The sequence below is a fragment of the Streptomyces hamibioticus genome (genome assembly GCF_047946815.1).
GTDB lineage: Bacteria > Actinomycetota > Actinomycetes > Streptomycetales > Streptomycetaceae > Streptomyces.
In genome coordinates, this window is record NZ_JBKKQY010000001.1 from 5447921 (window position 1) to 5502135 (window position 54215).

The window sequence follows — 54215 nt, forward strand, 5'->3', positions numbered from 1 at the left end:
CCCACCTTCTCGATCAGCGCCCGGCGGATCAGGAACTTGCCGGGCTCCCGGACCTGCTCGAACGCCGCGTCGTTGAGCAGCACGCAGCTGCCGGACACCGAGGTGACCTCCACCGTCGTGGACTTGTCGTTGTCCAGGTTGGTCACCTTCAGCCGGGTGCCCGCCGGGAACTGGTCGCTGGACGCGGCGGGCGCGCCGCCCTCGCCGGAGAGCGTGACCGTGGAGCCGTTGCACACCTGCTCGCCGGTTCCCGCCCGCCCGGCGTCACCGGCCTGCTCGCCGGCCTCCTGGGCGCCCTCCTGGGCCGCGCCGCCCTCCTGGCCGTTCTGCGGCGGCTGCGCGGCCTGGGAGTCCTGAGCCGACTCCCCGACCGTGCATCCGGACGCCTCCTGCTTGCGTTCGATCTCCTCGACGACCGCCTGGCGGTTGGCGATCCGGGCCTCGGACTGCGCGTCGGGATCGGCCCGCTGCCCCTCGATGAAACGCTGGTTGTTGCCGAGGGCGGTGGCGAGCCCCTGGCAGACCGAGGAGTCCTGGGCGGACTTCGTCCGGGCGGTGGTCTGCGAGGCGTTCGAGGTGCTCGCCATCACGAAGGCCCCGCCGCCCGCCACCGCCGCGGCGCTGACGAGCAGCGCGATCTTCTTCTTCGTGCCGAGAGTTCTCCTGCGCGACATGCGCGCCTCCTGAAGAGGTAGGGGAGCGTACGCCGCTGTGTACGAACTGCCGAACGAGGTCACTCACCGGTCACGGTCATTCGTCAAGTAACCTGCATCACAGGGGAGTTGGGGCGCGCTCGGCCACCGGGGCGGGCCGTCAGCGGGAGAGCGCGTCCCGGACCGCCTCCTCGGTGCGGGCGACGAGCGCCGTGCCGTCGTCGGCCGTGATGATCGGGCGCTGGATCAGCTTCGGGTGCTGGGCGAGCGCCGTGATCCAGCGGTCGCGTGCGGTGGCGTCACGGGGCCACTCCTTCAGGCCCAGTTCCCTGGCCACCGCCTCCTGGGTGCGGGTGATGTCCCAGGGTTCGAGTCCGAGCCGGTGGAGAACGGCGCGGATCTCGTCCTCGCTCGGTACGTCCTCCAGGTAGCGGCGGACGGTGTAGTCGGCGCCCTCGGCGTCGAGCAGGCTCACCGCGCTGCGGCACTTGGAACAGGCCGGGTTGATCCAGATCTCCATGCCGCAACGGTAGCCCGCAGGGCGCGAAAACTCGTTCTCCCCGTGTGTCGCAGTGCCCTCGAAAGCCCTGCTGGCCAGGGCCTTTTGTCAGTGGTGGGCAGTAAAATAGAAGCAGTGTTCGAGGGTGTCGCCGGGTGTTCCGGACGGCGCCCTGACCGCGACAGGAGGATGCCTGTGCCCGCTGCCGCAGTGAAGTCGAAGCCGAAGCCGGAGCCGAACCGCAAGCCGTTGCCCACCCAGTCGACCGCCAACCGGCCGGTCCTGCTCGATCTGCCGTACGCCCCCGTGGAGAAGCGCCCGCTGCCGGCCGGCCGCCCCCGCGAGTGGTACGTCACGCACAACCGCCGGCTCAAGGCGATGCGGCTCGCCATCGCCCTGCTGGACTCCGGCGTCCACCAGCCGAACCAGGCGCGCAACGAAACGATACGGAGCACCGCGCAGACGATCGGCGTCCACCCGCCGTCGGACACGACGTGCCGCATGGTGCGGGCGCTGATGCGGTACTCGCGTTGAGCATGGCGCCGGGTGACCCCGTTCGTCGCGGGGTGCCCGGCGTCGGCGTGACCGTCGCCGGGGGCCGCCGCCCGCAGACCCCCGCTTCGGCTTGAACGGCCTCGTCCTCACTCGCCGGACCGTCCGGCGACCGGCTGGGTCCGCCGGCCGGTGTCGGACGGGCCGGGCGCGCCCCGGCCCATGGCGAAGGGGCACCCTGCGTCGGTGACTCCCGCTCCAACGGCGCCCGGCCACCGGCCCGGGCCCACGACGGCCCCGGTCACGGCCCGGGCCCGACACGGCCCGGGCCGCCTCACAGCCCCGGCGCGCCCCACACCGGGAACCAGCGGCCCAGGTCCGGCTCGACGGGCAGGTCGTCGCCGAGCGCCGCGCGCACCCGCAGCTCCAGCGGGGTGTCGCGCCGCTCCGCCCGGCCGGGCAGCGGTGCGAACGGGTAGAAGGTGCCCCTCTTGTAGAGGTAGACCAGCGCCAGCCGCCGCCCGTCCTGGTGCCGGAATCCGGCCAGGGAGCACAGCAGCTGCGGGCCGAAGCCGCCCCCCTCCAGCGAGCTGTTCACCGCGTGCAGGTCGTTCACCAGGGCCGGCAGCTCCTCGGGGGAGCGGTGGGAGACCAGCCAGGAGTAGCCGTAGTCGTCCCGGCGCAGCTCCACGGGGGAGCCGTCGCGGCCGGTGTCCGCGTCCAGCAGTGCCCGCACCTCGCCGTGGGCCTGCTCGAACGCCGCGCCCTCGACGGTGGCGAAGCACACCGCCCCGTGCCCGGTCGGCGTGAAGCCCGTCCCGGCCTGGAGCGTCACCGCGGCCGACGGCAGCGCGAACAGCCGGTCGAGATCGGGCGCGACGGGCTTGGTCCGGCCGAGCAGGATGTCCAGCAGCCCCATGCTCACGCCCCTCCGGGTGCCGTCGCCTCACCCAGCTCGGTGGAGATCCGGCCCAGCTGGTCGAGCCGCTCCTCCAGGCTGGGATGGGTGGAGAACAGCCGGGCCAGTCCGGGACGGGAGCCGAGCGCGGGCGTGAAGTAGAAGGCGTTGAACGCCTGCGCCGTCCGCAGGTCCTTCGTCGGGATGCGGGCGATGTCGCCGGTCACCTTGGTGAGCGCTGCCGCCAGCGCCGAGGGACGGCCGGTGAGCAGGGCCGCCGCCCGGTCCGCCGCCAGCTCCCGGTACCGGGACAGCGCCCGGATCAGCAGGAAACTCAGTGCGTAGACGGCCGCGGAGACGCCCATCACGGCGGCGAGGACGACGACCGTGTTCTGGTCCCGCCGGCCGCCGAACAGCTGCGAGTAGAAGGCGAACCGCACGACCAGCCCGGCGATCACCCCGAGGAAGGAGGCGACGGTGATCACGGCGACGTCCTTGTGCGCCACGTGCGACATCTCGTGCGCGAGCACGCCCTCCAGCTCGGCGGGCTCCAGGCGGCGCAGCAGCCCGGTGGTCACGCAGACCACCGCGTGGTCCGGGTTCCGCCCGGTCGCGAACGCGTTGGGCATGTCCATGCTGGACACGGCGACCACCGGCTTGGGCATGTCCGCCATCGCACTGAGCCGGTCGACCACGCCGTGCAGCTCCGGGAACTCCTCCCGCTCCACCACCCGCCCGCGCATCGCGTACAGGGCGATCCGGTCGGAGAACCAGTACTGCGCCCCGAGCGCCGCCGCGGCGATCACCACGACCAGCACCCAGGACTTCAGCAGCACGATCAGGGCGGCGACGAAGCCCACGTACAGCAGTCCCAGCAGGAACAGCGTGATCCCCATCCGGGCGGTCAACCGCCGGTCGGTCCGGAAGCGGCTGTGCATGTGCATCACCCCGCAGTCAGGCACTCGTCCCGCTGTCCAGTGTGCACCCACCCCGCGGAAACCCCCGGGGCCGTAGGTCCCACCAGCCCCCCCCAGTCCGTGCAGTCCCCCCAGTCCGCCTAGTAGGGCGCCCGGAAGTTGATGTACCCGAGCAGCAGGATGACCGCGGCCACGCAGCCCAGCACCACGGCGGTGGATATCCACGACGACCGGCCGCCGGACCGCACCGGGCCGGGGTCCGCGCGGAAGGGGACCGGCCCGGGCGGGTTCTCCTTCCAGCGCGCGGCGAGCATCCGGGCCCGCGCCGACGGCTCCTTGTGCTCGGCGCCGTCCGCCCACTTCAGGTCGAACTCCCGCTCGTCGTCCCGCTCGGACATCCGGCCCTCTCCCCGTTCCTTCGTCCCGGCCTGGCGGTTCTCTCACTCGAACAGCCGTGTCACTATCCATGATTGCCGCACGCGCGGGCAGTGGGAAGCGTTTTCGGCCAGTCATACGACGGTGCCCCCGCCCCTGGACACAGGAGCGGGGGCACCGGACGGTCCGGGGCGTCGATCACACGTCGAAGTACAGCTCGAACTCGTGCGGGTGCGGACGCAGCTGCGGTTCATCCCGCCTAGGGCGTTGACCTGCGTGTTTGGCCGTTGGGACACGTTGGGAAACGCTAAGAATGTTGGAAAGTTCTGCGGACTGATTGCGGACCGCCAATGTCACTCACGGTCGCACCGCTACGAGGGCCCCCTCGCCTGACTCCACCAGGCGAGGGGGCCCTCTTTGCGTTCCGCCCAACTCCACTGGGCAGACCGCCCAGGTCAGTCGAGGTCGTACTCGGAGGACAGCTCGCGGCCGGCGCCGAGGTAGTCGACGGCGTACTCGGTCGGTTCGCCTTCCTGATCCCAGTAGTGATTGACCATGACCAAGGTGGGCGTGCCTGCCTCGGCCTCAAGCGGGCCGGCGACGTCCTCGGGCACCGGCCGGAGGGCTACCGTGTCGCGTCGCCGGGCGACCCGCCGACCGGTCCGTTCCTCGATGAGCCCGAACGTCATGTTCGGGAGCGGCTCGGCTGCGAGTAGCTCGGGTGCGGCCTCCCTCAGCGCCCCCGAGATCCAGGTAGCGGAGACAGTGACGACGCCCGTGCTGTCGACGTACCGACGACGTCGACGGATCACCTCGGCCCCCACGTCCAGGCCGAGGGCGTCGGCGACCTCCTGCGACGCTGACTCAAGGCCAGCGTCCAGGATCTCGACATGCTCGTTCTCGCCGATGCTCGCACTGCCGGCCCGCAGCTTGGCGAGGCGGTCGGCGCCTGCGGTGAGCTTCCTGGGCTTGCTGACGATCGTGCCTACGCCTGGCGTCGCCGTGGCGTAGCCCTCGGCGCGGAGAACACCAGGGACCCGCGCTGCGGTGGCCCGGCTGACACCCTCGGTCTCCATGATCTGACTGACCGAAGGGACGCGGTCGCCGGGCTGAAGTTCGCCGCTCTCGATGCGCTCGATGATCTGCGCCGCGATGCGTTGGTACGGCGGCAGTCCCGAGAGATCACGAACCATGAAAACTCCTAACTTCTAGAATGTTCTGCAATGCCTGTTGACTCTGACCGGTCTTCTAGAACATCCTAGGCGTGTACCCAATCGACGCGACAGACATCGATTGGGACAAGCCAGACATGCCAAAAGCCCTGACGGGGTGATCGCGGTGTTCCCGCACCGCGCCCGCCAGGGCTCCGCATCCAAGAGTCGAGGTCTCAGATGCACGCTGAGCGTATCTTGCCTGCCCAGACGCAGGCCACGGAGCGCAAGGAACCGCTGCGGGTCAAGGACATCGCCCGCGCTCTCCACGTCACCAACGCCACCGTTTACGCCGAGATCAAGGCGGGTCGGCTGGAGTCGTACCGGGTCGGTCAGGGACGCGGCACCATCCGCGTCAGCCGAGCCGCCTTCACGCAGTACCTCGCCGACCGTGGCATCCCCGCCGCAGAGCTGGCGGTGGCGCTGTGACGACGAACTCCATCAGCCAGCACGTCGCCGCTCTGTCCGGCGCCATCCCCCAGCAGCCGACGGCCGCGACCGTCCACCCGTTCCCCGCCGCGGCACCCGCCGCGCCGCGTCTGGTGCCGGCGTCGATCGGCCGCCCGGGCAACGTCCAGACGGTATGGCTCCAGTGCCCGACGTGGTGCCACGTCGACCACGCCGAGGTGCGGGAGGTCGCCGTCGAGGACGTCACGCACTACGGGCCGGGCGGGGGCCTGCAGGTCCCGGACATGAGCGACGACTCGACAGCCGTCCTTGAGTGGTACGTGAACATCACCTCGGACCCGGCGAGCAGCGACCCCCGGCTTCGGGCGGCGCACCTGGTCGTTGCCGACGGCGCGACCGCGAACGACGCGAACCTGACGGACGACCAGGCCGAGGAGTTGGCCGCGGAGTTGGAGCGCCTGGCCGCGGACATCCGCCACGCGCTGCGGGTCGTGCGGGCCTCGAACCGTGGGGAGACCGCCTGATGCCGCGCCGTAACGCGAACGTCGACCGCAGCCGCTACCAGGGCATCGACTCCGTTGACCTCTCGCGGATCGAGGAGACGCCGGCCCTTCCGCCGCTGCCCCGCAAGCAGGCGTCCCGCCGCCGCGCGATGCGCGTCCGCGGGTGGTGAGCGGCATGGGCGAAGACGTCCGCGATCTGCTCGCCGCCGTGCTGGAGGCCATCGACCTGCCGCACCCGGCGACGACCGGCGGTACCGAGGTGCATGACCGGCTGTTGGCGACCCGTGTCGTACACGCCCGGATCGCCCTGCGGAACCTGCTCGACGACGGGCCTGACCTGGGGCCCGGCTGGACCGCGAAGTACCTTCGCGAGCAGCTGGCCAAGCACCCGGTCGCCGGCTACGTGACCGTCGACCAGGCGCAGGCCGCGCTCGACGCCGGCAAGTCCTGGTCCGAGGCTGTCACCCTCCCCGCCGGGGAGGACCAGTGAGCGAGTCCCGCACGGTCGTCCTGGAGACGATCGACCACGGGCCTGTGGAGTTCACCTGCCCGTCGTGGTGCATCGGCCACGGCTGGCAGGTGGGCGCCGGGATCGGCCGCAACGACATCGTCCACAACTCGATCCGGGTGAAGGCGTCCTCGGACACCTACTCGCACGGCTACGCCACGGTCCTGCGCACGTGGATGACGTGGGCGCCGTTCGCGGAGCTGGTGCCGCGGGTGTCCGTCGAGGTCGACATGCAGGGCGACTACGAGGCCGAGGAGATCACCCACCTGGCGGGTGTGCTGCGCACCGCGGCCAACCGCATGGAGCAGGTCGCCGCTCAGGCGATTCAGCTGCGGGGTGAGATCGCGTGAGCCGGATCGTGTTCCTGGCCCTGTTCCTGCCCCTGCTGGCCGCCGAGTGCGTCGCGCAGTGGGTGCTGCACAGCCAGGCGTGGACCAACGCGTTCGGGCTGCTGGCCCTGGCCGTGATCGCCGTCCGTTGGTACCTCGGCCCGCAGACCGCCGACGAGGCGGAGGAGTGCCCGCCCGACTGCCCGAAGTGCGCCGAGTCGCTCTCTGGGGGCGACCGGTGACCGCGAAGTGGCCCGTTCGCCGGCCGACCGAGCATGCCGCCCTGCGTGCGGTGTGCCGGTCGGCCCGGCCGACCCCGTCTGTCCCTGCCCTGATGGCCGCGCTGCTCGACGCGAACGAGCGCCGCGACCGTGAGGGCGTCTGCCTGGCCGCACACCGCGTCGTGCGCGCTGCCGCCCCGGAGGTGGGCGAAGCATGATCCGAATTGTCCGCACCGAGACCCTCCGCGCCCTCCAGGCCAGCATCACAGAGGCCGAGGCCGCTACCGAGTCCGCACGAGCCGAGGCCGAGTATCGCGTCAAGGAAGCCCAGACGGCCACCGACTCCGCGATTCGCGCTGAGACCGCCCTCGAAGCCCTTCGCGCCGAGCATGCCCGCGCCGTCACCAACGCCGCCCGCAACGAGGGGGAGCTGGAGGCCCTGCGCGCCCAGGTGCTCCTCGATACCGAGGACAGGGCCGCCCTGCGGATGCTGCTCCGCACCGCACGCAAGACGGCCGCCGCACAACAGCACGTGTTCGTCCTGCTGAAGCGCGGCCAGTTCCACAGCGTCCACGCCACCAGGGAGGACGCCGAGAAGGCCGCCGAGCGCGAAGGCGCGCACCCCGACGGCTGGCTGACCCATGGTGCGTCCGGCACCGACGTGCCCGCCTCCGAGGTGCTGTGGCGCATCCAGCCGGCGCCGCTGGCAGGTGAGGCGCGATGAGCACCGCCGCAATCACCTGGGCCCACGCCCACCCCCTGCCCGCAGCCCTTTTGGCTGTCCTTGTTCTGGCCGCTGTTGTCGCGCTCGTCGTGGCCGGCCGTCGGGCTGCGCGCCGCACCCCGGCCGCCGTGGCCGTCGCCGCTATCGCCGCAGCCGCCTGCACCGCGTACAGCGCTGACACGTCGTGGCGGTTCGCCGAACACCAACTCGGCATGGTGTCGACTGCCGAACGCGCCGCGATGTTCGCTGCCGCCGAGCTGGCCCTGTTGGCAACCGCCCTGATGGCCCGGCAGAACCTGCGGACGCAGGGCGCCCCGGGTACACCCGGTGTACTCGTCTGGGTGATCACCGGAGTACAGGTGATTCCGGCGTACTCCGAGAGCGGGTTCGTTGGCGGCACCGTCCGTGCCGTGGTCGGCCCCGTACTCGCCGCCGTGCTCTGGCACCTGGCGATGGGGATCGAGCTGCGGCACGCCAAGCCGGACGCCGAGTCGGCGTCACTGCCCGCTGTACTCGCCCGTGAGGTACGCGAACGGCTGCTCTCCCGGCTCGGCCTCGCTGTGCGCGACCGATCCGCCGAGCAAATCTCCCGCGACCGCGCCACGGTCAAGGCGGTCGCCCTGGCCGCGAAGCTGTCCGAGATGAAGCCTGGCCAGCGTGGCCGTGCCCGGGTGGCCCGGCGCCTGTCGGTGGCCGTGGGCAAGGCGCAAGCCGGCGCATCCGAGGAGCAGCGCCAGAAGCTGCTCGACCTGCTGGCGGCCCGTCGTCACGCGTCCTCCCTGGCCACGATCGATCTCCCGTCGCCGTGGCAGGCCGAGCCCGAGCCGGTCGTCGAGTACGTCGAGCCCGTCGCGGTCGAGGCGTACCCGGAGCCGACGAACGCCGTACCCGAGGGCGCGCGGCTGCTGCCGATCGTGGCCCGGCCCGAGCCGAGGCAGTACGTGCTCGACTCGTTCCGCGAGCAGATGGTGCCCATCGAGTCCCCTGCCGTACTCGCCACCGAGGCGCCGCGTACCCGCGCCGAGGTACACGCCGAGTACGTACCCGAGGAGCCGGCCGAGCCCGTACCTGACGGACCGGAGGGCAACCCGGCGCAGGAAGACCCGCTCACGGAAATGGGTCTCGGCTGGGCTGCCGAGCAGTTCAAGGCCGAGCTGCTTGCGGGTGCTATGCCGTCTATCCGCGCCATCAAGGACCGTCTGCACGTCGGCCAGAACCGGGCCAAGGAGATCCAGGACGGCTTCAAGAAGGCTCAGGCCGCACGGGCGCTCGCCGGATCGGGGGCGACGTCGTGAGCGACCTGGAGAAGGCCGCCCGGGACGCCGTCGAGGCCGCCGACAACGCCGAGCTGACCCGGCAGATCGCCGCCATCTTGGCCGCACAGCAGCTGCTCAACCAGCAGCCCGCGCCGGCCGCCGCGCCCCGGCAGGAGTTCGACGCCCGCAAGTGGCTGGTGATCGGCGGGGTGGCCGTGTCGCTCGGCCTGGTAGGGGCCCTGTTCGCCGTCGCCATCGCCATCGGCGCCGTCTGCGCCACCGCCTGCCTGCTCGTTCTGCGCTCCATGTGGACCGACTACCAGAAGGGCCGCTGACCTGCCCTTCCGCCCCGCCGAATCTTGGATGTTATCCGGGTTTCGGCGGGTGCGGTGGGGCCGGACAGGCCGGCCCGCCCGAGAGGAGCACCCCATGTGGGGATCGAGTCACAGCTACATCGTCGTACCGGCCCGGGACGGCCGGAAGGTGCGCTACGAGTGCCGGTGCGGCGCCCGCGGCTGGGAGACCAGCAGCCGCCACCGCGCCGACGAGATGGGCCGCGAGCACGTCGCCCAGGCCAGCCGGAAAGGGAAGTGACCATGGCTGACGACATCACGTTCAGCGACTTCACCGCTGGTGAGAAGGCCCGCATCGCCGTCCTGCTTGCCCGCATGGGCACCCGCGGGCGGGCTGGCGAGAACGTCGACCTGAGCGACCTGCAGCGCCGCGTCGAGCGGATCGAGAACACCGCCCGCCGCCGCAAGCAGCAGGGCAAGTAGCCACGCCCCGGGGCGGCCGTCAGCTGCCAGGCGTAACCGGCCGCCCCGGGCCTCCTGTCCCTCACAGAGAGAAGGAAGCACCAGCATGACGGATACCGTCATCCCCGCCGCAACCGAGGCCCCGGGCTCTGTTCCGGAGCAGTCGGCCGCGGCCGTACCCGTCGACAACCCGAAGCTGCCCGCCCCGGGTGTGGCCGACGAGAAGCGAAAGCCGATCCTGCCTGCCTGGCTGTGCGACCGTACCGAGCTGGCGACGGCCGCTAAGCACACCGCGGGACGCCTGGGGTACGCCGCTGCCTACCACGGGTTGCGCGCCCCCTGGTACGCCGTGCAGTTGGCCGCCATGTCCCCGCGCGGCGCCTGCCGTTTCGTCCGCGACACGAGTCGGTGGGTGTGGGACCGCGAGGCCGCACCGCTGCGCGACGCTGCCGTGCGCACCGAGGACGTCGACGAGTACATGACCCTTGCGCGGCTCCGCGGCAACCGTGTCCGGCTGCGCGGCCTGGTGACGGTCGTGGCCTGCGTGTTCGGCCTCGGCTTCGCCCTGTGGCTGTACGTCATGGCGCCCGCTTTCCTGTGGGTGTTCGCGGCCGGCGGCGTGTTGACCCTCGGCTACTTCGGGCAGCAGCCCGACGCCCCGGTCATCGGCCCCGCGGTGATGCGCACTGAGCTGCAGAAGCTGACGGGCACGATCGTGCTGCGCGGCCTCGACTCCATCGGCAACCCGCGCATCTCGGCCGCCATCAAGAAGGGCGGCGACATGGACGGTATGCGCTTCACCAGCGAAATCGTCCGGGACGGGCCCGGCTACCGGGCCGACCTCGACCTGCCCTACGGTGTCACCCCCGACGACATCATGGAGAAGCGGGAACAGCTTGCGTCCGGCCTGCGCCGCAAGGTCGGTTGCGTGTGGCCGTCCGGCGACCCCGACGAGCACGAGGGCCGCCTGGTGCTGTGGGTCGGCGACAAGCCGATGAACGAGACCACCAAGCCGGCCTGGCCGCTGCTGAAGGACGGCCAGGTCGACCTCTTCAAGCCGATCGTGTTCGGCAACGACCAGCGGATGCGGTGGGTTGAGGTCACCCTCATGTTCGTCGCCATCGTCATCGGCTCAGTGCCCCGCATGGGCAAGACGTTCCTGCTCAGGCTGCTTCTGCTGATCGCAGCACTGGACCCGCGGGCCTGGCTGCTGGCGTTCGATCTGAAGGGCACCGGTGACCTCGGCGCACTGGAACCCGTCGCCCACCGGTACCGGGCCGGCGAGGAAGACGACGACATCGAGTACATCGTCCACGCGCTGCGGGAGGTCAAGGAGGAACTGCGGCGCCGGGCGAAGGTCATCAAGTCCCTGCCGCGTTCCCGCTGCCCGGAGTCGAAGGTGACGCCGGACCTGGCCAACGACAAGCGCCTCGGCCTGCACCCCATCGTCATCGGCATCGACGAGTGCCAGGTCGTCTTCGAGCACGAGAAGTACGGCGCCGAGATCGAGTCCATCTGCACGGACATCACCAAGCGCGGTCCGGCCCTCGGCATCATCGGGATCTTTGCCACCCAGCGGCCCGACGCGAAGTCCCTGCCCCCGGGCATCTCCGCGAACGCCATCCTGCGGTTCTGCCTGAAGGTGATGAACCACCAGGCCAACGACATGGTCCTCGGCACCGGCATGTACAAGTCGGGTATCCGCGCCACCATGTTCAGCCGCCGTGACCTCGGCATTTGCTGGATGTCCGGCGAGGGCGATGACCCGCGCATCGTCGCCTCGGCGTTCGTCGACGCACCGAAGGCAGAGTTGGTCGTGGCCCGCGCACGGAAGCTCCGCGAGGAGTACGGCAACATCACCGGCCACGCCATCGGCGAAGGCCCGGCCAAGACGGTCGGCATGGACGTCCTCGCCGACGTCCTCGCGGTCCTGGCCGCCGACGAGAAGGCCGTCTGGTGCGAGCGAATCGCCGACCGCCTCGCCGAACTCCGCCCCGACGCCTACGGCGAGTGGAAGGGCGAGAACGTCACCGCCGCGGTGAAGCCGTGGGGCATCAAGACCGGGCAGGTGTGGGGCACCACCGACGCCGGCGAAGGCGCCAACCGGCGCGGCATCAAGCGCGTCGACGTCGTCGCCGCCGTCACTCGCCGTGAGGCCGACAGGCTCGCCGCCTGACCCTCCAACCGCCGCTAGACCTAGCACCCCCAACCGCTAGGTCTAGCGGCCCCGCTAGCACCCAAATGGGCCCCCGAGCAGGCACCTAGCGCCTAGCAGGGGCGCCACCAGAACCCCAGGTAGTGCCTGAAATCGAGGGGGACAGACCTCATGTTGACCACTATGGCCCTGCTGCTGCTCTGGCTCATCGGATACGCAGCGTTGTGTTGGGTGAAGCCGTTCGCCCCCTGCCGCAAGTGCCGTGGCCTGGGGCAGATCGAGCGCTTCAAGAAGCCGCGGATGTGCCCACGCTGCCACGGCAAGCAGCTCCGGCTGCGCCTCGGCCGCCGCGCCCACAACGCATGGCGCCGCACCCACGAGGCCGGCACCCGCTCATGATGCGCGGCCTGGCCGACCGGGAGGCAGAAGTCCGAGTTCGCGCGCCCGGGCCGTCCACCGCTGAACGGTCCTCGGGGTCACACCCTCTTGCTTCGCCAAGTCGGTGGCCGGCCGCGGCGAGCTGGCCGCAACGCGCAGGTACCGCAGGGCGAGCCGGGCGTAGAAACGAGTGTCGTTCGGCCCATCAGGGTTGCCGAGCGGCCCCTCGTGAGCGTCCGGCCCCGCCATCACGGCGGCGCTGATCGTCGCCTTCGCGTGAGCCTTCCGAGAACGCACCGCCGCCTCGATGGCAGCGAGCGGGAAGTTCCGCAGCTCGCCGATCCCGACCGCGCCAGGCCCGGGGACGTAGACGCCGGTAATCACGACGCCGCTGTCGTCCAACCCCATCCGCAGCATGAGGCGCCGACCGGTCTCGGTGTTCTCGATCAGGTCCCATGACACCGGATCCTCGATGCCCGTCTGCAAGCCGGCCACGGCGTCCAGCTGCGTGGAGCTCTCCTGCTCGATGGGGGAGGCGACCACGCGCCACGGCTCCGGAAGGTCCTTGTCGGTAATCACGGGGCCGACGGTATGCCCGATCCCAACGCCAGTCAACGTGGCTGCACAAACACGATGACGCCCTTGCGCAAACATGACACAAGCCTGTACACCTGTGGTTGTCGTGATTGAACGAAAGCGACACGACACGTCTGGAGAGGCGTAGATGACGGAACGCACGACACTCCAAGAGCGCATCGACAAGTACATGACCACCGAAGAGGTAGCCCGGCGCTACCGCGTCGCAGCGGGCACCGTCCGCTACTGGCGGCACATCGGCTACCTGCCCGAAGGTGTCAAGCGCGGCCGACGCGTCCTGTACGACCCGGACGTCCTCGACCAGTGGGACGCAGACCAGGTCGGAGGCGCCGCAGCATGACCCGAAACAGCAGCGAACCCCGAGAGTCCCTAGCTCCCGGGGTTCGTGAAAGCAACGCGGCGGGCGAAGCTGAGCCCATCGTGGCACAGGTTCGGCGTCGACGCGACGCCGCCGGCCGGTGCGAACCGTTCGAGTGCGGCCATCGCGACCCGCTCGACTGCGATGCCGCAGGCTGCGGCGAGACACCCGAAGGCCAGGTGCCCGACCCGGAGCCCGCAGACGTCGACCCGGACGTGCTCACCGAACTGTGGGCGAACGCCAAGGCTGCCTGGTCGGCCCGGGACTTCCCCAAGTACGGCTCGCGGGAATGGATCGCCCTCGGCCCCGAAGACCCCCGGCGACTGGCCGGTGCCCTCGAAGCCGCCGAGTGCTGGCGCAAGTACGGCGACGAAGAAGAACTCTGCGACTGGCTCAAGCGGCTCTCCAGCAGCCCCGAAGCCGTCCTGCGGGCACGGGCCATCGCCGAACTCGACGCCCTCGCCAAGCCCAAGCCACCCCACCAGCTGCGAGCCACCCCCGGCTGGCCGCCCATCCGCGTACCAGGCCAGCCCGGCCGGTACCTCACGTACACCGAAGGGAGGGCAGCCGCGTGACCGAGCCCTACCTGCGTCCGGTCGTACCCCTGTCAGATCTGTCAGAAGCGTCAGAAAGTCAGGGGCCGGACCACGGTTCTGACACTTCTGACGCTTCTGACAGCAGTAGGGCAGAACTCGACGCGCAGCTGCTCGCCAGCCTGCGAAGTGGCGACTGGCTGCACGAGCAGCAGTTCCCGCCGCTGCGGTACGCGGTCGACGGTCTACTGCCCGAGGGGTTCTCGCTGCTGATCGGGCCGCCGAAGGCCGGTAAGAGCTGGCTCGTGCTCGATCTGCTACTAGCCATCTCCGGAGGCGGTACGGCGGTCGGCAAGATCCAAATGGGTCTGCCGCGACGCGTTCTGTACCTCGCCCTCGAAGACGGTGACCGACGCATGCAGGACCGGTGCCGGACACTCCTCGGTGACACCCCGATCCCCAGCCGCTTCCACTACCTGACGCAGGTCGAGCCGAACGCCGTCCTGGCGACCATCGGCGCCTTCCTGCGCAGGTTCCCAGACACGGCCCTGGTGGTCGTCGACACCCTCGGCAAGGTCATGCCCCCCTCGGCGCCGGGCGAGTCTGCCTATCAGCGGGACTACCGCGTAGCGGGTGCCCTAAAGCGAGCGGCAGACAAGCATGACGGCCTGGCCGTCACCGCGATCCACCACGACCGCAAAGCGGCCTCCGAGGACTTCATCGACTCGGTATCCGGCACTCACGGCCTGGCTGGCGCCGCTGACACGATCATCGTGCTCGCCCGTAAGCGCCAGTCACAGGAAGCCGTCCTGAAGGTCACCGGCCGCGACGTGCCCGAAGCCGAGTACGCGATGGTCATGCAAGAAGGCACCTGGGTTCTCGACGGGGCCAACCTCGCCGAAGCGGCAGAGAACGCTCGCAACCGCGAGGAGACATCGGCCCTCGGCGACACCAGCGTCAGCATCCTGCAGTTCGTGCGACAGCACCCGCAGGGCGTCCGAGCCGCTGACGTCCGCGAGAAGTTCGGCGACAACGCCGACCAGTACCTGAAGCGCCTCACCGAGGACGGTCGCATTGCCAAGCTACGGCGCGGCATCTACGCCCCTGCCCCGCAGTTGCCGCTATGCACCGGCTGCGGGTCGCCGTTCGAGCAACTCACCCCTGACCAGACCACGCACCCCGGATGTGAAGCTGCATGAGCACTCTCAACTTCGCCCGTGTCGTCCTGCAGTGTGACGGCTGCCAGAAGCGGCACGGCGAGCCGCACGGCCACAACTCCGCGCAGGAAGCCCGCATGGCGGCCTACATCGACGGCTGGCGCTTCCCGAACACGGTCAAGAGCGATGGGTCTGTCGGTACCGGCACAAGCGACGTGTGCAACGACTGCTTCCCCAACTGGAGGCCGCGCCACTGGCAGACCGGCCGCGGATCCGGCCGCCGACTCAGCGTGGGCCAAGCGCCCCGCCCGGAAGGAGGGCAGCCCGCATGAGTGACTCGCATGTTGAAAACGCCGTGGCCGCCCGCATAGCCGCGGCGAAGAACAAGCGGCAGCAGCAGAGGCAGCAGCGCGAGGAGATCGACGAGGCCCGCAACTACGGGCTCACCGCCCGGCACACCGCGAAGATGCGCCGCTGGCAGCGCGACGAGGACCCCAAGTGAAGGCCCGCGCGCGCTGCGCCGCCTGCGACCGGCCCCTCACGGGCAGGCGCGGCCGGCCGTGCGTGCGCGGCTGCGGCGCCCGCCTCTGTCGTGCCGTTCACCTCCCGCTGTGCACGGACGTCCACGGCGGCCAGTGCCCCAACCTCCAACCCCTCGATAGCTAGGAGACCCCCATGACCACGAACCCGCTCACCCAGGAAGACCCCACCGTCGCCGCCGAGTACTTCGAGGGCCGCTGGCACGCCAAGGGCCGCAACCTCACCACCCGAGACGTAGCAGCCGCCAACGCCGACCTCGCCCGCAAGGTCGAGCGCATCAACAACAACCGGGCCCTGTCCGCCGAGGCGAAGCGCATCGCCATCGCCCGCGAGTACCGGGCTGCCCGGGACCAGGTCGCCGCCGCCGGGCAGGCCGTCCTCGACCACGTCACCAGCGAGCGCGCCCGACTGTCCCGCAAGCTGTTCGGCCACGAGGGCGACGCCGACCCCAACACCGTCATCGTCCGGCGCGACGCAGCCGACCGCGCAGCCAAGCTCACCGACCCGCACGAAGCGCAGCGCGCCCTCGACCGCGCCCAGGTCAACGGCGACGTACACCTCGCCCAGGCCATCGCCGCCCAGGCGCAGGCCCACATGTGGACCGACGTCGTCAGCAGCTACCTCGCGGCGCGGCCCGAGGCAGGCGAGACGGCACAGCAGCTGGAGGCACTGCCCGACCCCAACGACGGCGTGTGGAGGATGCAGCACGCCATGACGTACAGCGTGGTCCAGCCCCAGGAGCTGGGCGGGATCCCGGACTACCAGGTCGACCGCCTCGCCGACACCGTCCTCGACGGCAGCGACGCAGCCTGACAAGCCCATGAACTTCGGCGTCAAAGGCATCGAGAACGCTTCATGCGGACGCTCTCGAACCCATGGTGCGGCAGTCCTTCGGAGGGCTACCTACTGGCCGCGCCAGCGCCGATGGCCCCGGACGGAAGCCCGTGCCGTCCGGGGCACCCAAGATCGCCTGGGGGGATACCCCCTCCCTGTGATCTTTCCGGATCGGGGCCGTATAGCACCCGACCTTATGCGTGCTCGCCGCGCTGTGTTTTTCCCTGATCTTGGAAGGGGGCCGGAATGGCTCTGATGGACCCGCCCGAGGGCCTCGGCCCGCAGGGCACGTGCCTGTGGGAGGAGATCTCAGGGGCGTTCGTGCTGCGCGTCGACGAACTGCGCATCCTCGGTGACGCGTGCCGGGAGGTCGACCTGATCGAGCGGCTGGAGGACGCCCTTCGGGATGCCCCGCTGGTCGTCACCGGGTCGCAGGGTCAGCCCGTGGCGAGCCCGCTCGTGCAGGAGCTGCGGCAGCATCGCTCCCTGGTGGCCCGCTTGTTGGCCGCGCTGAAGCTGCCCGACGAGGACGACCAGGAGCAGCACGACGCACGGGAGCGGTCGGCGAAGGCCCGGCATGCGTCCCTGGCCCGGTGGCGGGGGACGGCGTGAGCAGGCGCCGGCCCGCGGTCCGTGAGGACGGCATGCCCGACTGGCTCGCCGAGTACCGGCCGCAGCAGTGGGCGGACGACCTCGACGACCCGCTGGAGGTCTACTACTTCGGCCGGTGCCGGTGGACGGCCGCCCGCGAGGAGTGGCAGCAGGGCGGCGACCCGCAGCCCAAGATCCAATCCCCCAGACCCGTACACGGGGACAGCGGCAACACGAACCCGATCCGGGAGGAGACGGGGCGGGGTGTCTCCCCCCAGGTCAACCGGGCGAGCGTTCATCCGGTGGCCCGCCCGATAAGAACCCGCTGACAGCCAACCCCTAGGCCCGCGCCACGGACGCCGCAGGGGGTGAACCCAGCACACAGGAAGGCTCAGAGATGCCCACGAAGCTCGGACAGCAGATGAACACCCTGATCCGCGGCCAGCAGCCGCAGCCAACCACAGGACAGCAAAAGGCCGACCAGATACGCGCCCTGTACAAGCAGGGGCTGCAGCAGCTGCGCGGCCAGCGCAACATGCACCCGGAGGCCCGCCGCGTGGAGGTCGCCCGCCTGTACGCCACCACCCAGGCCGCCCTGCGCAAGGTGCAGCAGGAGCAGATGCAGGCCGACCGCGAGACGTTCGACAAGCTGGAACGCCAGCTGTGGGGCTACGACGACGTGCGCGCCTCCGCCATCGGCAGCGCCGACCGTGCGGCCGTCGACGGCACCGTGCGCGATGCACAGGACCGGGCTGGCCGACTCAAGAAGCCCGGCGACGCGGCCCGCGCCCTGGCCGAGGCCGAGCAGGCCGGCGACAAGGTCCTTGCTCGTGCCATCGCCAAGCGGGCGCACGACATGGACTGGGACGATGTCCTCGGCGCCTACCTCAGCACCAGGCCCACGACGGCTGAGCGGTACCAGCAGGCCGGCGAGATCTACGCCCGGCAGCACACGACGGGCGGCGCCCTGGCGCACGGCTTCCTCGGCAGCCTCGGCAAGCCCGAGGAGCTGCGCGGCATGAGCGGCAAGGACATCGAGGCCATGGCCGACCCGGGCGACACGGGACCGACGGCCGCATAGATCCGGCGTCAACGTCACCCGCTGCGGCCACGCGTTGTAGGCCGACCGCAGACGGGAGCGATGGGCGGCTAGCGAGTCCTCCTTTCCTCGCCGCGATCCGCCCAGCGCCGACCGGGACGGGCCAGGTCAAAACGGCTTGGCCCGCCCGGAGCCCACACAGACAGGAGCACACACCATGCCCAGCAGACCCAAGCCGCCGTGCAGCAGGCCAGGGTGCGAGCACAGCAAGCCCTGCCCCGTCCACGCCAAGCAAGCCGACCGGCAGCGAGGCAGCGCGGCACAGCGCGGTTACGGCCAGATGCACCGCGATCGGTTCCGACATGGCGTCCTCGACCGCGATCCCGTCTGCCGCGTGTGCTGGGCACAGCCGGCGACCGTCGCCGACCACTGGCCCAAGAGCCGTCGCCAGCTGGTCGCCGAAGGCCTCGACCCGAACAACCCGCAGCACGGACGCGGACTCTGCTCCAGCTGCCACAGCACGGAGACCGCGAAGAACCAGCCCGGCGGATGGAACGCCGAACGGTGACAGAAAGCGATCGAACGTCACTGAGGGTGTGGGGAGTGTCCCCTTGCCCGCGCGCACCCGGACCGAGGGTGAGCGCAATCCGTGGCGCCGCGGGTCGGAGCGTTTCCGCGGCCCGACGAAAGGACCAGGACATGGCGACATGCGCCAACTGCGGCGAGGAGTTCGAGCCGTCCGGCAAGGGCCGGCCGCCGCGGTTCTGCTCGGACGAGTGCCGCAAGGCCAAGCACCAGCGCAAGCGCACGCTGACCGCGCAGGTCAACCGCTACGAACGGCTCGCCGCCCAGCCCTACTGGGGCCGTGAGTGGTGGCTGAAGGCGGATGACGCGCGCACGGAGCTGGAGGCACTGGGGGATGACCCCCGCGCGGACGCGTAGGAGACCGCGAGGGGGGGCGCTCGCTGTCTGTACGGGTCTGGGAGATCCAGCCCGACGAAACGGCGGACGTTCTGAACCTGACAGACCTCCGCCAGACCCCCCTCGCGGTCTTCCAGGCCGTCGGATCGAGGGACACCCCCCACCCGGCCATGGCAGTCTGCTGCGGCACCTACTGAAGGAGAGGGCCCTGGAATGGCCAGCAAGAGCATCAAGAAGCGTCCGAACGGTAAGTGGCGAGCTCGGTACCGGGATCTGGCCGGCAAGGAGCACGCCCGGCACTTCGAGCGAAAGATCGACGGGGAGCGCTGGCTCGACGAGGTGACGGCCGCGCTGGTGACCGGCGCCTACGTCGACCCCAAGGACAAGAAGCTCACGGTCGACCAGTGGTGCGACCTGTGGATCGAGTCCTACGCCAAGCGCGAGACGACCGTCCGGCAGGCCAAAGTGCACCTGGCACAGATCCGCGCTGAGTTCGGCCCGCTGCCGCTGCTGGCCGTCGACGAGATGGCCGTGAAGCGATGGATGGCCCGCCTGCTGCGGGAGGGCGTCAGCCAGTCCTACCGGTTCGCCCTGCACAGCCGCCTGTCGCAGGTGATGCGGGCCGCGGTCCGCGCGAAGAAGCTCACGGTCAACCCGTGCTCGCGGGAGACGTCACCGGGCGGTGGCAAGCAGCGCCCCTACGTCTGCACGGACGCCCAGCTGTGGCAGCTGTACGAGGCCGCGGAGGAGAAGTACCGACCCGCAATCCTGCTCGGAGCGTTCGCCGGCCTGCGCACCGCGGAAGCCTGCGGGCTGCGCCTGGTCGACGTCGACCTTGACGCGCGCACGGTCACGCCCACCGTGCAGTACCCGGAGAAGCCGCTGAAGACCGCGGGCAGCGTGGCGGCCGTGCCCATCCCGGACGTGTTCGTGGGCGAACTCAAGCGGCTACTCGACGGCCGCGACGACGGATGGGTGCTGCTGGACGACGACGGTGTGCAGCTCGGGCCGTGGAAGGTCGAGCGGCACATGCGCCGCATCAGGAAGCAGGTCGCCGGCCTGTCCCCGGAGTTCCGGTTCCACGACCTTCGCCACTACTACGCGAGCATGCTCATTGCGAGCGGCGCGGACGTGAAGGTCGTGCAGCAGCGGCTGCGGCACTCGAAGGCGACGACGACGCTGAACACTTACGGTCACCTCTGGCCCGACTCGGACCAGTCGACCCGGGCCGCTGTCGAGCGGGCAATGGGGCCCTTGATCAATAACGCTGCGGACCCTCTGCGGACTGTAGAAGAGTCCGCAGAGGGTCCGTCCAGCTCAGAGCCTAGTTAGGCATCACACGTCGAAGTACAGCTCGAACTCGTGCGGGTGCGGACGCAGCTGCAGCGGCGCGATCTCGTTCGTGCGCTTGAAGTCGATCCACGTCTCGATCAGGTCGGGCGTGAAGACGTCGCCCTGGAGCAGGAACTCGTGGTCGGCCTCCAGGCGGTCCAGGACCGCGCCGAGGGAGGTCGGGACCTGGGCGACGTTCGCGTGCTCCTCCGGAGCCAGCTCGTAGAGGTCCTTGTCGATCGGCTCGGCCGGCTCGATCTTGTTCTTGATGCCGTCCAGGCCGGCCAGCAGCAGTGCCGAGAAGGCCAGGTACGGGTTGCCGGAGGCGTCGGGCGCGCGGAACTCGACGCGCTTGGCCTTCGGGTTCGACCCGGTGATCGGGATACGCATCGCGGCGGAGCGGTTGCGCTGCGAGTACACCAGGTTCACCGGCGCCTCGAAGCCCGGCACCAGGCGGTGGTAGGAGTTCACCGTCGGGTTGGTGAAGGCCAGCAGCGACGGGGCGTGCTTGAGGATGCCGCCGATGTAGTAGCGGGCGGTGTCGGACAGGCCGGCGTAGCCCTGCTCGTCGTAGAACAGCGGCTCGCCGTTGCTCCACAGCGACTGGTGGACGTGCATGCCCGAGCCGTTGTCACCGAAGATCGGCTTCGGCATGAAGGTCGCGGTCTTGCCGTTCTTCCAGGCCACGTTCTTCACGATGTACTTGAAGAGCTGGAGGTCGTCGGCGGCGGCGAGCAGCGTGTTGAACTTGTAGTTGATCTCGGCCTGGCCGGCGGTGCCCACCTCGTGGTGCTGGCGCTCGACCTTCAGGCCGGACCGCTCCAGCTCCAGGGAGATCTCGGCGCGCAGGTCGGCGAAGTGGTCGACCGGCGGGACCGGGAAGTAACCGCCCTTGTAGCGGACCTTGTACCCGCGGTTGTCCTCCAGGGCGCCGGTGTTCCAGGCGCCGGCCTCGGAGTCGATGTGGTAGAAGGACTCGTTCGCGCTGGTGGCGAAGCGGACGGAGTCGAAGACGTAGAACTCGGCCTCCGGGCCGAAGAACGCGGTGTCGGCGATCCCGGTGGAGGCCAGGTAGGCCTCGGCCTTCTTCGCCACGTTCCGCGGGTCGCGGGAGTACTGCTCGCCCGTGATCGGGTCGTGGATGAAGAAGTTGACGTTCAGCGTCTTGTCCCGGCGGAACGGGTCGACCCGGGCGGTCGACAGGTCCGCGCGCAGCGCCATGTCGGACTCGTGGATGGCCTGGAAGCCGCGGATCGACGAGCCGTCGAACGCGAGCTCCTCGGCCGGGTCGAACGCCTCGGCGGGCACCGTGAAGTGCTGCATGACGCCCGGCAGGTCGCAGAACCGGACGTCGATGAACTTGACGTCCTCGTCCGCGATGAACTTCTTGGCCTCGTCGGCGTTCTGGAACATCCAGCTCCTCCTACTCCCGACCGTCCCGCCGGGGTGGTAGATCGTTCGTGCGGCCAGTGCGGGTGGCACACGCTGTCCTCGACCCTAGGGACGGGTGATTTCTCTGGCGTGACCCATTTGTTTCGCAGAAGTTAACCGGCTCAGGTCCAGGCTAGCCCTGACACACCCCGGCGTCCTCCGGTCATATACGGGCGCAGTACCGTGTACGGGTGGACAAGAGGCAAGCAATCGGATCGTGGCTCTCCGGGCCCCGCGCGGCCATGGAGGACGCGGGTGCCGACTTCGGGTACCGCGGACGGGACCTCGGCCTGCCGGAGGAGGGGCCCGGATCGATCGCGCGTCCCGGCCGCCGGCTCGGCGCCCTGGCCGTCGACTGGGGGCTGTGCCTCCTGATCGCATACGGTCTGATCACCGACGGCTACGGCCAGGCGACGTCCAACTGGGCACTGCTCGTCTTCTTCGTGCTGAGCGTCCTGACCGTCGGCACGCTCGGCTTCACCCCGGGCAAGCGGATCTTCGGCCTGCGCGTGGTCGAGCTGGAGACCGGCCGCGTCCGCCCGCCGCGCGCGCTGCTGCGCTCCCTCCTGCTGTGCCTGGCGATCCCCGCGCTGATCTGGGACCGCGACGGCCGTGGGCTGCACGACCGGGTGGCGCGCACCGTGGAAGTGCGGATGTAGTTCGTACGGCGATCCGCGGTTCGCACGCCGGCCCGCGGTTCCCACGCCCGCCCCTGGCCGCACGCCGACCGTACGCCGGTCCCTGGTCATGCGCCGGTCCCTGGCGAAACGCCGAAGGGGGCGCCCGGAGAGATCCGGGCGCCCCCTTCGGCGTTTTCGCGGCGTCAGCGCGGGCGCGGGCCGTTGCCCCTCGGCATGCGCATGCCCTTGGGCATCGGACCCTTGGGCAGCGGCATGTTGCTCATCAGGTCGCCCAGGGCGCGCAGCCGGTCGTTGGTCGCGGTGACCTGCGGGCCGGTCAGCACGCGCGGCAGCTTCAGCATGGTCGTGCGCAGCTTCTTCAGCTCGACCTGGTCCTCGCCGGTGCCCACGATCAGGTCGTGCACCGGCACGTCGGCGACGATCCGGTTCATCTTCTTCTTCTCGGCGGCGAGCAGGGACTTCACCCGGTTCGGGTTGCCCTCGGCGATCAGCACGATGCCGGCCTTGCCGACCGCGCGGTGCACCACGTCCTGATTGCGGTTCATCGCCACCGCGGGGGTCGTCGTCCAGCCCCGGCCGATGTTGTCGAGCACGGCCGCGGCGGCGCCCGGCTGGCCCTCCATCTGCCCAAAGGCCGCCCGCTCGGCCCGGCGTCCGAAGACGATCGCCGTCGCGAGGAAGGCGAGCAGCACACCCAGGATGCCGAGATAGATGGGGTGACCGATCAGGAAACCGATCGCGAGGAAGACACCGAAGGTGACGATGCCGACAGCCGCGAGTACAAGACCGATCTTCTTGTCGGCCTTGCGGGTCATCTTGTAGGTCAGGGCGATCTGCTTCAGTCGCCCGGGGTTCGCAGTCTGCGCCGCGTTGTCCTTCCTCGCCATGCCCCGAAGTCTACGTGGCCGCGAGAGTGCCTTCGAAGGCAGTGCCGGGTCAGCCGCGGCCGGAGACGGTCTGGCCGAGGACGCGCTCGGCCTCGACCCGGTCCTTGGCACGGCGGCGGTCCTCCAGGACGGAGGTCCAGGCGTTGCGGCGGGCGGTGCGCTGGCCGCTGCTCAGGAGCAGCGCCTCGACGGCGCGCAGGGCGCCGGAGAACGACGGGATCGCGGTGGCGCGGACGGGCGCGGCCGGCATCGGCATCGTGGAGGTCCCCCCTCGGTACGGCGATGGGTAAGGGTGTACGTGGCGTGAGTCCAGGGTCACTGATTGGTGTTACCAGGGCGTGACCGACGGGTCAAACACCCATGAAGCGCTGGTGTGCGGGCCCCCAACGCCGACGCGGCCCCGACGGCGTCCTCATCTGCGAGGACGGTCGGGACCGCGGCATACCGGCCAGTACCGGCGAGTAGTGACTTGTGCGTGAATTCACACGCGCTGCTCAGACCGCCTGGCCCGCGACGGACGCGTCATCGCGCAGCGGAGCGGCCGCACGGCGCTGCTCCATGGCCATCCGGTAGAGCCGCCCGGCGCGGTACGAGGAACGCACCAGCGGGCCGGACATCACGCCGGAGAAGCCGATCTGCTCGGCCTCCTCCTGCAGCTCCACGAACTCGTGCGGCTTGACCCAGCGCTCCACCGGGTGGTGGCGCACTGAGGGGCGCAGGTACTGCGTGATGGTCACCAGCTCGCAGCCCGCGTCGTGCAGCTGCTTGAGCGCCTCGCTGACCTCCTCGCGGGTCTCGCCCATGCCGAGGATCAGGTTGGACTTGGTGACCAGACCGAAGTCGCGGGCCTCGGTGATGACCTTCAGGGAGCGCTCGTAGCGGAAGCCCGGGCGGATGCGCTTGAAGATCCGCGGCACCGTCTCGACGTTGTGCGCGAAGACCTCCGGGCGGGAGCCGAAGACCTCGGCGAGCTGCTCGGGGACCGCGTTGAAGTCGGGGGCCAGCAGCTCGACCTTGGTGTGCCCGCCCTCGCGGTCCGCCGTCTGCTGGTGGATCTGGCGCACGGTCTCCGCGTACAGCCAGGCGCCGCCGTCCTCCAGGTCGTCGCGGGCGACGCCGGTGATGGTGGCGTAGTTCAGGTCCATGGTGACCACGGACTCGCCCACCCGGCGCGGCTCGTCGCGGTCGAGCGCCTCGGGCTTGCCGGTGTCGATCTGGCAGAAGTCGCAGCGCCGGGTGCACTGGTCGCCGCCGATGAGGAAGGTCGCCTCGCGGTCCTCCCAGCACTCGTAGATGTTGGGGCAGCCGGCTTCCTGGCAGACCGTGTGCAGGCCCTCGCTCTTGACGAGGTTCTGCATCTTGGAGTACTCGGGGCCCATTTTCGCCCGGGTCTTGATCCACTCGGGCTTGCGCTCGATGGGGGTCTGGCTGTTACGGACCTCCAGGCGCAGCATCTTGCGTCCGTCGGGTGCGACTGCGGACACGTCGGCTCCCTAGCGTTGATTCTTCGGCGTTCCCCAGGGTACGCCCGTTGATTTGGTGGTCCGGCGCCGGTGCGGGCCTTGCCGGGGGCTGCCGCCCCCGGGCCCCGCTTCGGCCTGAACGGCCTCGCCCCCGATCGCCGGACGGGCCGGATTCCCGCCCTCCGTCGTCAAGTGCCCGGCGGGCGGATTCATGCCGGCGTCTTCTCGATCACCCGGGGCTTCAGCTCCGCGTTCTCCAGGACATCGCGCAGGTGGCGCTCCACCACCGGCAGGACTTCCTCGATGGTCACGTCGCGGCCCAGCTCGCCCGCCAGCGAGGCGACGCCCGCGTCCCGGATGCCGCACGGGATGATCCTGTCGAACCACTTGTTGTCCGGGTTCACGTTCAGCGCGAAGCCGTGCATCGTGACGCCCTTGGCCACCCGGATGCCGATCGCGGCGATCTTGCGGTCCTCGCGGCGCTGGCCCGCGTTGGACGGGGCGTACTCCGGGCCGTTGAGCCGCGGGTCGAACTCGTCGTCGTGCAGGCGCGGGTCGAAGTCCAGGGAGAGCCCGCCGAGCGCCGGGCGCCGGTCGACCGGGTCACCGAGGACCCAGACGCCGCTGCGGCCCTCGACCCGGGTGGTCTCCAGCCCGAACTCCGCGCAGGTGCGGATCAGCGCCTCCTCCAGCCGCCGCACGTGCGCGACGACGTCCACCGGGCGCGGGAGCTTCTGGATGGGGTAGCCCACCAACTGGCCCGGGCCGTGCCAGGTGATCTTGCCGCCGCGGTCGACGTCGACGACGGGCGTGCCGTCCAGGGGGCGCTCGTTGTCGGCCGTGCGCCGGCCGGCCGTGTAGACCGGCGGGTGCTCCAGGAGCAGTACGGTGTCGGGCACCTCGTCGGCGAACCGCGCCGCGTGCACCCGGCGCTGCTCGTCCCACGCCTCCTGGTACTCGACGGCCTCGGCACCGAACCCCATGCGGATGAACCGCAGCTCACTCACGGCAAGCGCCTCCCTAGAAGGTCGTAAGGCACGAAGCGTGCCTACGCCACTGTACGTCTGCCCTTCGCACGCCGGTCGGGGGCCGTTGTCGTCAGCCACGCAGGACAATCCTCACACGATCGGATGAATGCCAGCGGAAGTGTGCGATCGGGTGCTTACTCTCCGCTACATTCGCGCCGTCCACGAGGCCATAAGGGCTGCTCACAGGCAATCCGGGCACATCGAACGCCGGAAGGCAGGAGACCGCACCGCACCATGACGGAACGACCCGCGCAGCGCACTCCCAACCGCCAGCTCGCCGCGCTCATCGCAGAAGCGGGGTTCTCCAACGCAGGTCTCGCCCGTCGCGTCGACCAGCTCGGCCTCGAACACGGACTGGACCTCAGATACGACAAGACGTCCGTCACCCGGTGGCTGCGCGGTCAGCAGCCCCGCGGCACCACCCCCGCCCTGATCGCCGAGGTCTTCACCCGGCGCCTCGGCCGCCGCCTCACCGCCCAGGACCTCGGCCTGGACGCCTGTGCCCCCGTCTACGCCGGTCTGGAGTTCGCCGCCACCCCGGAGGAGGCGGTCGACATCGTCAGCGGGCTGTGGCGCAAGGACTCCGGCAGCCACGCCGAGCTGCGCAAGATCGCCTTCACCCCGGCCGGCCTCGTCGTGCCCAGCCGGGACTGGCTGATCGGCCGCGCCGACGAGCGGGTGGCCCGCGCCGACGTACCGGTCCGGGTCCCGGCGCAGGGCCGGCCGGCGCCCCCCAGAGGGACGGTTCCGCTCGACCCGGCGGCCCGGCGGCGGGCGGCGGCCGACCGCGGGCCCGGCCAGAAGGTCACCGCCGGGGACCTGGCCGCGCTGCGGTCGGTCGGCGAGCTGTTCCGCACCCTGGACGACCGCTACGGCGGCGGTCACGCCCGGCAGGCGCTGGTCCGCTACCTCGAGCACGAGCTGGAGCCGATGCTCCGCGGCACCTACGGCGAGCAGACCGGCCGCCGGCTGTTCGCCGCCGCCGCCGACCTGACCCGGCTCGCGGGCTGGACCTCGTACGACATCGCCGCGCACGGACTGGCCCAGCGCTACTTCGTGCAGGCCCTCCGGCTGGCGCAGGCGGCCGGCGACCGGGCGTACGGGTCCTATGTGCTGGTCACCATGAGCCGGCAGGCCGTCTATCTCGGCCACGGCCGCGAGGCGGTGCAGCTGGCCCGGGTCGCCCAGCAGGGGGTCGGCACCGGCGCCCCGCCCGTGGTGCAGGCGCTGCTGCACGCCGCGGAGGCACGCGCCCACGGGGTGCTCGGCGAGGTACGGGCCTGCACCTCGGCGCTGGCGCGCGCGGAGCGGGCCATGGAGGCCGCCCGCCCCGGCGACGAGGTCCCGCACTGGGCGCGCTTCTTCGACGAGGCGCAGCTCGCCGACGAGTTCGGGCACTGCCACCGGGACCTCCAGCAGTTCCGCGCCGCGGCCCAGCACGCGGAACGCTCGCTGCAACTGCGCGCCCCCGTCTACGCCCGCAGCCGGCTGTTCTGCCGGGTCGTCCTCGCCACCGCCCGTCTCGGCCTCGGGGAACTCGACCAGGCCTGCCAGCTGGGCGCCGAGGCGGCCGGACAGGCGGCGGAGATGCGGTCGGCGCGGGCGACGGAGTACGTCCGTGACTTCGAGCGCCGGCTCGAACCGTACCGGGACGCCGCTCCGGTGCGCGGCTACCGGGACAGGGTGGCCGCGCTCGGGTAGCGCGTCCATGCCCTACGGCGTCCGTGCCCTCCGGCGTCCGGGGCCGACTGCGCGTCCGCGTCCGGTTCCAAGGCTGCGCGTCCGGGTCCGTCTCCGGTCCCGGGCTCGGCTCGGCCGTGTCCGGGGCCCCGGGGGGGGCGTCACGGTGCGGTCGCAGACGGACGCCGTGGGCCGGCCGCCTGGTTCCGGGGCCCGCCCCGTGGTCGGCGACCTTGGCCGCGCGCCCTTGCCGTACCCGCCCGACCAAGCTCGGCCGGTCCGTCGCCCGCTGGTCGATCCGTGAACTCACCGCCTGCCTGCGCCGCGCGCACGGACGCGGCGCAGGCATCGGCCGGGAAGCCGCACGGCGCCTGCTCCGGCGCAGGGGCCTTCCAGCGCACCAAGACCGGGAAGGGATCCCTCACTCGGACCGCGAAAGCACCAGACGGCGCCACCGACCCGCCCGCCATCGCCATCAGCCGCGGCGTCCAGCTCCATCTCCTCGGTCTCCTCGGCCTGAAACCGGCGCTTCCTTCCCTGTCGGCGGCCTCAACGGACTACCGCGAGGTACGGAGCCAGCCGACCGAGGGTGTACCCGGGGGAACTTGATTAGCCATCGAAGCGCACCACGAACGTCATTACTGTCCGTCCGTGAAGTCAGTGGACTTACTCAGCTGCTCCCACTGCTCAAGCTCTCGCAACCGACTCTCCAACGAAGCCCGGATCAGTTGCACGGCGTCCGGCCCGAGCGCCAGGCGCAGCGGTGGGCGGGGCGACGCGACCGCTGCGAGGAGTGCCTCGGCCGCGCGCCGGGGATCGCCCGGCTGCTGCCCGGCGCTCGCGGCCCGCAACCTCCGGGCTTGCCCAGCAGTCGCGTCGTACCACGGCATCGGGGTACTGCGAGCCATGCTGCTCCCCGCGAAGTCGGTACGGAACCGGCCCGGTTCCACGATGGTCACGTGGATTCCGAGCGGTGCGACCTCCAGGGCCAGGGACTCGGAGACGCCCTCCAGACCCCACTTGGCGGCTTGGTACAGACCGAGGGCCGGTACTGCGGCCTGGCTGGCAGCGCTGCTGATCTGCACTATGTGCCCTTTCCGAGCCGCGCGCATGTGTGGCAGAACGGCTCGTACCAGGCGAACCGGGGCGAGCAGGTTCGTTGCGAGCTGCTCTTCGATCTGGGTGTCGGAGACCTCCTCGATCGCGCCTTCGAGGCCCAGGCCGGCGTTGTTCACGAGAACGTCGAGCGAGCAGAAGACGTCCAAGGTGTCCGCGACGGCGGCGGCGATCTCAGCGGGCACTGTGACGTCGAGGCGCACCGGCAGGCAGCGTCCAGGATGGGCGCGGACCAGGTCGTCCACCGTGCGTGGATCGCGTACGGCGGCGGCGACCCGGTGGCCGGCTTCGAGGGCCGATGCCGCCAGGGCCCGGCCGAGACCACGGGAGGCCCCGGTGATGAGCCACGTCAACCGATCCGAGGGCATGTCTGACAACGGAGTCTCCACGATAACGAGACATCAGGGCCGGTCGGGGGCGGTGAACACCATGACGCAGTTCTGGCCGCCGAAGCCGAAGGCGTTCGCCATCGTGGTACGGACGGGCAACCGCCGCGCGACATGGGGCACGTAGTCCAGGTCGCACTCCGGGTCAGGAGTGTCCAGGTTGATCGTGGGTGGGACGACGCCGTCGCGTATGGCCAGTGCGCACACCATCGCGCTCAGCGCGCCGGCGCCGGCAAGCAGATGCCCGGCGGTCGACTTCGGGCTGCTCACCACGATCCGGTCCGCCGCCGTGCCGAGCGCCCTGCGAAGTGCCTTGGTCTCGTTGGAGTCATTGGCCTTGGTGGAGGTGCCGTGTGCACACACGTAGTCGATGTCCCCCGGGGTGATGCCTGCACGCTGGACCGCGGTTCTGATCGCGGCTGCAGTGTGCTCACCGGTCGGGGACGGTGCGCTGACGTGGAAGGCGTCGCAGGTCAACGCGCCGCCACTGACTGCGGCATACGGGGTGGCGCCGCGTCGGCGGGCGTGCTCGGCCGACTCGAGGACCATGATCACCGATCCCTCACCGAGTACGAACCCGTCCCGGTCCTGGTCGAACGGGCGACTCGCCCCGGCCGGATCGTCATTGCGCTGGGAGAGCGCGCCCATGGACGCCAGACCGCTCATGAACACCGGCGCGATCGCCGAGTCCGTGCCGCCGCAGATCACCACATCCGCCTCGCCGCTGAGGATCAGGCGCCGCGCGTCCAGCAGCGCGTACAGGCCGCTTGCACAGGCCAGCGCGTTGGCATTGACGGGGCCGTGCACGCCGAGGTCGATGGCCACCTCGCAACTGGCCATGTTCGCCAGCGAGTAGGGCACGAAGTAGGAGCTCGGTTCGGTGTCGGCGACCACCCGCCGAGTGGCGGCCTCGATGGTGTCGAAGCCCGCGACCGCGGCGTTCACCACGACCCCGACCCGGTCATGATTGTCCTGGTCGATGCAGAGCTTCGCGTCGGTCACCGCCTCACGGGCGGCCACAACGGCAAATGCGGTGAACCGGGAGATGCGCCTGGAGCGCTTTGCGTCAAAGTGGTCCGACGGTTCAAAATCCTGGACCTCACCGGCGAATTGGGTGGCCATTCCGGTTGGGTCGAAAGAAGTGACGCGCGCGATGCCGGATCGCCCCGCCACCAGCGCTTCCCAACTGCTCTCCCGGCCGCTCCCGACCGGAGTTATGGCCCCTATGCCCGTAATCACAACGTCGTCACGCACCGCGCTGACGATACCGTGTCCAGTTGAGCCGGACAATATGCTCGGCCAGTTTTCTGTAATGCGGCTCCCAGGTCTGGACACGGTCGCAACCCGGTGCCAGGATGGGGAGGCGTGCAGGATGGTGAGGAAAAACGCGTCGCAATTGTCGGGATGAGTGTTCGGGGGCCCGGAGGGATAACGGACGTCGACGCCTACTGGGCGGCTGTCAGGAACGGCAGCGACCTCGTCACCGAATTGCCGGCGGAGCGCAGGGCCGTCTTCGGTGCCGAATGGGACGGCACGGTGACCCGCGGCGGGTACCTGTCCGGCGCGTTCGACTTCGACGCCAAGTTCTTCGGAGTCTCCCCACGTGAGGCGCGGGTCGTCGACCCCCAGCAGCGGCTGTTGCTGGAGGTCGTGTGGGAGGCGTTCGAGGATGCGGCGATCCCGCCGGCCGACGTCGCGCGGGGCACAGGGGTTTTTGTCGGTATCACCGGCCAAGATTATCGGCGCTGGTTCACCGGACAGCCGACCGCGCACTGGACGGCCGGTAACGGTCACAGTTTTGCAGCCGGCCGCATTTCCCACACGCTCGGCCTGGAGGGGCCGGCCTTCGCGATCGATACCGCGTGTTCGTCATCTCTGGTGGCTATTCACACAGCCTGCCGAGCGCTGGCCGCAGGGGACTGTGACATTGCCGTCGCAGCCGGTGTCAATCTTATTCTCGTCCCGTGGACGACGCTCGCCCTGGACAAAACCGGCGCACTGTCACCGGATGGGACCTCCCGCCCGTTCGACGCCAAGGCGAATGGCTTCGTCAGAGGCGAAGGCTGCGGCGCGCTCGTATTGAAGAGGCTGGCGAGTGCGATACGCGACGACGACCGTATCATCGCCGTCATCGACGGCAGCGCAATAAATCACGACGGGCACTCAAGTACATTCGCCGCCCCAAATCCTCGAGCACAGACCAGGCTGATCTCCTCCGTCCTCACCTCCCTCGGCCTGTCCGGCACCGACATCGGCTACCACGAAGCGCACGGCACCGGCACCCAGCTCGGGGACCGCATCGAGCTGGAGGCGATCAGGACCGCACTCGCGGGTGCTCGCCGACTGCACGTGGGGTCGGTCAAGGCATGCGTCGGACACACCGAGGCGGCCGCCGGGGTGCTCAGTGTGATCAAGGCCGCGCTGTGCCTGCGCCACCGTCGCATACCCCGGCAGCCGAACTTCGACGAGCTCAACCCGGGCGTCGACCTGGCCGGCACCGGCATCGCCATCGCCACGCGGGAGGAGCCATGGGCGTCGGAAACGGGTGATCGGGCGTCGGTCAGCTCGTACGGGATGAGCGGGACCAACGCCTACGTCGTGTTGTCCTCGTCCCCGGCGGCGGAGGCACGGCCGGCCCCCTCGGTGTCCGGCTTCGCCGTGTCCGCCAAGTCCCCCGTCGCGCTGCGCGAACTGGCTGGCCGCTACGCCGAGCACCTCACCGGGACCGACTCCATCGGCTACTCGGCCTTCGCCCGCACCGCGACCCATGGCCGAACCCGGCACGGGCACACCGCGTGGGTGAGCGCGGACCGAGCCGACACCGCGATCCCCGCCCTGCATGCACTGGCCGCCGGTGCCCGGCATCCGGCCGTGGCGCTGCTCGAACCGTCGCAGCCACTGCCTCCGGAGCCGGCCGCGGTGCGGCGCGAGGTCGCGACGCTGCCGACCTATCCCTGGCAGCACAACAGCTACGCCATCCGGCCGATCGGCGACACCGGCTGACCCATGGCGTCGGCCGACGCGGTCGCCCGCCGTGTCTTCCGGGTCGGCAGCGAGAAGTGAAGCGAAGCCATCGCGACCAGCCAGCCGCGGCTGTCGGTGACCCGGGCGTCGGCGACCGCGGTACGCATGCCGAGCTGCACGATGTCGACCGCGATCCGCAGCGGTCCCGGTTGGGCCGGCTCGAGGAAGCTGACACTGCTCTGCGCCAGGACCGCTGAGCGCATCAGACCGACGCAGGTGTTGACGGTCAGGAACGCAGCGTAGTCGATCAACTTGAAGATCGTCGGTCCGGACACCGCCCCCCCGAGCGCGTACTCCAGGCCGTTCGGACCGGCAGTGCACACCAAGTGGCCCGGCGGCTGCACTTCGGTGACCCGCAGCCCGTGGTCACCCGGGATCAGCTCGGCGAGCAGCGTGGCCGCCTGGTCCACCGTTGGTTCGGAATCCGCCACCTGATTACTCAACGGTAACCGCCAATTGAAAGAGGAAGAAGACGAACCGGTTTGGTATCGCGCCTCGTCGGGCCGAACCAGTCGGCACTACTTGTCGAACCCAAAGACCCAGGCTCGCCGGTTTATGCGCAGCGTAACCGCGCCGCTTGGCCAGTGTCCAGCATACGTTTCGGGAGACCGCTGTCCGGTATTCGGTAATCACTGTCCGTGGCGGTCAATAGAGCGTTGACGCCTCCAAATGGCTGAGATAGTGTCAGCGCCGCGCCGAGACCCACCTGTTGACGATCTGTCAGCTGAGCTAGGCATGCCTACTCGGGGGCTGGACTTACTCTGTTTTCGTATACGGGAGGGCAAGTATGGCAGTCACTGTCTTTGCTGATGAAGAAGTAGTGGTCCGCACTCCGGAAGAGTTCAAACGGATGCCGAAGGACTACCAGAAAATTCTCATCAGCCAGGTGATGATCAACACCGAAGGTGAGATCTCCGGCGGCGACGACTACGTCCAGATGTTCCTGCCGATGGCGCCGAACGCCGAGGAAATGCAGGTCTGCGCCGAGCGGGCGGCCGAGGAGTACGACCACTACAAGATCGGCAAGAAGGTGCTTGCCGACATCGGGATCGACACCTCCCACATGGAGTCCCAGACCCTCGCGGAGCGCCGGCTCTTCGCCGACGACCGGCTGCACACATGTACCACATGGGCCGAACGCGGAATCTTCTCCTATTTCGGCGAGGCAGCAGTGCTGCTGATGCTGCGGGAGTTCGCGGAAAGCAGCTACAAGCCGTGGGCCGATGCGGTCAGGACCATCATCCTCGACGAGAAGATTCATATCGCGCACGGTGCGCGGGTGTGCCGGAACCTGGTCGCGGAAGGCCGCACCGATGAGCTCCAAACGGCGCTCGACCGGCTTTGGCCGACGTTTGAGGGAGTCTTCGGCAATCCGAATTCGGAGCGCGCCAAGCTGGCCGTCCGATACCGGCTGCGGGCGACGACGAACGGTGAGGCGCTTGAGCAGTACCGCCAGGACATGGCCGAGCGAATCACGGCGCTCGGGCTGAACATGCCCTACGCCGGCTGACCCGGGAGAGGGTCGGTATGAAGACAGCGCTGAAACTGAATCCACCGCAACCCAGGCCCCCCAGTCGACGGGAAGCCAAGACCAGACTCCGCGAGCTGCTGGCCGAGCGTTCCGATCTGGCCGAGCGGCTTCAGGCTCTGCGCGAGATGGGACGGCGCGTTCGGGCCTGTGAGGTGCACCTCACCACCACGTGCAACATCCGCTGCAAGGGCTGCTGGTATTTCGAAGGCGGCTTCGACACCGCACTTCCGGAGACCAGTGATCTCGGAGTCATCAATGCGTTCGTCGACAAACTGGTCAGTGACGGAGTCACCCAGGCGACGCTGATCGGCGGCGAGCCGACTCTGGTGCAGAAGCGGATCGTGCCGTTCATCGAGAAGATCCCCTACATCACCATCTCCTCCAATGGGCTGCGCCCGCTGCCGATGGCGGGGTTCGAGAACGTAGGGGTGGCCGTCAGCTTGTTCGGGGGCGGGCCGCTGGACGACCAGTTGCGTGCCCACCGGCCGAACGGCTCCTCCTTCACTGGGCTGTTCGAGACCGCTCTCAAGCACTACCGGAACGATCCACGGGTGACGTTCGTCTTGGCACTCAACGAGGACGGGCTGGACCATGTCGAGCCGACGGTCCGCGCCATCACGGACAACGGAAATCAGGTGAGCTTCAACTTCTACAGTGCGCACGGCAGCGATCATCCGCTGCGCCTGGAGAACGAACGGCGCACGCTCGTGGAGGCGTTGCGGGTCAAGGATCTGTATCCGGACACCGTGGTCAGTCACCCCTACCTGATCGAGGCCCTGATCACCGGGCGCTCGCACTGGGGCGGCCACTTCGGATACGAGGTGTGCCCGAGTATCAGCGTCGATCTCCCCGAGCACGCCGAGCGGGTACACAACGGCAACCCCGTGCTGGACGGGTTCGCCGTGTACGGCGCCGACTTCAAGACCCTGCAGTTCTGCTGCACGTCCGGAAACTGCGGTGAGTGCCGGGACAGCCAGGGCGTCTACAGCTGGCTGCTGGTCAGCCTGAACTGGTTCCTCGACTCGGCGGAGCGGCTGGAGACCTGGCTGGAGGTCGCCGAGAGCTACTGGCGTCAGTGGTACTGGGCGCAGCGCCTCTCACCCGGCTTCGCTCGGAGCACGCGTTCCGCACAACCATAAGGAGAAACCCCATGTCCATGCCCACTGCGGTGACCGCGGAAGCCGTGCACGAGCTGATCCGTACCGAGCTCGTCGACCTCGGAATACCGGAGGAGATCATCTCCGCGGAGACGAAGTTCGACACGATGGAGATCGACTCGCTCGATGTTGCCGACCTGATGACCACGATCAAGCGGGAGTACGGAGTGGACATCCGGCGCGCAGAACTGGCCGGTGTCAGCATCGGCGAGTTGGTGGACCGCATCCTGGCCGGTCTCCCCAGCCGTTGATGCCGACCTTCGCCGACCGCAGGTACCTGATCACCGGCGTGCTCAACGACGAGTCCATCGCGTGGCACGTGGCCGCCGCGTTGCAGAAGGAAGACGCTCAGGTCGTCCTGACCTCGTTCGGCCGGGCGGCACGCATCACCCGCAAGGCCGCGGACCTGCTGCCCGTCCGGCCGGACGTACTGGAGCTGGACGTCACCGCGGACGAGGGCTTCGAGGTACTCGCCGGTGAGCTGGACCATCGGTGGGGCCGGCTGGACGGGGTGCTGCACAGTGTCGCCTATGCCCCACCGGACGCACTCGGCCGGGCGTTTCTGGCCACTGGGCCGGACAGCGCCCTGGCCGGGTTCCGCACATCGGCGTACTCGTTGCAGCAGCTGTCCGCCGCTCTCGCACCGCTGCTCGCCCGCTGCGAACACGGCGGTTCGGTCGTCGGCATGACGGTCGACTCGGCGCGGGCGCTGCCGGGCTACGACTGGATGGGCGTGTACAAGACGGCTCTAGAGGCCATCGCCCGCTACCTCGCCTGCTACCTCGGGCCATCCGCGACCCGGGTCAACCTGGTCGCGGCCGGTCCGGTCGAGTCGGTGTCCGGGCGCGGCGTGAGCACGTTCGGTGACATCGCCGACTACTACGAGCGGTGGGCACCGCTCGGCTGGGACCGCACCGACCCGAGCCGCATCGTCGGTGCGGTGCTGTTCTTGCTGTCCGACCTGGCCAGGTGGACCACCGGTCAGGTATTGCACGCCGACGGTGGCATGCACGCACTGGCCGGCGGCATCGGCTCACCACCGCCCGGCCCGGATCGACTCGAAGGTGGAATCTGAATGTCGAATGGAGATCACGTGGTGAGCCGCAGCGAGTTCGACGCGGAGTTCGCCGCATTCGTCAGCGGACTCGGCGACGGGCGGTCCATGTCCGGAGTCGGCGGTGACGAGAACCTCTTCGACGCCGGTGTGCTCGACTCGTTCTCGGTGATCAAGCTGATCGCGTTGATCGAGAACCTGGTCGGTCGGCCGATCGACTTGGAACAGGCGGCCATCGAGACCTTCGCCACCACCGACCTGATCTACGGCACCTTCGTCAGCTCCGGGTCGGCAAGCGGCGTCGGCCGGCGGAACTGACCGCACGATGAGGCACGTCGATTTTCTGTCCCCTGAGCTCGGCGACGAGCTGTGGCGGGTGTTCGCCCGATGCCGCCGGGAGCAGCCCGTGCTGTGGGTGCCGTCGGTGCGGATGTTCTGCGTGTTCCGCCACGCCGACATCAAGACCTGCCTGACGAGCCCGGACTTCGCCGTCGACTATCCGTTCCGGGTGTCACGACAGGTGTTCGGCCCGACGCTCCTCGATTTCGACGGGCCGCGCCACGCCAGGCTGCGCCGGAGGCTCGGCAGCTTGCTGGTGGGGCGGGAGGACAACGTACCGTTCGTCGGGCCGGTGGATCGATGCGTCGCCGATGTTCTGGACAAGCTGGCCGGCCTGGCCGAGTTCGACTTCGTGCCCACGGTGGCCCGGGTGCTCCCGGAATCCGTGACCGCGGCCTTCCTCGGTATTCCGCACGGGGAGCGGGACTGGGTGTTCAGCCACCTTCGCTACCTGCTCGAACACCTGGACGGCAGCAGCAAGGACTTCGCTGTCGCCGCCGAGCTACGCCACGAGGTGTGCGCCCTGGCCCGGCGCCTGCTGCGGGACCCGGACCAAGAAGATCAGACGGTGATCGGCCAGCTCGGCGCATTTGTACGGGCCGGTGAGCTGGATTTGGAGGACGCGGTCGGGATGGTGCTGCTCGTGCTCGCCGCGGGGGTGGAAACCTCGACCGGACTGATCGCCAACACCATGGTCGCGCTGTCCCGGTTCCCGCAGTGGTGCGCGAGGGGGCGCGCCGGCGACGCCGTACTCGGCCGTGTGGTGCGCGAGGTGATCCGCTGGCAGCCACCTCAGATGGACACCGTGCGCTTCGCCCGGACCGACACCCGGCTGGGGGGTGTGCCGGTGGCCGCGGGCCAGCCGCTGAAGCTACTGCTCGGCAGCGGCAACCGCGACGAGACCGTCTTCGCAGACCCGGAGAGCTTCCGGCCGGACCGGGAGGAACGGGCAAGCCTCAGCTTCGGTCATGGGCCGCACTCCTGTCTCGGCATGCACCTCGCGGTGGACGTGGCGACGCGGTTCTTCGCGGCGTTCCTGCGCCGGTTTCCCGACGCCGCGGTGGTCGGCCCGGTGCCTGATATCGGCGGATGGACCTTCCGGCAACCGGCCGCGCTGCCGATGACGCTCGGCGGACCGGCCCGGGTGGCCGTGGCCGCGAGGGAAGGTGGTCACCGATGAGCCGGGCGCCGGTGTCACGGCCCGAGAGCGTCAGGGAGCTGTTGCGCCCGCTGTGGCGTAGCGCGCTCGGCCTCGACGACAACTGGTCCGAGCAGGCCACGTTCGTCGAGCTGGGCGGGTACTCGCTGCTGGCCCTGTCGCTGGCTTCCCGGATCGGTGATGCGCTCGGGACTGAGGTGCCGCGCACGCTGATCCTGGAGCACCCGACCTTCGCCGCGGTGGTGGCCTGGCTGGAGGAGGCCGGGGACGCCGAACGCCACCCCGCGGCCGACCGGTCGGCCGACACTGCCGTGCCCGCAGCACGCCCGGGCGAGGCGTTCCCGATGTCCGCGCTGCAGCAGGCGTATCTGCTCGGCGAGACCGGTGGGTTCGACCTCACCCGGCCGGCGGTGTTCGTCGAGGACTACTGGGCCACCGAGTTCGGCCTTCCGCCGTTCACCGCGGCGATCCTCGCCCTGCTGCGCCGACACGAGATGCTGCGCACCGCGTTCTTCGCCGACGGCACCCAGCGGGTGCTGCCGCCACCGGAGCAGCCGCCCCTGGAGTACCGGGACCTGCGGGACATGGCCGACGACGAGGCCGAGGCGGCACTGCGCCAGAGCTACGCCGAAATGGCGGACCGAGTTCCGGCGGCCGGGTCCGGTACGGTGCTGTGGTTCCGGGTCTTTCGGCTGCCGGACGGCCACCGCATCCAGGCCGGCGGCCGGCTGCTGGCGTTCGATGGAGCGTCCGGCGACCTCTTCGCCGACGAACTCCGCACCTTGCTGGCCGGACAGCGGCTTCCGGAACTGCGCTACACCTACCGGGACTACCAGGTGGCGCTCGCCGGACGGCGGACCGCCCGCAGCGATACGGACAGCAGGGAGTACTGGCTTCGCCGGCTGTCCGAGCTGCCGCCGGCCCCGGAACTGCCCCGCGCGAAGGGCGAGCCGACGACGGTCGGCATGACCCGCCGCACCACGGTGCTCGAACCGCACCAGTGGCAGGCGTTCAAGGCCAGGGCCGCCGAGCACGGGATCACCGTGACGGTCGCGCTGTGCGCGGCGTTCTGCGAGATTCTGCGGCACTACAGCGCGTCACCGGACTTCACGCTCAATGTGATGTACGGGGAGCGGCAGCCGCTGCACCCGGATGTGCCGCGCGTCATCGGCAACTTCAGTGACACCCTGCTGCTGGAGTGCCGGGCCGGGCACGACACCTTCGCCGGCCGGGCCAAGTCGCTCGGCGCGCAGCTGGCCGCCGATCTGGCGCACGGGGCGTACAGCGGGGTGGACGGCATCCGGGAGCTGAACAGCCGGCGCGGCGCCAGCCGGTTCCCGGCCATGCCGGTGGTGTTCGCCAGTGTGATCGGCGGCGACAGCAAGGACGGCATCTTTCTGGAACGACTGGGCTGGCGGCGCGTCGGCGGCGCCGTCCACACCCCACAGGTCAGCTTCGACCACCAGGTCTTCGACAGCCACCATCGCCTGGTCGCCAACTGGGACACCGTCGACGAGGTGTACCCGCCCGGCCTGGTGGATGCGATGTTCACCGGCTACCGGGACCTGCTGCACGCACTGTGCACCGACCCCGACGCGTGGCAGCGCGCCTGTCTGGTCCGCGCCCCGGCCGCGCAGCTAGAGGTGCGGGCCAAGGTGAACGACACGGCCGTACCCATGGCGCCGACCACCCTGCACGAGCCGGTGTTCACCGTGGCCGAGAGCACTCCTGACGCGCCCGCGGTCCGCGCGCCCGACCGAACGGTCAGCTATGGGGAGCTGGCCGACGCGGCGTCGCGCGTGGCGCACGCGCTGCTCACAGCGGGCTGCGTGCCGGGTGACCTGGTTCTTGTGCGGGTGGGCCGGGGCTGGCGTCAGGTGGCCACGATGCTCGGTGTTCTGGCCGCCGGCGCGGCATACGTGCCGCTCGGCCCGGAGTGGCCGGACCACCGGATCCGCCAGGTGATCAACCGGGCCCGCCCCCGCTACCTGGTCACCGATGGCGCGGCTGGCCGCCCTGCAGCGGAAGACCTGCACCGTCTGGACGTCGACTCCGTGCTGGACGAACGCGCCGCTCCGGCAGGACCGGACGGGCAGGGCACACGGCTGCCCACGGTCGACCCAGAGTCGCTCGCCTACGTGATCTTCACCTCGGGTACCACCGGGGAGCCGAAGGGCGTGATGATCCGGCACCTGAGCGCCGCGAACACCATCGCCGACCTGTTGGGCCGGTTCGGCATCGGGCCGGACGACAGGGTGCTCGCGCTGTCCGAGGCCACCTTCGATCTGTCGGTGTTCGACGTCTTCGGCACGCTGGCCGCGGGTGGCACGGTGGTCGTGCCGGAGGGCACCGCGGCCCGTGACATCACCGCTCTGCACGAGCTGTGCGCCGCCGCGCAGGTCACCGTGTGGAACAGCGTTCCCGCCCACCTCAGCATGCTGCTGGACTACCGGGAGACGGCGGACCGCCGGGGCTTGCCGGGGATGCGGCTGGCCATGGTCAGCGGTGACTGGGTGCCGGTCAACCTCGGCGACCGGCTCGCCGCGAGCCTGCCCCAGGTCCGGCTGGTCGCCCTCGGCGGCGCGACCGAGGCGTCGATCTGGTCCAACTGGTATCCGGTGCCGAATCCGGTGCCGGCCGAGTGGACCAGCGTCCCTTACGGATATCCGCTGGCCAACCAGGGATTCAGGGTGCTGGACGAGTACCTGGCCGACCGTCCGGACTGGGTTCCCGGTGACCTCTGCATCACCGGCCGTGGCCTGGCCGACGGATACCTCAACGACACGGAACTGACCGAGGCGGCCTTCCTCACGCATCCGCAGGACGGCACCCGGCTCTACCGGACCGGCGACCGGGCCTGCTACTGGCCGGACGGCACGCTGCAGTTCCTGGGCCGGCGCGATGGTCAGGTGAAGGTGAACGGCATGCGGGTCGAGCTGAGCGAGGTGGACTCCGCGCTGCTCGACGAGCCCGGCGTGCGGGCCGCTGCCGCGGTCGTGCGCAGGGACGACCTCGGCAGCGGCCTCGTCGCACACGTGGTCCTCGACGAGCCCGGTGCCCGGCGTCCGCACGACCTTCTGGCCGCCCTGCGCACCCGGTTGCCCGACTACTTGGTGCCCGTCTCACTGGTGGTGCACGAGCGTCTGCCGCTGACCGCCAACGGAAAGGTGGACCGAGCGCGGCTGGCCGCACACCGGCCCGAGCCCGCAGCCGCCGCCGTGGCGCCCGCCGGCCTGGCCGAACAGACCCTGCTGGAGCTGTGGCGCGAGCTCGTCCCGGCGAGCGGGGTGACCGATGATTTCTTCGCCTGCGGAGGTCACTCGCTGTCCGCCGCCGTGCTGCTCAACAGGGTCGAGCGGAAATTCGGAGTCCGGCTGCCGCTGGTCACCCTCCACCGGCACCGCACCGTCCGGGAGCTGGCCGCGGTGCTCGGCCGACACACCGCGCCGACGGCGGTCTCGTACCTTGACGGCACCGGCGAGCCCCTGGTGCTGATCCACCCGGTCGGCGGTGACGTGCTGTGCTACCGGCCGCTCGTGCAGGAACTGGCCGCCGACCATGCGGTGTACGGGATCGCCGCCAGCATGGACGCCACCGGCGAGGACACCGTGCCGGACATGGCCAGGCGCTACCGCGCTCAGGTCAGCGCGGAGTTGCCCGGCGCACGGGTGCGGCTGGTCGGCTGGTCGTACGGCGCGGCGGTCGCCTACGAAATGGCCCGGCTCGCCGAGGGTGCCTGGCCCGTGGTGATGCTTGACCCATGGCTGCCTGGCCGGCCCGGCAGGCCCGTGGCGCAAGAGGAACTGCTGCGCGCCTTCGCCCGCGACCTGTCCGGCGGGCAGCGGGACGACCTCGACGGGATCGATCTCTCCGACAGTGCCATCGCCGGGCTGTTCGACCGGTACCGGATCAATGCCACCGCACTGTGCGGCTATCGGTTCGTCCCCGACGCGGAGCTGGCGGTCACCGTCGTCACGGCCGAGGACGGTTTCGGCGCCGGCCGGACGGACCACCTGGTGCCGCTCCGCTCCGCCGTGGACCCGGCCACGCTGCCCAGGGCACGGTGGCACACCCTCGCCGGTGACCATTTCAGCGTGGTCGAGCAGGCACGGGCGGCCGAGGTGGCCGAGCTGGTCCGCCGGGGGGTGCGACGATGATTCCCCTGGTGCAGGTGATCGGGTTCGGGCCGGCGACGCTCGGCCTGCCCTTGGCCGCCGACCGGATGGGCGGGTTGGGCCACATCGGCGCGCACGGCATGGCGTTCGTCGAGCGGGCCATCAGCCCTGCGGCCCTGCGCGCCCGCCGGTTCCCGTTTTTGATCGAGTCGAACTCGCCGGCGCGCGACTTCGTTGCCGGGGTCGACCCGGCGGGCCGTTTCGGCGCCGTGCTGGATCGCCCAGCCGGACGCAGACTGGCGGAGCAGGGCGAGCACCAGGTGCCGCTCCAGCATGTCGGGGAGTACTTGGCCGACCTGGCGGACGAGGTAACCGGCTGGCTCCGCGGCAGCGGGGGTGAGATCAGATACGGTCGTGAGGTCCGCCAGGTCCGGCGGAACGCCGACGGCACCTTCACCAGCCTGTGCACTGCGGGCCGACCGGTGCTGCGCAGCCGCACGGTCGTGCTGGCCACCGGTGCCACCGAGGACACCACGCGGCACGGGGTGACCGGCGACCGGCTGGTGGCGTCCGCACGCCTGTTGACGGGAGACCTCGACCAGGTCGAGCACGCGGTCCGGGCGGGCCGCCCGGTGGTCATCGTCGGCGGGTCGCACAGCGGGTTCGCCGCGGCCGACCTGGTGCTCACCAGATGCGGCGGCGCGGTGCGGCCGGGCCAGATCACGGTGGTGCACCGGGAGATCGCCCTGGGCTTCACCAGCGTCGCCGAACTCGCCGCTGCCGGGCCGCTCGCTCAGTCGGCACCGATGAAGCCACCCGTGGTCTGCCCGGAGACCGGTGTGGTCAACCGCTTCAACGGCCTGCGCGGTGCCGCTCGGCGGTTGTGCACAGCGGTCCTCGCCCACGCGGAGGACCGAGTCCGGCTGTGCCGGGCCGACACAGCCGCGGCACGGCAGGAGATCGCCGGGGCCGCGGTGGTGGTGCACGCCAGTGGCTACCGCGGTACCGCCCCCGAGATGGTCGAAAGCGACGGCACGCCCATTCCGCCGGCACGTGAGCACGGTCTCATCTCCGTGGACGAAGCGTGCCAGGTGCTCGGGCCGCACGGTCCGGTCGCGGGTGTGCACGGGCTGGGCATCGGTTTCGCTCGGCGCGACGAGAGCGGCGAGCGGCGCACCGGCATCAACGTGTTCCACGGCCAGGACGCCGCGGACATCGTCAGAAGCCTCCTGATACGGGCTTCGACCGTGCAACCGGCGACGACACCGCCGACGACGAGGAAGGGGCAGCAACATGGCCAAAGCCATAGGTGACACCGCGGGACCGGGGGAGGACCGGCCCTGGTCGAACAGCCTCGGGCGGGGCCGGGTGCCGGGGCCGCGGCTGCCCCAGCAGCGGGTGTTCGACGAGGTGGTGGGACCCAGCACCCAGAGCGTCCACAGCGGGACCTACATCGACCCGATGACCGGTGCGGTCGGCACGCCGATCTTCACCAGCAGCACCTTCGAGTTCAACGAGCACACCTACGGCGCGTTCGACCAGGGACACATCCGGGACGTGCCGATCTACGGCCGCTACGGTAGCCCCAACCAGTGGGTGGTGCAGGAGAAGGTCGCCGCACTCGAGAACGCGGAGAGCGGGGTGGTGTTCGCCTCCGGCATGGCAGCGATCACCACGGCGCTCCTCGCCCTGACCAACTGCGGCGGACACATCGTCACCTCCCGCGACGTCTACGGTGGCAGTTACAACCTGCTGCGCGAGGACATGTACCAGCTCGGCCGCGAGGTGACGTTCACCGACGCGACCAGCATGGACGCGATCGTCTCGGCCATCCGGCCGGAGACCCAGGTGCTGTTCTTCGAGACGCTGACCAACCCGCTGCTGAAAGCGGTACCGCTGGCCGAGCTGGGTGAGTACGCCGAGCGCAACCACCTGCTGCTGGTGGTGGACAACACCTTCCTCACCCCGTACTGCCTTCGCCCGCTCGAGCTGGGCGCGCATGTGGTGATCCACAGCGCGACCAAGTACCTGGGTGGCCACAGCGACGTTACCGCGGGCCTTGCGGTCGGCTCCCGGAAGTACATGGACCGGCTGTGGAAGCAGATGCTGAAGTTCGGCGGATCCATCGATGCCTTCCCCTGCTTCCTTCTCGAACGCGGCCTGAAGACGCTGGCGTTGCGGATGAAGGCGCACGTCGCGAACGCGGGCGCGCTGGCCGAGTTCCTCGCCGGGCACCCGAAGGTGCGTACGGTGCACCACCCGTCGCTGCCGGAGTACCCGTACCCGGCGATCCGGGAGATCTGCCGCAACGGATTCGGCGGCGTGGTCAGCTTCGAGGTCGTCGGCGGCAACGAGGCCGCCCTGAAGCTCCTCGAGCGGCTCACCATCCCCCAGGTGGCCACCAGCCTCGGCGGGGTGGAGTCGCTGGTCAGCCTGCCGTTCAACACCTCGCACAGCTTCCTCACCGAAGCACAGCGCCGCGACATCGGCATCGAACCGGGGCTGGTGCGCCTGTCGGTCGGTGTGGAGGACACCGCCGACCTGATTGCGGACATCGACCAGGCTCTCAACGGAATCTGAAGGCGGACCACCCATGCGTAACGGGCTTGACATCAGCGGCGCCTCCGAGTTGGTGCACGAGATCGGTGACAAGCCGATCGAGGCGGTGATCGACTTCAGCACCTCTGCCGTGCCGGGACTTTCCGGCGCGGAGGTGAACATCCGGACCGCCCACCACGGCACCCAGCGAATGGCCCGCTCCTTCCGGATTCCGTTCACCGAGGACAGCGCTCGGCTGCTCGGCGGCCTGTCCGCCCACGAGGCGGCGGTGGCCGCGCTCGGCGCCTGTGTACTGATCACCCACGTGCACGGCTACTCCGCCCGCGGAGTCACCATCACCTCGCTACGGGTGACGGTGACGGCCGCGGTGGAAGTGGACGCGCACGGCCGGTGGGTCGGCGGTGAGACCGCCCTGCACGACGTGCGCTACCTCATCGAGGCGGACTGCGACGGCTTGGCGGACAGCGTGAGTGAGGTCAGCCGGTTCGTCACCTGTTTCAGCCCCAACCACAGGGCGTTCCTGGATGAGGGAAGCTACCGGCTGGCCGCGGTGGCAGTCCGCCCTGACGGCACGCCGGACGCGGTCGAGCTCGATCAGGCCGCCCCCGCGCGGGCCGGCGCCGACGGCACCCGGCTGGATCTGACCGCCGAGCTGACCTGGGAGTACGGCGTCCAGGCCACCGCTACGACCACGTTTGCCCCGGGTGGGGAACTGCGCCGCGACCGACCGGCGCTGGTGGTGGACCAGTCCAAGCAGATGCTCGGCCTCGACCGTGGCCCCAACCCGCAGGAGCTGCTGCTTGCCGCGATCTCCGCTGATCTCACGCATCAGGTGCGCGCTTCGGCCGCCGAGCGCGGCATCGCCCTGGACGGGATCCAAGTCGAGTCGTCCGGGCGGCTGGACATCCGCGGCATGCTCAACGTGTCGCCCGACATCCCGGCCAGGTTCCACAACCTCCGGTTCCTGGTACGAGCCGACACCGAGGCGGCACCGGCCCAGCTGGCCGACCTGGTGCAGCAGGCAGCGGCCCGCAACCTCACGCTGGCCACGCTGCTGCGTGCCAACTCCGTGCAGGTGGAGCTGCGCTCGCCCGCGGGGCCGCCGACCCGCTTCACCAGCAACGCCGACCAGGTCGCCGACTTTCTCGCCGAACTGGCCCGGAAGCAGGCGGCGATGGCGGTCAACAACGCGCTGAGCGGTCGGCGTTGACCATGCCCCAGACCAGACGGCCGCGGCTGTTCCACACCTACCTGCTCGGCCGCGCCGCCGAGCGGGGGCAGGCGCCGGCGGTCGGGTCGGCCCGGCTCACGCTGAGCTACGCCGACTTGGCCGGGCTCACCGAGGAGTACGCCACCGCGCTGGACGAACACGGCCTCAGGGCCGGCGAGGTAGTGGTTCTGGAGCTGTCACCACGGCCGGAGGCCGTCGCGCTGATGACGGCCGCCGCCAGCCGTGCGGTGATCTTCGTGAACATGAGCCCCGAGCTGCCCGTGGCACGCAAGACACACCTGCTGCACCGGGTGAATGCCGCTGCCCACATCAGCGCGACCGGGCCGGAGGGCAGTCCCTGTGCGGTGACCGGCTCCATCGGTGAGGACAGCCGCCTGACGCTGACCGGCGCCATCCGCCCACGGACCGCGCCACGGCCACCGGCGGAAGACGACCTCGCGTACATCGTGTTCACCTCCGGCTCCACCGGGAGGCCGAAGGGCATCATGATGTCGCACCGGGCCGTGGTGTCGTTCTGGCTCGGGTTCTCCGGGTTCGGCGTCGCGCCGGGAGTCCGGCTGGGCAGCATGTCGCCGCTGCAGTTCGACTTCTCCCTTCTCGACCTCGGCATGGCGTTCGGCGCGGGCGGCACCCTGGTGCAGCTGTCCAGCCTGCTGGCCCAGCAGCCGGACGGCTTCGTCCGGGCCCTCCAACGCCACCAAGTGGCGCAGATGAACGGAGTCCCCGCCATCTGGCGTGCCGTGCTGGCCGATGAGCACCTGGCCGGGCTGGCCGACACTCCGCTGGACACCGTGCTGTACGCCGGCGAGGGTTTTCCGGTCGGTGAGCTGCGTGCACTGCGAGCGGCCAAGCCGGGACTGCGGCTCGTGAACGGATTCGGCCACTCCGAGTCGATCGCGTGCGCCTACAACGTGCTCGGTGACGTGCTCGCCGACCGGCACGGACGGGTTCCGTTCGGTGAGCGGGCCATCGACGGAATGCGCATGTACCTGGTGGACGAGGAGGGCCGGGTAATCAGCGAGCCCGGCCGGGTCGGCGAGATATATGTCGAGGGCGACGCGCTGTTCAGCGGCTACTGGCAGGACACGGTGGCCACCGCGGCAGCGCTGGTGCCCAGCCCGCTGTCCGGACCGGGCGTGCTCGCGTTCCGTTCCCGCGACCTCGGGTACACCGATGAGACCGGGCAGCACTACTTCCACTCCAGGATGGACACCCAGATCAAGCTGCTCGGCCACCGCATCGAGCTGGAGGAGATCGACCTGCACCTCCAGGCCCACCCCGCGGTGGCGGCCGCCGCCACCGTGCTCGATGCCTCCGGTGCGGAACCGCGGCTGGTCGCGTTCGTCCTTCCCGCACCCGGCCGGGAGGGGGACACCGACAGGCTGGAGCCCGAGCTGCGGCGGCACTGCGCGGGGACGCTTCCGAGGTACATGGTTCCCACGCGGTTCAAGCTCCTCGCGCACCTGCCGACCACAGTGAACGGCAAGATCGACCGTGCCGCGCTGCTGACCCGGGAGCGGGTCGGATGAGTGCGGCTCCGGTTGTGCTGAGCGGGGTGAGCTACCGGCACGGCCAGTGGCGGGACCTCGCCGGCCTGACGGAGCTGGGGCTTGCCACCCTGGCGGACCTCGCCACGCTGAGCCAGGGCGGACTGACCCGGTACTCGGTCCTGGACAGACCTGTGCGCGAGTACTTCGCCGCCTGCTCCTCCGACTCACTGCACACCGCCGGTGTCGAACCGTCCGCCGTGGATGCCGTGCTGTTCTTCTCCTCCACCTTCTCCAGCTACGAGGACCACGACGACCTGGTCGGTCTCTGCCGCGAGCTGGGCATGGGGAGGGCGCTGCCGGTGGGACTGTTCCAGGCCCAGTGCAGCAACTTCTCGTACGCCCTGATGATCGCCACCTCGCTGATCCGCTGTCAGGGCATGAGCACCGTACTCCTGCTCGGAGCGGACGCTCTGGACGAGCGTCGCGCCGGCCGGCTGCTGCCTGCCGCCGCGTCGGTGTTCAGCGACACCGTCCTGAGCTGCGTGGTCAGCACCCAGGCGGAGGGCGGATACACGGTCGACCACGTCGGTCACCTGGTCGAGCCGGAACTGTCCGCGCTCGATCCCATGAAGCACACGCTGCGGTTCATGGACCTGTTCGCGGCCCGGCTGGAGCGGCTGTGCACCGACACCTACGCGAGTACCGGGCTGCGGCCGGAGAGCTTCGGTCACTTGGTGCTGGCGAACCTGACCCTGCCTGTGCTGCGGAACTACGCGGCGGTCGCCGGTATCCCGTTCGCGCGGGTGCCCACGGACAACATCGCCCGCTTCGGGCACTGCTTCGCATACGACCAGCTGATCACGCTGGCGACGCTGGCCGAGAGCAAGGAGATCGCCCCGGGTGAACTGGCCCTCGTGCTCGGCATCGGTGCGAACCACCTGTTCAGCTCAACCGTCCTGCGCAAGCTGTGACGGGGATTGGAGAACGTGACGATGCCGTGGACCAACCAGGATGCGGTGACTTTCGCCGAACACCACATCGAGGTGTGGAACAAGCACGACCTGGAGGAGATCCTCCAGTTGTACACCGAGGACGTCGAGCTGGTGTCCCCGTTCGCCGGGCAGGTGGTCGGCGGCGACGTGGTGCGTGGCCGGGAGGGCCTGCGCGAGTACTTCGGCACCGCGCTGGCCAGGAACCCCGACCTTCGGTTTGAGATCGTCGATGTGCTGCGCTGCGTGGACAGCGTCACGATCTACATGCGCAGCGTCGGCGGCCGCATGGTGGCCGAGGTGCTGTTCGTCAACGACGAGGGACTGATCAGCAAGGTACTGGCGCACTACACCTGTTCTGCGCCGTGACCCCGGTCATGCTCTCCGAGCCCGCCTACGCGGTCGGTGAGCTGGTGCCTGTCCAGCAGGTGGCCGGCCGCGGCGCGCTGGCCGAGCGGTTGCGCGCGTACGGCTTCGGCACCTGCTCGGTCGCCGACCGGCCGCCGTCCGAACTGGCCGCGGACGCGGTGGCCGAGCTGCTGCTCCGCCGCGGCCTCACCGGCGGCGAGGTGGACGCGGTGGTGTACGGCACGTGCAGCCATCGCAGCGAACCGGCTGGTGGCACGGGCGTGCGGGGCATGCTGGACCGGCTCGGGCTGGCCGGTGCCCGGCTGTACGGAGTGTGGCTGGGGGAGTCGGGAAACCTGGCCGGTGCCTTCCGCCTGGCACGAGCGCTGCTGACGTCCACGGGTATGCGGACCGTGCTCGTGGTGGTGGCTGACGCGGTGCCGAAGCGGCCGGGGGAGTACCGGGCGATGCCGAACGCGGTCACCGTCAACGGCGACGGGGCGGCCGCGTGCCTGCTGTCCACGGTGCATCGCGGACCGTTCACGATGGAGGGCATCGGGCACTGCGCGGTCCCGGCGATGTCCGCCGCCGGACGCGGCTCGGGCCTGCGTGAGTACCTTGAATTCATGACCGGGGTGCGCAGCTCGCTCACCGCGCTCTACCGGACGTCCGGCACCGAGCCGAGTTCCTACCAGTGGCTGGTGGCCAACAACTACAGCACGTCGAACCTGGGCGACTTCGCCGACTTGGCAGGGATTCCGCACGACAGGATGTTCCGCGGCACGGCACCCCGGCACGGCCACGTGTTCACCGCGGACGGCCTGATCAATCTGGCCGCCCTCACCGATTCGGCAAGGGTCGTCGCCGGTGACCGGGTGCTGGTGCTGTCCACCGGCCCGTTCAGCTGGGGCGCCATCGGCCTGCAGCGAAGCGTGAACTGACGAAGGGCAAGAGGTATGCAGATCACCGAGGATTTCATGCGCGACCCGTACCCGGTCTACGCCGGTATGCGGACATCGGCGCCCATCCATTTCTCCGACGTGAACTCCGGGCGGACCTGGTTCATACCGCGCTACGACGACGTGATCAACGTGCTGCGTGACGACAGGTTCTCCGCGGCACTGAAGGCGCCTGGCTTCATCAACCAGTTCCCGCAGGAACACCGTGCCGAGTTCCAGCCCTTCAACCAGTCGGTCGCGGGCTGGGTGGTGCTTCAGGATCCGCCGGCACACCGGCAGTTGCGTCAGCTCATGAACAAGGGCTTCACCCGGCACCTGGTGGCCACACTGCGTCCGAGGGTTACCGAGATCGCCACCGGCCTGATCGACGAGATGGCCCAGCGGCGGTCGGGGGATTTCATGACCGACTTCGCTCAGCCGTTTCCGGCTGCGGTGATCGCCACGATGTTCGGCGTGCCGGCGACCGACCTGAGCGCATTCATCTCCTGGTCGGACGACATCGTGCTGTTCGCCGGCTCGTTGCGGCCGACACTGGAAGTGGCCAGGGCCGCCCAGCACGGACTGTTGTCGATGACCGAGTTCTTCCGCGAGCTGCTGCCGGAACGGCGGGCCGATCCCGGCGATGACGTGATCAGTCTGCTGGTCAGCGTCCGGGAGAACGGCGAGCAGCTGACGGACGAACAGGTACTGGCCAACTGCGCCCAACTGATCGTGGCCGGACACGAGACGACCAGGAACCTGGTGGCCAATGGGCTGTGGACACTGCTCAACCATCCGGACCAGTTGGAAAAGCTGAAGGCCGACCCGAGCCTCATGACCAGCGCCATCCGGGAGATGATGCGGTTCGAGAGCCCTTTGCAGTTCATCCGCAGGGTGGCCCGCGAGGACTTCGAATACCTGGGCGCGGAGATCAAGGCCCATGACGGCGTGGTGACGATCCTGGGCTCGGCCAATCGCGACCCCGAGGTCTTCGCCGACCCTGACCGGTTCGACATCACCCGCAATCCGATCGGCCATGTCGCGCTCGGTTACGGTCCCCATGTATGCCTTGGTGCGGCGCTGGCCGAGATGGAGACCGAGGTGGCGCTCAGCCTGCTTCTGAACCGGTTCCCCGCCCTCAGGGCGGCGGACGCCGAGCCGAAGCGGGTGATGAACCCGATGCTGCGCGGGTTCGCCGAGCTGCGCCTGGCCTGGTGACAGTCGTACGGACAGGCGCGACGGTCACGGTGACCGCTGCGCCGGACGCCGATCCGATCGCCCTGGCAGGCACGGCGGTGCGCAGGCTGCTCAGCACGGCGCCACTGGTTCCGGCCAGGGTTCCGCTGCTCGTGTTGGCCTGTGTTGACCCGGCCGACTGGCCGGGCTCCGCCGATTCCGCTCTGCTCGACGGCGAGTTCGCGGCCGACGTGGTGCGTAGGGTGCTCATGGCCAACGGCCTGGTCGCCGCGGTTCCGTTCGGAGTGTCGCTGGACCCCGATCGTGCCGAGCACCTGGCCGGTGAGTCCGCGGCCGCGATCATGGCGGCCGAGGACCTGGACTGCGCGGTGGCGGTGGCGACGTTCGTCCGCCACGGGAATTCGATCGCCACCGCCACCGCGCTGCACCCGGCTGCTCCCGACGAACTCGCCGACCGGGAAGAGGCGGGCAGCTGTCCTGACCGGCGATTGGGCAGCCCTGCGGTTGCCCGCAGAAGATGAGCGTTGGATGGGACGGGGAGCGATGTCTGACATGGTCGGCCCGTTGGCTGTGGTGGCAAGCACTGACGAGGTGCTGCGGCATCCGCGGGCGGGGCTGCACCTGCTGAACGAGGGCGAGCGGGTGCGGCTTGCGCGATTTCACCGGGAAGGAGCGCGTCGGGACTTCATCGCTGCGCACGTTCTGGTCCGGCTTTGCGCCGGGCGGTTGCTCGGCGTCGACCCGGCGGGGGTGGCCTTCGCTCAGCACTGCCCGGAGTGCAGCGAGAGCGACCATGGCCGGCCGCTGCTCACTGACCGGCCAGACGTGCACCTGAGCCTCTCGCACGCTGACGGCGTGGTGGCCGCTGCCGCTGGTTACGTCCCGGTGGGCATCGACGTGGAGCGCCGTGCGCAGCGCCGTGCGCAGGGCCGCCGCGCCAATGTCATGCGTCACGTGCTCACTGCTGCCGAGCTCGACCTGGTGGCTGCGCATTCGGACCCGGACTACGCCTTCCTCCGCCAGTGGGTCCGCAAGGAGGCATTGATCAAGCTAGGCCGGACGGCCATGGACTCACTCGGAGTACTCGACCTCTCGGCACTTCCGCTGGACGCGGACCGGACACCGCTGCGCTTCGAGAACCTCTTTGTCATGGACTTGATGGACTATCGCCGGGACGCCGTGGTCACCGCGGTGAGCGCCGAACCGGCTCGTCTGCGTATGTCAGCTTTCGCTTGATGGTCGGGGTCGGCCAGGGTGAACTGCCGCAGCGGGCCGAAGTGCGCCTCGATCGCGTCGGCCAGGGACACATACGTCGGGGTGAAGCACAGCCCGGCCCCGTGTTTCTTCGCCCCAGCGGCGGATGTCCGCGCCGGTGTGGGAGAAGAGGTCGTCCAGGACCCCGTAGACCGGGACGCCGTCGAACCGGGCGACGCGGACCGACTTCAGTGCGGCCAGGGTGTTGCCCGGAAGGCCCCTGCGCCGGGGCAGGCGCCGTGCGGCTTCCCGGCCGATGCGTGCGCCGCGTCCGTGCGCGCGGCGCAGGCAGGCGGTGAGTTCACGGATCGACCAGCGGGCGAAGGACCTGCCGAGCTGGGTCGGGCGGGTAGTGGCCGTCTGGACGGCGAAGTCCTCGTCGTCGGTGCTGAGCGGGCGGGAAGGCCTCCCGCCCATCGAGGGCCCAGGCAGGCCAGGCCGATCGCGTGGAACCGGTGGATCACCTCCGCACCGTGTCCTTGCCGACCCGGACCAGCTGGGCGATCACCGGGACCCGGTTGCCGCCGGCCGAAGCGAGCAGCATCACCGCCGACGGCAGCGTATCCAACCGCCCCGGCCGCCAACCCGGCCGACGATCCCGGTAATTACTAGGCCGCCCGGGCCGTCGGCAGGGGATCGGCCGTGTGCATCGGGCGGCCCGCGCCCAGGTCCGCCAGCACCGCCGCCGCCGCGCGGTGGCCCGAGTGCAGGGCGCCCTGGACGGTGCTGGTGTCGCGGTGGTCGCCGCACACGTACAGGCCCGCCAGCAGCCGCACCGGCCGGCGCAGGTCGTGCGGCGGGCGCATGACCGGTACCGCGGCGGCCGTGTGGTGCACCGTCAGGGTTTCCCAGCGGGTCGTCGAGACGCCGTACAGGCGCGACAGATGGCCGCGTACGGCGGTGTCGACGTCGGGCGGAGGAGGGCCGAGGACCGTCGAGGACACCAGCGCCCGGCCGGCCGGCGCGCGGGACGGGTCGACCTCGCTGACCACCGTCGTGTGGGCGACCGGGCCGCTGCGGTCGGCGTCGAGCAGCAGGGCCGTGCCGGTGGCCGGGGGGTCGTCCGTCGTGTGGTGGACCACGGTCACCGGGTGGAAGTCCGGCACCCGCAGGCCGGGCAGCAGTTCCCCGGCGGCCCGGGCGTCGGTGGCCAGCAGCACGGCGCGGCAGCTGAAGACGCCGTGCTCGGCCGTGGTCACCGCGTTGGTCGCCACCGAGGTGACCCGTACGCCGGTGTGCACGGTGCCCGGCGGCAGGGCGCCCGCCAGCAGCTCGGGAACGGTGTCGGCGCCGCCCTCCGGCAGGCACAGCCGCCCGCTCGCGTAGGCGTGCAGGGCGAGGTCGGCACACCGGCTGGAGGTGGTGAGGCCGGGGTCGCACAGCAGGGTCGCGAGCAGCGGACGCAGAAAGCCGTCGACGGTGCGGGCGGGCAGGCCGCGGGCCGCGAGGGCCTGGGCGGCGGGCAGCTCCGGGCGGGCCAGCAGCCGCTCGACCGGCGTTGCGGCGAGCCGGGCCAGGGCGGCGCCGAGACGGGCCTGGTCGACGGCCGTGCCGAGCGGGGCGCCCGTCCGGTTCCGGTGGACGGCCCCCGCACTCGCGGGCGCATCGGGCAGCGGCCCGCGCAGCCGGCGGGGGGCCGTCACGAGGCGCCCGGAGACCGGGCCGAGCCGCCCGGAGACGGAGGCCAGCCGCGCGGGGACCGTGCCGAGGCGGGCGGGGACCGAACCGAGCCGTCCCGGGACCGGCCCGGAATCCCCGGCAGCCGCTCCCGTCCGCCGGCCGGGTGCCGGTGCCCTTCGGCTCACCGGTGCCCCGGGACCGTCCGGCGCCGCCACCGGGGGCGCCGGGACCGAGCGGGGGGCGCTTGCCAGGGCGCGCACAGCGTCGAGTGCGCCCCTTGCGCCCCCGCCACCCGCCGGGGCGCCCGCGTGGTGATGGCGTCCGTCGCTGTACAGCAGCACCCCGGGCGCGAAGGGCCGCAGCACGAGGCCGGTCAGCCCTGGGGTGAGCCGCAGCTCGGGACATGCCGTGGACAGCAACTGCCCGACTCTGTCGAGCCGGAAGCCGTCGACCTTCTCCGTCGCCATGCGGCCGCCCACGCCGTGGGCGGCCTCCAGGACCACGGTCGACACTCCTGCGCTGATCAGCCGATGCGCCGCGGCGAGTCCGGCGATCCCGGCTCCCACGACGACGACGTCCGCCTGGTACGCGGGCTCAAGCACGTGCCCCTCCTCGAGGTTGCGCGGCCGCTGGAGACGTCATGCCCCCAACAGGCTCCCGGGATACCCGAGTTCGGCACGAGGTTAGGTGCGTCGGCGGTCAGGCGAAGTCGCGCACGGACAGGGCACGGTCGCACGGCGGTCGCATATGTCTCGACTCCGGCTCGATTCCGGCTGTTTCCAGCTCGAATTCGGACGGAGACCGATCACACTGTGTCCGTGCCCGCGGCACCCCGGGCGCCCGCACCGGTCACAGCGCCGCCCGGATCGCGTCGTCGATCTCCGGAAAGGCGAACCGGAACCCCGACTCCAGCAGCCGCGCCGGCCGCACCCGCGCGCTGCCCAGCACCTCCCCGGCCAACTCCCCGAGCACCGCCCGCAGCAGGGGCGCGGGCACCGGGAACGGCGTCGGACGGTGCAGGACGCGCCCCATCGCCGCGGTGATCTCACGGTTCGTCAGCGGCTGCGGGGCGGTCAGGTTGAACGGGCCGGACAGGTCCTCCCGGTCCAGGAGATGCCGGAGCGCGGCCACCACGTCGGGCAGCGCGACGAACGACCAGTACTGCCGTCCGTCGCCCAGCCGCCCGCCGAGCCCCGCCCGGAAGAGCGGGAACAGCCGCCCCCAGGCACCGCCCCGGCGGGCGACGACCAGTCCCGTCCGGGGGAACACCGTCCGGACGCCCGCCTCCCGGGCGGGCGCCGCCGCGGCCTCCCACTCCACGCACAGCGAGGGCAGGAAGCCCTGGCCCGCGGGCGCGCTCTCGTCGACGGACCGGGAGCCGGTCTCGCCGTAGT

General features: G+C 70.3%; 63 protein-coding genes and 1 pseudogene (2 of these 64 running past the window's edge). 46 read left to right on the top strand and 18 right to left on the bottom strand.

The window, feature by feature from the left end; translation table 11 throughout:
• Together ACLGIH_RS24615 and ACLGIH_RS24620 are read right to left on the bottom strand one after the other, a co-directional pair.
• Positions 1–674 carry the 5' portion of an RlpA-like double-psi beta-barrel domain-containing protein gene (locus ACLGIH_RS24615; RefSeq protein WP_416527454.1) on the bottom strand. It extends 4 nt beyond the left edge of the window, so only the first 674 of its 678 coding nucleotides appear in the window; the start codon lies at positions 672–674; the stop codon falls past the left edge of the window.
• Between the two features lie 139 nt (positions 675–813).
• On the bottom strand, positions 814–1173 hold the full coding sequence (locus ACLGIH_RS24620; RefSeq protein WP_416527455.1) for an ArsC/Spx/MgsR family protein: 360 nt from the start codon (positions 1171–1173) through the stop codon (positions 814–816).
• 174 nt (positions 1174–1347) lie between these two features.
• On the opposite strand from ACLGIH_RS24620, the gene ACLGIH_RS24625 reads away from it, so the two are divergent.
• Positions 1348–1686: a hypothetical protein gene (locus ACLGIH_RS24625; protein WP_416527456.1), complete on the top strand. Its 339-nt coding sequence runs from the start codon at positions 1348–1350 to the stop codon at positions 1684–1686.
• A 292-nt stretch (positions 1687–1978) separates the two neighbouring features.
• On the opposite strand, the gene pspAB is transcribed toward ACLGIH_RS24625, so the two are convergent.
• From pspAB to ACLGIH_RS24645, 4 genes are all read right to left on the bottom strand, one after another.
• The gene (pspAB, locus tag ACLGIH_RS24630; RefSeq protein ID WP_416527457.1) at positions 1979–2563 is read right to left on the bottom strand and encodes a PspA-associated protein PspAB; all 585 of its coding nucleotides are present in this window, start codon (positions 2561–2563) and stop codon (positions 1979–1981) included.
• A gap of 2 nt (positions 2564–2565) precedes the next feature.
• A complete protein-coding gene (gene htpX / locus ACLGIH_RS24635; protein ID WP_416527458.1) occupies positions 2566–3480 on the bottom strand; it encodes a zinc metalloprotease HtpX in 915 nt (304 codons plus the stop codon).
• 119 nt (positions 3481–3599) lie between these two features.
• Positions 3600–3857, bottom strand: a complete 258-nt coding sequence (locus tag ACLGIH_RS24640) for an SCO2583/SCO2584 N-terminal domain-containing protein (RefSeq protein ID WP_416527459.1) — start codon at positions 3855–3857, stop codon at positions 3600–3602.
• Between the two features lie 432 nt (positions 3858–4289).
• Positions 4290–5027, bottom strand: a complete 738-nt coding sequence (locus tag ACLGIH_RS24645; RefSeq protein ID WP_416527460.1) for a GntR family transcriptional regulator — start codon at positions 5025–5027, stop codon at positions 4290–4292.
• A gap of 216 nt (positions 5028–5243) precedes the next feature.
• On the opposite strand from ACLGIH_RS24645, the gene ACLGIH_RS24650 reads away from it, so the two are divergent.
• The 13 genes from ACLGIH_RS24650 (at position 5244) to ACLGIH_RS24710 (ending at position 12303) form a co-directional block, all read left to right on the top strand.
• On the top strand, positions 5244–5474 hold the full coding sequence (locus tag ACLGIH_RS24650) for a helix-turn-helix domain-containing protein (protein WP_416527461.1): 231 nt from the start codon (positions 5244–5246) through the stop codon (positions 5472–5474).
• On the top strand, positions 5471–5977 hold the full coding sequence (locus ACLGIH_RS24655; RefSeq protein ID WP_416527462.1) for a DUF6907 domain-containing protein: 507 nt from the start codon (positions 5471–5473) through the stop codon (positions 5975–5977). Before ACLGIH_RS24650 ends, ACLGIH_RS24655 begins: the two co-directional genes overlap by 4 nt.
• Complete coding sequence (locus tag ACLGIH_RS24660; RefSeq protein WP_416527463.1) at positions 5977–6126, top strand: hypothetical protein; 150 nt, start codon at positions 5977–5979, stop codon at positions 6124–6126. Before ACLGIH_RS24655 ends, ACLGIH_RS24660 begins: the two co-directional genes overlap by 1 nt.
• Positions 6127–6131: 5 nt before the next feature.
• Positions 6132–6446 (top strand): hypothetical protein, encoded by a 315-nt coding sequence (locus ACLGIH_RS24665; RefSeq protein WP_416527464.1) that lies wholly within the window; start codon positions 6132–6134, stop codon positions 6444–6446.
• The gene (locus ACLGIH_RS24670; RefSeq protein ID WP_416527465.1) at positions 6443–6814 is read left to right on the top strand and encodes a DUF6907 domain-containing protein; all 372 of its coding nucleotides are present in this window, start codon (positions 6443–6445) and stop codon (positions 6812–6814) included. The genes ACLGIH_RS24665 and ACLGIH_RS24670 overlap by 4 nt, the downstream gene beginning before the upstream one ends.
• Positions 6811–7035: a hypothetical protein gene (locus ACLGIH_RS24675; RefSeq protein WP_416527466.1), complete on the top strand. Its 225-nt coding sequence runs from the start codon at positions 6811–6813 to the stop codon at positions 7033–7035. The genes ACLGIH_RS24670 and ACLGIH_RS24675 overlap by 4 nt, the downstream gene beginning before the upstream one ends.
• A gap of 193 nt (positions 7036–7228) precedes the next feature.
• Complete coding sequence (locus ACLGIH_RS24680; RefSeq protein ID WP_416527467.1) at positions 7229–7738, top strand: hypothetical protein; 510 nt, start codon at positions 7229–7231, stop codon at positions 7736–7738.
• Positions 7735–9033 carry a hypothetical protein gene (locus ACLGIH_RS24685; protein ID WP_416527468.1) on the top strand — a complete coding sequence of 433 codons (1299 nt, stop codon included), beginning with the start codon at positions 7735–7737 and terminating at the stop codon, positions 9031–9033. The genes ACLGIH_RS24680 and ACLGIH_RS24685 overlap by 4 nt, the downstream gene beginning before the upstream one ends.
• Complete coding sequence (locus ACLGIH_RS24690; RefSeq protein WP_416527469.1) at positions 9030–9329, top strand: hypothetical protein; 300 nt, start codon at positions 9030–9032, stop codon at positions 9327–9329. The genes ACLGIH_RS24685 and ACLGIH_RS24690 overlap by 4 nt, the downstream gene beginning before the upstream one ends.
• A gap of 94 nt (positions 9330–9423) precedes the next feature.
• Positions 9424–9588 (top strand): hypothetical protein, encoded by a 165-nt coding sequence (locus tag ACLGIH_RS24695; protein ID WP_416527470.1) that lies wholly within the window; start codon positions 9424–9426, stop codon positions 9586–9588.
• A 2-nt stretch (positions 9589–9590) separates the two neighbouring features.
• Positions 9591–9770, top strand: a complete 180-nt coding sequence (locus ACLGIH_RS24700; RefSeq protein WP_416527471.1) for a DUF6257 family protein — start codon at positions 9591–9593, stop codon at positions 9768–9770.
• Between the two features lie 85 nt (positions 9771–9855).
• On the top strand, positions 9856–11925 hold the full coding sequence (locus tag ACLGIH_RS24705; RefSeq protein WP_416527472.1) for a cell division protein FtsK: 2070 nt from the start codon (positions 9856–9858) through the stop codon (positions 11923–11925).
• 150 nt (positions 11926–12075) lie between these two features.
• The gene (locus ACLGIH_RS24710) at positions 12076–12303 is read left to right on the top strand and encodes a hypothetical protein (RefSeq protein ID WP_416527473.1); all 228 of its coding nucleotides are present in this window, start codon (positions 12076–12078) and stop codon (positions 12301–12303) included.
• On the opposite strand, the gene ACLGIH_RS24715 is transcribed toward ACLGIH_RS24710, so the two are convergent.
• On the bottom strand, positions 12298–12861 hold the full coding sequence (locus ACLGIH_RS24715) for a hypothetical protein (protein ID WP_416527474.1): 564 nt from the start codon (positions 12859–12861) through the stop codon (positions 12298–12300). The two genes, ACLGIH_RS24710 and ACLGIH_RS24715, sit on opposite strands and share 6 nt — an antisense overlap.
• Before the next feature lie 145 nt (positions 12862–13006).
• Here ACLGIH_RS24715 and ACLGIH_RS24720 point away from each other — a divergent pair, with 145 nt between their 5' ends.
• The 12 genes from ACLGIH_RS24720 to ACLGIH_RS24775 all read left to right on the top strand — a co-directional run bounded on the left by ACLGIH_RS24720 (position 13007) and on the right by ACLGIH_RS24775 (position 20184).
• Complete coding sequence (locus ACLGIH_RS24720; RefSeq protein WP_416527475.1) at positions 13007–13219, top strand: helix-turn-helix domain-containing protein; 213 nt, start codon at positions 13007–13009, stop codon at positions 13217–13219.
• Between the two features lie 197 nt (positions 13220–13416).
• Positions 13417–13812, top strand: a complete 396-nt coding sequence (locus tag ACLGIH_RS24725) for a hypothetical protein (protein WP_416527476.1) — start codon at positions 13417–13419, stop codon at positions 13810–13812.
• Complete coding sequence (locus ACLGIH_RS24730; protein WP_416527477.1) at positions 13809–14969, top strand: AAA family ATPase; 1161 nt, start codon at positions 13809–13811, stop codon at positions 14967–14969. The genes ACLGIH_RS24725 and ACLGIH_RS24730 overlap by 4 nt, the downstream gene beginning before the upstream one ends.
• Entirely contained in the window at positions 14966–15259 is a 294-nt protein-coding gene (locus tag ACLGIH_RS24735; RefSeq protein ID WP_416527478.1) for a hypothetical protein, read from the top strand. The genes ACLGIH_RS24730 and ACLGIH_RS24735 overlap by 4 nt, the downstream gene beginning before the upstream one ends.
• On the top strand, positions 15256–15429 hold the full coding sequence (locus ACLGIH_RS24740; protein ID WP_416527479.1) for a hypothetical protein: 174 nt from the start codon (positions 15256–15258) through the stop codon (positions 15427–15429). The genes ACLGIH_RS24735 and ACLGIH_RS24740 overlap by 4 nt, the downstream gene beginning before the upstream one ends.
• 173 nt (positions 15430–15602) lie before the next feature.
• Positions 15603–16280: a hypothetical protein gene (locus tag ACLGIH_RS24745; RefSeq protein ID WP_416527480.1), complete on the top strand. Its 678-nt coding sequence runs from the start codon at positions 15603–15605 to the stop codon at positions 16278–16280.
• A 267-nt stretch (positions 16281–16547) separates the two neighbouring features.
• Entirely contained in the window at positions 16548–16913 is a 366-nt protein-coding gene (locus ACLGIH_RS24750; RefSeq protein ID WP_365516462.1) for a hypothetical protein, read from the top strand.
• Complete coding sequence (locus ACLGIH_RS24755; RefSeq protein WP_416527481.1) at positions 16910–17221, top strand: hypothetical protein; 312 nt, start codon at positions 16910–16912, stop codon at positions 17219–17221. The genes ACLGIH_RS24750 and ACLGIH_RS24755 overlap by 4 nt, the downstream gene beginning before the upstream one ends.
• 68 nt (positions 17222–17289) lie before the next feature.
• Positions 17290–17973 carry a hypothetical protein gene (locus ACLGIH_RS24760; RefSeq protein ID WP_416527482.1) on the top strand — a complete coding sequence of 228 codons (684 nt, stop codon included), beginning with the start codon at positions 17290–17292 and terminating at the stop codon, positions 17971–17973.
• A gap of 175 nt (positions 17974–18148) precedes the next feature.
• Positions 18149–18499, top strand: coding sequence for a holin (locus ACLGIH_RS24765; protein ID WP_416527483.1), 351 nt, complete (start codon positions 18149–18151; stop codon positions 18497–18499).
• Between the two features lie 131 nt (positions 18500–18630).
• Positions 18631–18873: a hypothetical protein gene (locus tag ACLGIH_RS24770; protein WP_416527484.1), complete on the top strand. Its 243-nt coding sequence runs from the start codon at positions 18631–18633 to the stop codon at positions 18871–18873.
• A gap of 192 nt (positions 18874–19065) precedes the next feature.
• Complete coding sequence (locus tag ACLGIH_RS24775; RefSeq protein WP_416527485.1) at positions 19066–20184, top strand: site-specific integrase; 1119 nt, start codon at positions 19066–19068, stop codon at positions 20182–20184.
• 3 nt (positions 20185–20187) lie between these two features.
• Here ACLGIH_RS24775 and glnA read toward each other — a convergent pair whose 3' ends face one another.
• Positions 20188–21597, bottom strand: a complete 1410-nt coding sequence (gene glnA, locus ACLGIH_RS24780; protein ID WP_416527486.1) for a type I glutamate--ammonia ligase — start codon at positions 21595–21597, stop codon at positions 20188–20190.
• 209 nt (positions 21598–21806) lie between these two features.
• Between glnA and ACLGIH_RS24785 the strand changes: the two genes are divergently transcribed.
• Complete coding sequence (locus ACLGIH_RS24785) at positions 21807–22274, top strand: RDD family protein (RefSeq protein ID WP_416527487.1); 468 nt, start codon at positions 21807–21809, stop codon at positions 22272–22274.
• 164 nt (positions 22275–22438) lie between these two features.
• On the opposite strand, the gene ACLGIH_RS24790 is transcribed toward ACLGIH_RS24785, so the two are convergent.
• The 4 genes from ACLGIH_RS24790 to lipB form a co-directional block, all read right to left on the bottom strand.
• Positions 22439–23143 (bottom strand): DUF4191 domain-containing protein, encoded by a 705-nt coding sequence (locus tag ACLGIH_RS24790; protein ID WP_416527488.1) that lies wholly within the window; start codon positions 23141–23143, stop codon positions 22439–22441.
• Positions 23144–23192: 49 nt separating this feature from the next.
• Positions 23193–23393, bottom strand: coding sequence for an SCO2195 family GlnR-regulated protein (locus tag ACLGIH_RS24795; RefSeq protein ID WP_416527489.1), 201 nt, complete (start codon positions 23391–23393; stop codon positions 23193–23195).
• Positions 23394–23637: 244 nt separating this feature from the next.
• Positions 23638–24627, bottom strand: a complete 990-nt coding sequence (gene lipA, locus ACLGIH_RS24800) for a lipoyl synthase (RefSeq protein ID WP_416527490.1) — start codon at positions 24625–24627, stop codon at positions 23638–23640.
• A 188-nt stretch (positions 24628–24815) separates the two neighbouring features.
• Positions 24816–25613: a lipoyl(octanoyl) transferase LipB gene (gene lipB, locus ACLGIH_RS24805; protein WP_416527491.1), complete on the bottom strand. Its 798-nt coding sequence runs from the start codon at positions 25611–25613 to the stop codon at positions 24816–24818.
• 255 nt (positions 25614–25868) lie between these two features.
• Between lipB and ACLGIH_RS24810 the strand changes: the two genes are divergently transcribed.
• Complete coding sequence (locus tag ACLGIH_RS24810) at positions 25869–27335, top strand: NsdA family TPR-like regulatory protein (protein WP_416527492.1); 1467 nt, start codon at positions 25869–25871, stop codon at positions 27333–27335.
• Positions 27336–27952: 617 nt separating this feature from the next.
• Here ACLGIH_RS24810 and ACLGIH_RS24815 read toward each other — a convergent pair.
• Positions 27953–28783 carry an oxidoreductase gene (locus ACLGIH_RS24815; RefSeq protein ID WP_416527493.1) on the bottom strand — a complete coding sequence of 277 codons (831 nt, stop codon included), beginning with the start codon at positions 28781–28783 and terminating at the stop codon, positions 27953–27955.
• A gap of 48 nt (positions 28784–28831) precedes the next feature.
• Positions 28832–30055: a beta-ketoacyl-ACP synthase II gene (gene fabF, locus ACLGIH_RS24820; RefSeq protein WP_416529464.1), complete on the bottom strand. Its 1224-nt coding sequence runs from the start codon at positions 30053–30055 to the stop codon at positions 28832–28834.
• A 126-nt stretch (positions 30056–30181) separates the two neighbouring features.
• Between fabF and ACLGIH_RS24825 the strand changes: the two genes are divergently transcribed.
• Positions 30182–31819, top strand: coding sequence for a beta-ketoacyl synthase N-terminal-like domain-containing protein (locus tag ACLGIH_RS24825; RefSeq protein WP_416527494.1), 1638 nt, complete (start codon positions 30182–30184; stop codon positions 31817–31819).
• Here the strand turns inward: ACLGIH_RS24825 and ACLGIH_RS24830 are convergent.
• Positions 31786–32271, bottom strand: coding sequence for a PaaI family thioesterase (locus ACLGIH_RS24830; protein ID WP_416527495.1), 486 nt, complete (start codon positions 32269–32271; stop codon positions 31786–31788). The two genes, ACLGIH_RS24825 and ACLGIH_RS24830, sit on opposite strands and share 34 nt — an antisense overlap.
• Positions 32272–32627: 356 nt before the next feature.
• Between ACLGIH_RS24830 and ACLGIH_RS24835 the strand changes: the two genes are divergently transcribed.
• Genes ACLGIH_RS24835 through ACLGIH_RS24915 form a run of 17 tightly spaced genes read left to right on the top strand, consistent with a single transcriptional unit; the run spans position 32628 to position 51183 of the window.
• On the top strand, positions 32628–33350 hold the full coding sequence (locus tag ACLGIH_RS24835) for a Phenylacetic acid catabolic protein (RefSeq protein WP_416527496.1): 723 nt from the start codon (positions 32628–32630) through the stop codon (positions 33348–33350).
• A gap of 17 nt (positions 33351–33367) precedes the next feature.
• Entirely contained in the window at positions 33368–34510 is a 1143-nt protein-coding gene (locus ACLGIH_RS24840; protein ID WP_416527497.1) for a radical SAM protein, read from the top strand.
• An 11-nt stretch (positions 34511–34521) separates the two neighbouring features.
• Positions 34522–34779, top strand: coding sequence for an acyl carrier protein (locus tag ACLGIH_RS24845; protein ID WP_416527498.1), 258 nt, complete (start codon positions 34522–34524; stop codon positions 34777–34779).
• Positions 34779–35603: an SDR family oxidoreductase gene (locus ACLGIH_RS24850; RefSeq protein ID WP_416527499.1), complete on the top strand. Its 825-nt coding sequence runs from the start codon at positions 34779–34781 to the stop codon at positions 35601–35603. Before ACLGIH_RS24845 ends, ACLGIH_RS24850 begins: the two co-directional genes overlap by 1 nt.
• Positions 35604–35900 (top strand): acyl carrier protein, encoded by a 297-nt coding sequence (locus tag ACLGIH_RS24855; RefSeq protein WP_416527500.1) that lies wholly within the window; start codon positions 35604–35606, stop codon positions 35898–35900.
• A gap of 7 nt (positions 35901–35907) precedes the next feature.
• The gene (locus tag ACLGIH_RS24860) at positions 35908–37101 is read left to right on the top strand and encodes a cytochrome P450 (protein WP_416527501.1); all 1194 of its coding nucleotides are present in this window, start codon (positions 35908–35910) and stop codon (positions 37099–37101) included.
• Positions 37098–41237 carry a non-ribosomal peptide synthetase gene (locus ACLGIH_RS24865; protein ID WP_416527502.1) on the top strand — a complete coding sequence of 1380 codons (4140 nt, stop codon included), beginning with the start codon at positions 37098–37100 and terminating at the stop codon, positions 41235–41237. Before ACLGIH_RS24860 ends, ACLGIH_RS24865 begins: the two co-directional genes overlap by 4 nt.
• The gene (locus ACLGIH_RS24870) at positions 41234–42508 is read left to right on the top strand and encodes an FAD/NAD(P)-binding protein (protein WP_416527503.1); all 1275 of its coding nucleotides are present in this window, start codon (positions 41234–41236) and stop codon (positions 42506–42508) included. Before ACLGIH_RS24865 ends, ACLGIH_RS24870 begins: the two co-directional genes overlap by 4 nt.
• Positions 42489–43775 (top strand): trans-sulfuration enzyme family protein, encoded by a 1287-nt coding sequence (locus ACLGIH_RS24875; protein ID WP_416527504.1) that lies wholly within the window; start codon positions 42489–42491, stop codon positions 43773–43775. Before ACLGIH_RS24870 ends, ACLGIH_RS24875 begins: the two co-directional genes overlap by 20 nt.
• 13 nt (positions 43776–43788) lie before the next feature.
• Positions 43789–44964 carry an OsmC family protein gene (locus ACLGIH_RS24880; RefSeq protein ID WP_416527505.1) on the top strand — a complete coding sequence of 392 codons (1176 nt, stop codon included), beginning with the start codon at positions 43789–43791 and terminating at the stop codon, positions 44962–44964.
• Between the two features lie 2 nt (positions 44965–44966).
• The gene (locus tag ACLGIH_RS24885; protein WP_416527506.1) at positions 44967–46514 is read left to right on the top strand and encodes an AMP-binding protein; all 1548 of its coding nucleotides are present in this window, start codon (positions 44967–44969) and stop codon (positions 46512–46514) included.
• Positions 46511–47446 carry a 3-oxoacyl-[acyl-carrier-protein] synthase III C-terminal domain-containing protein gene (locus ACLGIH_RS24890; RefSeq protein ID WP_416527507.1) on the top strand — a complete coding sequence of 312 codons (936 nt, stop codon included), beginning with the start codon at positions 46511–46513 and terminating at the stop codon, positions 47444–47446. Before ACLGIH_RS24885 ends, ACLGIH_RS24890 begins: the two co-directional genes overlap by 4 nt.
• Positions 47447–47467: 21 nt before the next feature.
• The gene (locus ACLGIH_RS24895; protein ID WP_416529465.1) at positions 47468–47833 is read left to right on the top strand and encodes a nuclear transport factor 2 family protein; all 366 of its coding nucleotides are present in this window, start codon (positions 47468–47470) and stop codon (positions 47831–47833) included.
• Positions 47830–48753, top strand: coding sequence for a 3-oxoacyl-[acyl-carrier-protein] synthase III C-terminal domain-containing protein (locus tag ACLGIH_RS24900; protein WP_416527508.1), 924 nt, complete (start codon positions 47830–47832; stop codon positions 48751–48753). The genes ACLGIH_RS24895 and ACLGIH_RS24900 overlap by 4 nt, the downstream gene beginning before the upstream one ends.
• A gap of 15 nt (positions 48754–48768) precedes the next feature.
• Positions 48769–49968, top strand: coding sequence for a cytochrome P450 (locus ACLGIH_RS24905; protein WP_416527509.1), 1200 nt, complete (start codon positions 48769–48771; stop codon positions 49966–49968).
• A gap of 29 nt (positions 49969–49997) precedes the next feature.
• A complete protein-coding gene (locus ACLGIH_RS24910; RefSeq protein WP_416527510.1) occupies positions 49998–50468 on the top strand; it encodes a hypothetical protein in 471 nt (156 codons plus the stop codon).
• Positions 50469–50490: 22 nt separating this feature from the next.
• Positions 50491–51183 (top strand): 4'-phosphopantetheinyl transferase family protein, encoded by a 693-nt coding sequence (locus ACLGIH_RS24915; protein ID WP_416527511.1) that lies wholly within the window; start codon positions 50491–50493, stop codon positions 51181–51183.
• Here ACLGIH_RS24915 and ACLGIH_RS24920 read toward each other — a convergent pair.
• The 3 genes and pseudogenes from ACLGIH_RS24920 to ACLGIH_RS24930 all read right to left on the bottom strand — a co-directional run.
• Positions 51183–51751, bottom strand: a pseudogene (locus ACLGIH_RS24920) (helix-turn-helix domain-containing protein); the annotation flags it as partial. The gene ACLGIH_RS24915 and the pseudogene ACLGIH_RS24920 sit on opposite strands and share 1 nt — an antisense overlap.
• Positions 51752–51809: 58 nt before the next feature.
• On the bottom strand, positions 51810–53423 hold the full coding sequence (locus ACLGIH_RS24925) for an NAD(P)/FAD-dependent oxidoreductase (RefSeq protein ID WP_416527512.1): 1614 nt from the start codon (positions 53421–53423) through the stop codon (positions 51810–51812).
• A gap of 247 nt (positions 53424–53670) precedes the next feature.
• Positions 53671–54215 carry the 3' portion of a TIGR01777 family oxidoreductase gene (locus ACLGIH_RS24930; protein WP_416529466.1) on the bottom strand. 352 nt of this gene lie beyond the right edge of the window, so 545 of the gene's 897 nt are visible here — the last part of the coding sequence; the start codon falls outside the window, past its right edge; the stop codon is at positions 53671–53673.

Excerpts from the sequence above, each read along its gene's own strand:
- ACLGIH_RS24885 (WP_416527506.1), top strand. The coding sequence starts at position 44,967 with ATGCCCCAGACCAGACGGCCGCGGCTGTTCCACACCTACCTGCTCGGC.
- ACLGIH_RS24775 (WP_416527485.1), top strand. The coding sequence starts at position 19,066 with ATGGCCAGCAAGAGCATCAAGAAGCGTCCGAACGGTAAGTGGCGAGCT.
- ACLGIH_RS24850 (WP_416527499.1), top strand. The coding sequence starts at position 34,779 with ATGCCGACCTTCGCCGACCGCAGGTACCTGATCACCGGCGTGCTCAAC.
- ACLGIH_RS24720 (WP_416527475.1), top strand. The coding sequence starts at position 13,007 with ATGACGGAACGCACGACACTCCAAGAGCGCATCGACAAGTACATGACC.
- ACLGIH_RS24660 (WP_416527463.1), top strand. The coding sequence starts at position 5,977 with ATGCCGCGCCGTAACGCGAACGTCGACCGCAGCCGCTACCAGGGCATC.
- ACLGIH_RS24760 (WP_416527482.1), top strand. The coding sequence starts at position 17,290 with ATGCCCACGAAGCTCGGACAGCAGATGAACACCCTGATCCGCGGCCAG.
- ACLGIH_RS24750 (WP_365516462.1), top strand. The coding sequence starts at position 16,548 with ATGGCTCTGATGGACCCGCCCGAGGGCCTCGGCCCGCAGGGCACGTGC.
- ACLGIH_RS24835 (WP_416527496.1), top strand. The coding sequence starts at position 32,628 with ATGGCAGTCACTGTCTTTGCTGATGAAGAAGTAGTGGTCCGCACTCCG.
- ACLGIH_RS24770 (WP_416527484.1), top strand. The coding sequence starts at position 18,631 with ATGGCGACATGCGCCAACTGCGGCGAGGAGTTCGAGCCGTCCGGCAAG.
- ACLGIH_RS24640 (WP_416527459.1), bottom strand. The coding sequence starts at position 3,857 with ATGTCCGAGCGGGACGACGAGCGGGAGTTCGACCTGAAGTGGGCGGAC.
- ACLGIH_RS24905 (WP_416527509.1), top strand. The coding sequence starts at position 48,769 with ATGCAGATCACCGAGGATTTCATGCGCGACCCGTACCCGGTCTACGCC.
- ACLGIH_RS24790 (WP_416527488.1), bottom strand. The coding sequence starts at position 23,143 with ATGGCGAGGAAGGACAACGCGGCGCAGACTGCGAACCCCGGGCGACTG.
- ACLGIH_RS24840 (WP_416527497.1), top strand. The coding sequence starts at position 33,368 with ATGAAGACAGCGCTGAAACTGAATCCACCGCAACCCAGGCCCCCCAGT.
- ACLGIH_RS24865 (WP_416527502.1), top strand. The coding sequence starts at position 37,098 with ATGAGCCGGGCGCCGGTGTCACGGCCCGAGAGCGTCAGGGAGCTGTTG.
- ACLGIH_RS24745 (WP_416527480.1), top strand. The coding sequence starts at position 15,603 with ATGACCACGAACCCGCTCACCCAGGAAGACCCCACCGTCGCCGCCGAG.
- ACLGIH_RS24875 (WP_416527504.1), top strand. The coding sequence starts at position 42,489 with ATGGCCAAAGCCATAGGTGACACCGCGGGACCGGGGGAGGACCGGCCC.
- ACLGIH_RS24845 (WP_416527498.1), top strand. The coding sequence starts at position 34,522 with ATGTCCATGCCCACTGCGGTGACCGCGGAAGCCGTGCACGAGCTGATC.
- ACLGIH_RS24870 (WP_416527503.1), top strand. The coding sequence starts at position 41,234 with ATGATTCCCCTGGTGCAGGTGATCGGGTTCGGGCCGGCGACGCTCGGC.
- ACLGIH_RS24795 (WP_416527489.1), bottom strand. The coding sequence starts at position 23,393 with ATGCCGGCCGCGCCCGTCCGCGCCACCGCGATCCCGTCGTTCTCCGGC.
- ACLGIH_RS24765 (WP_416527483.1), top strand. The coding sequence starts at position 18,149 with ATGCCCAGCAGACCCAAGCCGCCGTGCAGCAGGCCAGGGTGCGAGCAC.
- ACLGIH_RS24665 (WP_416527464.1), top strand. The coding sequence starts at position 6,132 with ATGGGCGAAGACGTCCGCGATCTGCTCGCCGCCGTGCTGGAGGCCATC.
- ACLGIH_RS24710 (WP_416527473.1), top strand. The coding sequence starts at position 12,076 with ATGTTGACCACTATGGCCCTGCTGCTGCTCTGGCTCATCGGATACGCA.
- ACLGIH_RS24735 (WP_416527478.1), top strand. The coding sequence starts at position 14,966 with ATGAGCACTCTCAACTTCGCCCGTGTCGTCCTGCAGTGTGACGGCTGC.
- ACLGIH_RS24880 (WP_416527505.1), top strand. The coding sequence starts at position 43,789 with ATGCGTAACGGGCTTGACATCAGCGGCGCCTCCGAGTTGGTGCACGAG.
- ACLGIH_RS24915 (WP_416527511.1), top strand. The coding sequence starts at position 50,491 with ATGTCTGACATGGTCGGCCCGTTGGCTGTGGTGGCAAGCACTGACGAG.
- ACLGIH_RS24810 (WP_416527492.1), top strand. The coding sequence starts at position 25,869 with ATGACGGAACGACCCGCGCAGCGCACTCCCAACCGCCAGCTCGCCGCG.
- ACLGIH_RS24680 (WP_416527467.1), top strand. The coding sequence starts at position 7,229 with ATGATCCGAATTGTCCGCACCGAGACCCTCCGCGCCCTCCAGGCCAGC.
- ACLGIH_RS24855 (WP_416527500.1), top strand. The coding sequence starts at position 35,604 with ATGTCGAATGGAGATCACGTGGTGAGCCGCAGCGAGTTCGACGCGGAG.
- ACLGIH_RS24645 (WP_416527460.1), bottom strand. The coding sequence starts at position 5,027 with ATGGTTCGTGATCTCTCGGGACTGCCGCCGTACCAACGCATCGCGGCG.
- ACLGIH_RS24685 (WP_416527468.1), top strand. The coding sequence starts at position 7,735 with ATGAGCACCGCCGCAATCACCTGGGCCCACGCCCACCCCCTGCCCGCA.
- ACLGIH_RS24895 (WP_416529465.1), top strand. The coding sequence starts at position 47,468 with ATGCCGTGGACCAACCAGGATGCGGTGACTTTCGCCGAACACCACATC.
- ACLGIH_RS24705 (WP_416527472.1), top strand. The coding sequence starts at position 9,856 with ATGACGGATACCGTCATCCCCGCCGCAACCGAGGCCCCGGGCTCTGTT.
- pspAB (WP_416527457.1), bottom strand. The coding sequence starts at position 2,563 with ATGGGGCTGCTGGACATCCTGCTCGGCCGGACCAAGCCCGTCGCGCCC.
- ACLGIH_RS24620 (WP_416527455.1), bottom strand. The coding sequence starts at position 1,173 with ATGGAGATCTGGATCAACCCGGCCTGTTCCAAGTGCCGCAGCGCGGTG.
- ACLGIH_RS24890 (WP_416527507.1), top strand. The coding sequence starts at position 46,511 with ATGAGTGCGGCTCCGGTTGTGCTGAGCGGGGTGAGCTACCGGCACGGC.
- ACLGIH_RS24695 (WP_416527470.1), top strand. The coding sequence starts at position 9,424 with ATGTGGGGATCGAGTCACAGCTACATCGTCGTACCGGCCCGGGACGGC.
- ACLGIH_RS24700 (WP_416527471.1), top strand. The coding sequence starts at position 9,591 with ATGGCTGACGACATCACGTTCAGCGACTTCACCGCTGGTGAGAAGGCC.
- ACLGIH_RS24740 (WP_416527479.1), top strand. The coding sequence starts at position 15,256 with ATGAGTGACTCGCATGTTGAAAACGCCGTGGCCGCCCGCATAGCCGCG.
- ACLGIH_RS24860 (WP_416527501.1), top strand. The coding sequence starts at position 35,908 with ATGAGGCACGTCGATTTTCTGTCCCCTGAGCTCGGCGACGAGCTGTGG.
- glnA (WP_416527486.1), bottom strand. The coding sequence starts at position 21,597 with ATGTTCCAGAACGCCGACGAGGCCAAGAAGTTCATCGCGGACGAGGAC.
- htpX (WP_416527458.1), bottom strand. The coding sequence starts at position 3,480 with ATGCACAGCCGCTTCCGGACCGACCGGCGGTTGACCGCCCGGATGGGG.